Annotated in this window: 51 protein-coding genes (1 of these 51 only partly in view); 25 read left to right on the top strand and 26 right to left on the bottom strand. The window is 71.9% G+C overall.

Features of this window, described 5'->3' with window-relative positions; all coding sequences use genetic code 11:
* On the bottom strand, positions 1 to 1,817 hold the 5' portion of the coding sequence (locus HNR40_RS51780) for a hypothetical protein (RefSeq protein WP_184975934.1). The gene continues 448 nt to the left of window position 1, outside the view; the window shows 1,817 of its 2,265 coding nt (coding positions 1-1,817); its start codon is at positions 1,815 to 1,817; its stop codon lies off the left edge, out of view.
* Between the two features lie 45 nt (positions 1,818 to 1,862).
* The gene (locus HNR40_RS51775) at positions 1,863 to 2,804 is read right to left on the bottom strand and encodes an AfsR/SARP family transcriptional regulator (protein WP_184975931.1); all 942 of its coding nucleotides are present in this window, start codon (positions 2,802 to 2,804) and stop codon (positions 1,863 to 1,865) included.
* 170 nt (positions 2,805 to 2,974) lie between these two features.
* Between HNR40_RS51775 and HNR40_RS51770 the strand changes: the two genes are divergently transcribed.
* Together HNR40_RS51770 and HNR40_RS51765 are read left to right on the top strand one after the other, a co-directional pair.
* Positions 2,975 to 3,193, top strand: a complete 219-nt coding sequence (locus tag HNR40_RS51770; RefSeq protein WP_184975928.1) for a DUF397 domain-containing protein — start codon at positions 2,975 to 2,977, stop codon at positions 3,191 to 3,193.
* A 358-nt stretch (positions 3,194 to 3,551) separates the two neighbouring features.
* Positions 3,552 to 3,860 carry a hypothetical protein gene (locus HNR40_RS51765; RefSeq protein WP_184975925.1) on the top strand — a complete coding sequence of 103 codons (309 nt, stop codon included), beginning with the start codon at positions 3,552 to 3,554 and terminating at the stop codon, positions 3,858 to 3,860.
* A gap of 240 nt (positions 3,861 to 4,100) precedes the next feature.
* Here HNR40_RS51765 and HNR40_RS51760 read toward each other — a convergent pair whose 3' ends face one another.
* Positions 4,101 to 4,985 (bottom strand): helix-turn-helix domain-containing protein, encoded by an 885-nt coding sequence (locus HNR40_RS51760; protein ID WP_281395898.1) that lies wholly within the window; start codon positions 4,983 to 4,985, stop codon positions 4,101 to 4,103.
* A gap of 236 nt (positions 4,986 to 5,221) precedes the next feature.
* Positions 5,222 to 5,431 carry a hypothetical protein gene (locus HNR40_RS51755; RefSeq protein WP_184975919.1) on the bottom strand — a complete coding sequence of 70 codons (210 nt, stop codon included), beginning with the start codon at positions 5,429 to 5,431 and terminating at the stop codon, positions 5,222 to 5,224.
* A gap of 732 nt (positions 5,432 to 6,163) precedes the next feature.
* Here HNR40_RS51755 and HNR40_RS51750 point away from each other — a divergent pair.
* The gene (locus HNR40_RS51750; RefSeq protein ID WP_184975916.1) at positions 6,164 to 7,774 is read left to right on the top strand and encodes a DUF4082 domain-containing protein; all 1,611 of its coding nucleotides are present in this window, start codon (positions 6,164 to 6,166) and stop codon (positions 7,772 to 7,774) included.
* Between the two features lie 608 nt (positions 7,775 to 8,382).
* Here the strand turns inward: HNR40_RS51750 and HNR40_RS51745 are convergent.
* From HNR40_RS51745 to HNR40_RS51730, 4 genes are all read right to left on the bottom strand, one after another.
* The gene (locus tag HNR40_RS51745) at positions 8,383 to 8,979 is read right to left on the bottom strand and encodes a TIGR03086 family metal-binding protein (protein ID WP_184975913.1); all 597 of its coding nucleotides are present in this window, start codon (positions 8,977 to 8,979) and stop codon (positions 8,383 to 8,385) included.
* 63 nt (positions 8,980 to 9,042) lie between these two features.
* Entirely contained in the window at positions 9,043 to 10,419 is a 1,377-nt protein-coding gene (locus tag HNR40_RS51740) for an SLC13 family permease (RefSeq protein ID WP_184975910.1), read from the bottom strand.
* Between the two features lie 24 nt (positions 10,420 to 10,443).
* A complete protein-coding gene (locus HNR40_RS51735) occupies positions 10,444 to 13,194 on the bottom strand; it encodes an FAD-binding and (Fe-S)-binding domain-containing protein (RefSeq protein WP_312896868.1) in 2,751 nt (916 codons plus the stop codon).
* Positions 13,191 to 14,324, bottom strand: a complete 1,134-nt coding sequence (locus tag HNR40_RS51730) for a pyridoxal-phosphate-dependent aminotransferase family protein (RefSeq protein WP_312896867.1) — start codon at positions 14,322 to 14,324, stop codon at positions 13,191 to 13,193. The genes HNR40_RS51735 and HNR40_RS51730 overlap by 4 nt, the downstream gene beginning before the upstream one ends.
* 83 nt (positions 14,325 to 14,407) lie before the next feature.
* Between HNR40_RS51730 and HNR40_RS51725 the strand changes: the two genes are divergently transcribed.
* Entirely contained in the window at positions 14,408 to 15,115 is a 708-nt protein-coding gene (locus tag HNR40_RS51725; RefSeq protein ID WP_184975907.1) for an IclR family transcriptional regulator, read from the top strand.
* A gap of 9 nt (positions 15,116 to 15,124) precedes the next feature.
* Here HNR40_RS51725 and HNR40_RS51720 read toward each other — a convergent pair whose 3' ends face one another.
* Positions 15,125 to 15,715: a TetR/AcrR family transcriptional regulator gene (locus tag HNR40_RS51720; protein WP_184975904.1), complete on the bottom strand. Its 591-nt coding sequence runs from the start codon at positions 15,713 to 15,715 to the stop codon at positions 15,125 to 15,127.
* Between the two features lie 94 nt (positions 15,716 to 15,809).
* Here HNR40_RS51720 and HNR40_RS51715 point away from each other — a divergent pair, with 94 nt between their 5' ends.
* Positions 15,810 to 18,041: an MMPL family transporter gene (locus HNR40_RS51715; protein WP_184975901.1), complete on the top strand. Its 2,232-nt coding sequence runs from the start codon at positions 15,810 to 15,812 to the stop codon at positions 18,039 to 18,041.
* Here the strand turns inward: HNR40_RS51715 and HNR40_RS51710 are convergent.
* Positions 18,038 to 18,955, bottom strand: coding sequence for a bifunctional helix-turn-helix transcriptional regulator/GNAT family N-acetyltransferase (locus HNR40_RS51710; RefSeq protein WP_184975898.1), 918 nt, complete (start codon positions 18,953 to 18,955; stop codon positions 18,038 to 18,040). The genes HNR40_RS51715 and HNR40_RS51710 overlap by 4 nt on opposite strands.
* Positions 18,956 to 18,986: 31 nt before the next feature.
* Here HNR40_RS51710 and HNR40_RS51705 point away from each other — a divergent pair, with 31 nt between their 5' ends.
* On the top strand, positions 18,987 to 19,898 hold the full coding sequence (locus HNR40_RS51705) for a lactonase family protein (RefSeq protein ID WP_184975895.1): 912 nt from the start codon (positions 18,987 to 18,989) through the stop codon (positions 19,896 to 19,898).
* A gap of 47 nt (positions 19,899 to 19,945) precedes the next feature.
* Positions 19,946 to 21,313, top strand: coding sequence for a N,N-dimethylformamidase beta subunit family domain-containing protein (locus tag HNR40_RS51700; protein WP_184975891.1), 1,368 nt, complete (start codon positions 19,946 to 19,948; stop codon positions 21,311 to 21,313).
* 23 nt (positions 21,314 to 21,336) lie between these two features.
* Here the strand turns inward: HNR40_RS51700 and HNR40_RS51695 are convergent, their stop codons facing one another.
* Together HNR40_RS51695 and HNR40_RS51690 are read right to left on the bottom strand one after the other, a co-directional pair.
* Positions 21,337 to 22,062, bottom strand: coding sequence for a Clp protease N-terminal domain-containing protein (locus HNR40_RS51695; RefSeq protein WP_184975887.1), 726 nt, complete (start codon positions 22,060 to 22,062; stop codon positions 21,337 to 21,339).
* Positions 22,063 to 22,114: 52 nt separating this feature from the next.
* Complete coding sequence (locus HNR40_RS51690) at positions 22,115 to 23,566, bottom strand: FGGY family carbohydrate kinase (RefSeq protein ID WP_184975885.1); 1,452 nt, start codon at positions 23,564 to 23,566, stop codon at positions 22,115 to 22,117.
* A 111-nt stretch (positions 23,567 to 23,677) separates the two neighbouring features.
* Between HNR40_RS51690 and HNR40_RS51685 the strand changes: the two genes are divergently transcribed.
* Entirely contained in the window at positions 23,678 to 24,703 is a 1,026-nt protein-coding gene (locus tag HNR40_RS51685) for a 6-phosphofructokinase (RefSeq protein ID WP_184975882.1), read from the top strand.
* A 164-nt stretch (positions 24,704 to 24,867) separates the two neighbouring features.
* Here HNR40_RS51685 and HNR40_RS51680 read toward each other — a convergent pair whose 3' ends face one another.
* The gene (locus tag HNR40_RS51680) at positions 24,868 to 25,686 is read right to left on the bottom strand and encodes an MHYT domain-containing protein (protein ID WP_184975880.1); all 819 of its coding nucleotides are present in this window, start codon (positions 25,684 to 25,686) and stop codon (positions 24,868 to 24,870) included.
* 64 nt (positions 25,687 to 25,750) lie between these two features.
* The gene (locus HNR40_RS51675; protein WP_184975877.1) at positions 25,751 to 26,599 is read right to left on the bottom strand and encodes an MHYT domain-containing protein; all 849 of its coding nucleotides are present in this window, start codon (positions 26,597 to 26,599) and stop codon (positions 25,751 to 25,753) included.
* 115 nt (positions 26,600 to 26,714) lie between these two features.
* Between HNR40_RS51675 and macS the strand changes: the two genes are divergently transcribed.
* From macS to thiI, 3 genes are all read left to right on the top strand, one after another.
* Entirely contained in the window at positions 26,715 to 27,812 is a 1,098-nt protein-coding gene (gene macS, locus HNR40_RS51670) for a MacS family sensor histidine kinase (RefSeq protein ID WP_184975875.1), read from the top strand.
* 75 nt (positions 27,813 to 27,887) lie between these two features.
* Complete coding sequence (locus tag HNR40_RS51665; RefSeq protein WP_184975872.1) at positions 27,888 to 28,532, top strand: response regulator; 645 nt, start codon at positions 27,888 to 27,890, stop codon at positions 28,530 to 28,532.
* 41 nt (positions 28,533 to 28,573) lie between these two features.
* Positions 28,574 to 29,791, top strand: coding sequence for a tRNA uracil 4-sulfurtransferase ThiI (gene thiI / locus HNR40_RS51660; protein WP_184975870.1), 1,218 nt, complete (start codon positions 28,574 to 28,576; stop codon positions 29,789 to 29,791).
* A 331-nt stretch (positions 29,792 to 30,122) separates the two neighbouring features.
* Here thiI and aroF read toward each other — a convergent pair whose 3' ends face one another.
* Positions 30,123 to 31,157, bottom strand: a complete 1,035-nt coding sequence (gene aroF, locus HNR40_RS51655; RefSeq protein ID WP_184975867.1) for a 3-deoxy-7-phosphoheptulonate synthase — start codon at positions 31,155 to 31,157, stop codon at positions 30,123 to 30,125.
* 210 nt (positions 31,158 to 31,367) lie between these two features.
* Between aroF and HNR40_RS51650 the strand changes: the two genes are divergently transcribed.
* From HNR40_RS51650 to HNR40_RS51630, 5 genes are all read left to right on the top strand, one after another.
* Complete coding sequence (locus tag HNR40_RS51650) at positions 31,368 to 31,970, top strand: sulfite oxidase-like oxidoreductase (protein ID WP_184975864.1); 603 nt, start codon at positions 31,368 to 31,370, stop codon at positions 31,968 to 31,970.
* 44 nt (positions 31,971 to 32,014) lie between these two features.
* Positions 32,015 to 33,154: a sensor histidine kinase gene (locus HNR40_RS51645; protein ID WP_184975861.1), complete on the top strand. Its 1,140-nt coding sequence runs from the start codon at positions 32,015 to 32,017 to the stop codon at positions 33,152 to 33,154.
* A 66-nt stretch (positions 33,155 to 33,220) separates the two neighbouring features.
* Positions 33,221 to 33,958, top strand: coding sequence for a LytR/AlgR family response regulator transcription factor (locus HNR40_RS51640; RefSeq protein ID WP_184975858.1), 738 nt, complete (start codon positions 33,221 to 33,223; stop codon positions 33,956 to 33,958).
* Positions 33,955 to 34,257, top strand: coding sequence for a hypothetical protein (locus HNR40_RS51635; RefSeq protein ID WP_184975855.1), 303 nt, complete (start codon positions 33,955 to 33,957; stop codon positions 34,255 to 34,257). The genes HNR40_RS51640 and HNR40_RS51635 overlap by 4 nt, the downstream gene beginning before the upstream one ends.
* On the top strand, positions 34,254 to 35,720 hold the full coding sequence (locus HNR40_RS51630; protein WP_312896866.1) for a sodium:solute symporter family transporter: 1,467 nt from the start codon (positions 34,254 to 34,256) through the stop codon (positions 35,718 to 35,720). The genes HNR40_RS51635 and HNR40_RS51630 overlap by 4 nt, the downstream gene beginning before the upstream one ends.
* Positions 35,721 to 36,037: 317 nt before the next feature.
* Here the strand turns inward: HNR40_RS51630 and HNR40_RS51625 are convergent, their stop codons facing one another.
* Positions 36,038 to 36,889, bottom strand: a complete 852-nt coding sequence (locus HNR40_RS51625) for an NAD(P)-dependent oxidoreductase (RefSeq protein ID WP_184975852.1) — start codon at positions 36,887 to 36,889, stop codon at positions 36,038 to 36,040.
* A gap of 90 nt (positions 36,890 to 36,979) precedes the next feature.
* Here HNR40_RS51625 and HNR40_RS51620 point away from each other — a divergent pair, with 90 nt between their 5' ends.
* From HNR40_RS51620 to HNR40_RS51610, 3 genes are all read left to right on the top strand, one after another.
* The gene (locus tag HNR40_RS51620) at positions 36,980 to 37,555 is read left to right on the top strand and encodes a TetR/AcrR family transcriptional regulator (RefSeq protein ID WP_184975849.1); all 576 of its coding nucleotides are present in this window, start codon (positions 36,980 to 36,982) and stop codon (positions 37,553 to 37,555) included.
* Positions 37,556 to 37,708: 153 nt separating this feature from the next.
* On the top strand, positions 37,709 to 38,869 hold the full coding sequence (locus HNR40_RS51615; protein WP_184975846.1) for a sensor histidine kinase: 1,161 nt from the start codon (positions 37,709 to 37,711) through the stop codon (positions 38,867 to 38,869).
* Positions 38,866 to 39,546, top strand: a complete 681-nt coding sequence (locus HNR40_RS51610) for a response regulator (RefSeq protein WP_184975843.1) — start codon at positions 38,866 to 38,868, stop codon at positions 39,544 to 39,546. Before HNR40_RS51615 ends, HNR40_RS51610 begins: the two co-directional genes overlap by 4 nt.
* A gap of 51 nt (positions 39,547 to 39,597) precedes the next feature.
* On the opposite strand, the gene HNR40_RS51605 is transcribed toward HNR40_RS51610, so the two are convergent.
* Positions 39,598 to 40,476, bottom strand: coding sequence for a phytanoyl-CoA dioxygenase family protein (locus HNR40_RS51605; RefSeq protein ID WP_184975840.1), 879 nt, complete (start codon positions 40,474 to 40,476; stop codon positions 39,598 to 39,600).
* An 84-nt stretch (positions 40,477 to 40,560) separates the two neighbouring features.
* Here HNR40_RS51605 and HNR40_RS51600 point away from each other — a divergent pair, with 84 nt between their 5' ends.
* Positions 40,561 to 41,397: a helix-turn-helix domain-containing protein gene (locus tag HNR40_RS51600; RefSeq protein ID WP_184975837.1), complete on the top strand. Its 837-nt coding sequence runs from the start codon at positions 40,561 to 40,563 to the stop codon at positions 41,395 to 41,397.
* 68 nt (positions 41,398 to 41,465) lie between these two features.
* Here HNR40_RS51600 and HNR40_RS51595 read toward each other — a convergent pair whose 3' ends face one another.
* The gene (locus tag HNR40_RS51595; RefSeq protein WP_184975834.1) at positions 41,466 to 42,131 is read right to left on the bottom strand and encodes a sensor domain-containing protein; all 666 of its coding nucleotides are present in this window, start codon (positions 42,129 to 42,131) and stop codon (positions 41,466 to 41,468) included.
* Positions 42,132 to 42,269: 138 nt separating this feature from the next.
* Here HNR40_RS51595 and HNR40_RS51590 point away from each other — a divergent pair, with 138 nt between their 5' ends.
* On the top strand, positions 42,270 to 42,785 hold the full coding sequence (locus HNR40_RS51590; protein ID WP_184975831.1) for a DoxX family protein: 516 nt from the start codon (positions 42,270 to 42,272) through the stop codon (positions 42,783 to 42,785).
* An 82-nt stretch (positions 42,786 to 42,867) separates the two neighbouring features.
* On the opposite strand, the gene HNR40_RS51585 is transcribed toward HNR40_RS51590, so the two are convergent.
* A complete protein-coding gene (locus HNR40_RS51585; RefSeq protein WP_184975828.1) occupies positions 42,868 to 43,494 on the bottom strand; it encodes an FMN-binding negative transcriptional regulator in 627 nt (208 codons plus the stop codon).
* 37 nt (positions 43,495 to 43,531) lie between these two features.
* On the opposite strand from HNR40_RS51585, the gene HNR40_RS51580 reads away from it, so the two are divergent.
* Positions 43,532 to 44,860: an aminotransferase class I/II-fold pyridoxal phosphate-dependent enzyme gene (locus HNR40_RS51580; protein ID WP_312896865.1), complete on the top strand. Its 1,329-nt coding sequence runs from the start codon at positions 43,532 to 43,534 to the stop codon at positions 44,858 to 44,860.
* A gap of 9 nt (positions 44,861 to 44,869) precedes the next feature.
* Here the strand turns inward: HNR40_RS51580 and HNR40_RS51575 are convergent, their stop codons facing one another.
* Genes HNR40_RS51575 through ureA form a run of 4 tightly spaced genes read right to left on the bottom strand, consistent with a single transcriptional unit; the run spans position 44,870 to position 49,972 of the window.
* A complete protein-coding gene (locus HNR40_RS51575) occupies positions 44,870 to 46,477 on the bottom strand; it encodes an amidohydrolase (protein WP_184975825.1) in 1,608 nt (535 codons plus the stop codon).
* Positions 46,477 to 47,754, bottom strand: coding sequence for an MFS transporter (locus tag HNR40_RS51570; protein WP_184975822.1), 1,278 nt, complete (start codon positions 47,752 to 47,754; stop codon positions 46,477 to 46,479). The genes HNR40_RS51575 and HNR40_RS51570 overlap by 1 nt, the downstream gene beginning before the upstream one ends.
* An 11-nt stretch (positions 47,755 to 47,765) precedes the next feature.
* Positions 47,766 to 49,412, bottom strand: a complete 1,647-nt coding sequence (locus tag HNR40_RS51565) for an urease subunit alpha (protein WP_184975819.1) — start codon at positions 49,410 to 49,412, stop codon at positions 47,766 to 47,768.
* Complete coding sequence (gene ureA, locus HNR40_RS56960; protein WP_184975816.1) at positions 49,409 to 49,972, bottom strand: urease subunit gamma; 564 nt, start codon at positions 49,970 to 49,972, stop codon at positions 49,409 to 49,411. Before ureA ends, HNR40_RS51565 begins: the two co-directional genes overlap by 4 nt.
* Positions 49,973 to 50,061: 89 nt before the next feature.
* On the opposite strand from ureA, the gene HNR40_RS51555 reads away from it, so the two are divergent.
* Positions 50,062 to 51,264 (top strand): PucR family transcriptional regulator, encoded by a 1,203-nt coding sequence (locus tag HNR40_RS51555; protein WP_221341872.1) that lies wholly within the window; start codon positions 50,062 to 50,064, stop codon positions 51,262 to 51,264.
* A 1-nt stretch (position 51,265) separates the two neighbouring features.
* Here HNR40_RS51555 and HNR40_RS51550 read toward each other — a convergent pair whose 3' ends face one another.
* On the bottom strand, positions 51,266 to 51,454 hold the full coding sequence (locus HNR40_RS51550) for a hypothetical protein (protein WP_184975810.1): 189 nt from the start codon (positions 51,452 to 51,454) through the stop codon (positions 51,266 to 51,268).
* 61 nt (positions 51,455 to 51,515) lie between these two features.
* On the opposite strand from HNR40_RS51550, the gene HNR40_RS51545 reads away from it, so the two are divergent.
* Positions 51,516 to 52,565, top strand: coding sequence for a LacI family DNA-binding transcriptional regulator (locus HNR40_RS51545; RefSeq protein ID WP_184975807.1), 1,050 nt, complete (start codon positions 51,516 to 51,518; stop codon positions 52,563 to 52,565).
* Here the strand turns inward: HNR40_RS51545 and HNR40_RS51540 are convergent.
* Both HNR40_RS51540 and HNR40_RS51535 read right to left on the bottom strand, forming a co-directional pair.
* Complete coding sequence (locus tag HNR40_RS51540) at positions 52,562 to 53,407, bottom strand: deoxyribonuclease IV (protein ID WP_184975804.1); 846 nt, start codon at positions 53,405 to 53,407, stop codon at positions 52,562 to 52,564. The two genes, HNR40_RS51545 and HNR40_RS51540, sit on opposite strands and share 4 nt — an antisense overlap.
* Positions 53,408 to 53,475: 68 nt before the next feature.
* Complete coding sequence (locus HNR40_RS51535) at positions 53,476 to 54,969, bottom strand: PucR family transcriptional regulator (protein ID WP_184975801.1); 1,494 nt, start codon at positions 54,967 to 54,969, stop codon at positions 53,476 to 53,478.
* A gap of 131 nt (positions 54,970 to 55,100) precedes the next feature.
* Here HNR40_RS51535 and uraD point away from each other — a divergent pair, with 131 nt between their 5' ends.
* Positions 55,101 to 55,598 carry a 2-oxo-4-hydroxy-4-carboxy-5-ureidoimidazoline decarboxylase gene (gene uraD, locus HNR40_RS51530; RefSeq protein ID WP_184975797.1) on the top strand — a complete coding sequence of 166 codons (498 nt, stop codon included), beginning with the start codon at positions 55,101 to 55,103 and terminating at the stop codon, positions 55,596 to 55,598.
* Positions 55,599 to 55,686 lie beyond the last annotated feature (88 nt).

The following is a 55,686-nucleotide window of genomic DNA, read 5'->3' as shown; positions in this document are numbered from 1 at the left end:
CCCGCGAAGATCTCGGTGACGACGCGGGCGATCCTGGACAGCCCGACCTCGGCCGCCACCTGATCGCCGTCCGAGAGGTAGGCGAGGGTGGCGCCGTCCACGATGTCGGCGGTCATGGCGGTGTCGCGCAGGAAGACGTCGATCGCCCGCAGCGCGTCGCCGGGGAACAGGGCGCCGATCCGCGTGCCGTACGCGTCGATGAGAGCACCGCGCGCCAGCAGCGAACCGCCGGACCTCAGCAGGCGGCGGACCCGCTCCGCGGTGCGCTCGTCGGCGCCGGCGGCTGCCTCCAGCGCCAGGCTGAAGGCGCGGTGGTGCAGGGGGTTGGGCGAGCCGAGCCAGGGGAGCAGCGTGGAGCCGGCCACGTGCTCGAAGTCGAGCACGGCGAACATCCCGACGGCCTGCGCCGCCTGGATGCGGATGGCCGGATCGTCCTGCTCGGCCTGCGCCTCCAGCCAGCCGAGAATCGTGGCCCGCAGACCGGGCAGGTCGCGCCAGGCCACGGTCAGCACGTCCCGGCCGAGCGACTCGGGCAGCAGGATCACCCGGGGGTCGCGGCCCCGCTGAGCCGCCTCCTCGTCCAGGCCCTTGAAGCCGCTGACGAAGACGTCCAGGTTGTCCGGCAGGCAGCGCAGGAACGGGTCCGGCGGGATCTCCTGGCCCGGCATGCTCTCCCGCAGCCGGTCGGCCGCCCGCACGACCTTCCCGACCGGCTGGCCCTGGAACGCGGCGGCGGCCACCAGCGGCAGCGCCAGATGCCGGGGATCGACCTCGTGGAAGCACTCGCGCAGCCGCTCCCTGCGCCGGCCCGGCAACCGGGTCAGCACGTCCCTGGCCGTGGTGCCCGCCAGGAGCTGGATGGCCAGGTCGCCGGACAGGCGTACCGCCTCGGCCGGAAACCGCAACGTGCCCACCTCCCGTAGGAAGGCGTCGGAGCTCAGCAGGTGGCGGGCGTTCTCCACGACCTCGGCGGCCGCGTCCTCCAGCCGCCCCCACAGGTGGTTCTCCAGCACGTTCAGCAGGTCGGGACACTCGTGCCCGACCACCTCGGCCGCCCCGAGGAGATCCTCGGCCAGGGCGGACTCGGCGGCCAGCACGATCACCCACGACCGCGTGCCCGCCGCCCGCTTCAGCGCGTCCAGATGGGCGCGGTTGACCCGCCCGCTCAGCCCGGACGCGTCGAGCACATAGGCGCGCTCCGGCTCCACCCGCCAGCCCGGCATCCTGCCCGGCGCCGGATCGCCCGGCGGCTCGGGGAACAACGCCTCGATCGTGCCCACCTCGGCGATCTCCACCGGGAACTCGTGCGCCCGCGACACCGGGACGATCGCCGACAACACCCGCAGCGCGCTGTCGCGCCGCCCCGTCGACGCCTCCCCGCACAGCACGACCGCCCGATGCCGCGCCACGCTCGCGCGCAGCCACTCGTCGGAGCCGGTGCCGACATGGAGCCGGTGGCGCAGGTCCAGATCGTCCCGCGTCAGCCCGCCGAACCTGGGAGGCGTGACGAAGTCCTGGGCGACCTGGTAGACGGTGTGCATGTTGACCGTGTCGGCGTGGTAGCTGTGCACGTCCCGGGCCGCCCACGAGGTGGTGCGGTCGCGGCCCGCGCCGCCGGGGCCCGCGTACCAGGCCGGGCCGAACAGATACCGCAGCCCGTCGGCCCGTCGTCCGCGCTCGGTGTCGGCCTGGCGCTGCTCTTCCTCGGCGCTGGGCTCGGGGTCCTTGCGTGGCGGGGGGTCGTTCTGGTCCTGCGGGGGGTCGGGTTGCGGCTCTTCCTTCCGGTACGGCCCGCCGTACGGCACGAGCTCGGTCATGGCCGGTTCCCGAAGTTCATGGTTTTGGCATGGTAGGAGTGGATGTCACCCTCGCCGAGGCTGATGTTGGTGACGTTTGTCCCGCTGGCCGGGGCCTTTCGGCTTTTGTGGCTTCTCCTGTTGGGGTTCTTCTTGCTTTTGCTGGGGTTCGTCGGGCTCTGGGGTGTCAACCCGGGTCACAATGACGGGCGGCGCGGGCGCTCCGGGGAGGTCGATCGCCTCCGGCCGGTACAGGTCCGGGTCCGACTTGAGCATCCTGCGCTCCAGGTCGCGCAGGAACTCCGGTGCCGTGGGCACGCCCTGCAACACCCGGTGGGCCAGCTCCCAGCGGTGGTCGCGGAAGTAGGCGTGCATGAGCAGCCACGCCGCGGCCACGTTGTCGCGGTCCTGCTCCACCACCGCCTTGAGCGGCGCGATCTGCTCGCCGTGCTCCCCGCCCTTGATGCGTGCGGCGGCCAGGACCAGCCGTGCCTGCGTCACCTCCGTGCCCAGCGCCTCGCGGTACTGGCCCACCAAGCGGCCGTCCAGCCCGGTGAGCGGCTCGCCCTTCGAGCGGGCCAGCGCCTGGTTGAGCAACCGCACCGCCGGGGTGTCCTGGCCGGAGGCCAGGAGGTGGACGGCCTGCCGTACCTCCTCGCGGAACAGACGGACGTCCACGTGCTCATCGGCGATCCGCAGCCGGTAGGACAGACCCTCCTTGCCGAGGGACGCCGAGATCCCCGTGTCCTTGAACGCCTTGCGTACGGCGCTGGCCAGACCGTGCAGCGCGTCGGCCGGGTAGCCGTCCGTGGGCTGGCCCTGCCATACCCATTCCTTCAATCTGTCGTGGGAGACGGGCTTGCCGCCGGCTTCCACGAGTGCCACGATCATGCGCTTGACCTGCGGGCCGCCCAGGGAGAAGCGCGAGTCTCCCCGCAGGACCTCCACCGGACCGAGCAGGCTCAGCACCGGCGGCGGGCCCTCGCGGACCGCTATTTCCGCTGTCATTTCCCTCGTCTACCTCCTTCGAAAGGTCTCCGGATCTTCGGAGAAACGGCTTGACGCGGCCCAGGAGAATTTCGGAGTATTCCCAGGTCACGGACCAGATGATTGCCAGTGAAGCCTTGGACTCTGGAGTCAGGAAGAAACACCAGACACCAGGAAGGGAAGGGCTCGAGATGAGCGAGATCAAGCTGGAGACGCCGGTGGAGTTCCGCAGCGCGTGCGATGGCGGCACCTGCGTGGAGGTGGCCATGGTGCAGGTCGTGGCCGTGCGCGACTCCAAGGACCCGCACGGGCCGGTGCTGTTGTTCGACGGGAAGGAATGGGAGGAGTTCACCGGGGCTGTGAAGGCCGGCGAGTTCGACGTGCCGGGTGGGTGGCCCGCGAACGCCTGACCCGTTGAGCGGCCGTCCGGGCGACCCCCACCCGGACGGCCGCGACTCGGGCCAGGCCCGGCCGGGCACCCACGTCACACGCGGCCCTCGCGGGGACAATGGGCGCCCGGCCTGCTTTGGCCCGAGCGTCTTTAAGTGCTCCCGCCCAACGGGTTCCCGCCCACCCCTAACCGGTCCGGCCCGCCCGACCCCAAGCACGCCGCACACCCGAAACCGCCCACCACCCCCACACCCCCACCCCACCCCCGGCCGAACAACCCCCCGCCCGACGGCCCCCGGTCCGACGGCCCCCGGTCCGACGGCCCCCGGTCCGACGGCCCCCGGTCCGACGGCCTTCGGTCTGACGGTCCGCCGTCTGTTGGCCCCCGGGCTGACGGCCCGTGGTCTGACCCCCTCCTGTCCGACCACCGTCGTCGGTCTGACCGCTCGTCGCCCGACCACCATCGGGCCCACCACCTGCGGTTTGCCGGCCTGTGGTCTGGTCGCCTCCGGCCTGATCGCCGCTGGCCGGGTCATCCTCCGGCTCGCCGCTCCGGGGCAGGCGGACCGGTTGCAGGCGGACCGGGAGCAGGCCGGCCTGTTGTCGGCCGACTTGTTGTGTGCCGGCCTGTTGTCGGCCGACCTGTTGTGTGCCGGCCTGGAGATGGCTGGACTGTTGTGGGCCTGAGCCGACCTGGGGATGGCCGGCTCGTTGTGTGTCGGCCTGGGGGTGGCCGACCTGCTGTAGGCCGGCATGTTGTCGGTCGACCTGTTGTGGGCCGGCAGGGGGCTGGTCGGCCCAGGGGTGGTCGACCTTGGGGTGGTCGAGCTGGGGGTGGGTGGGTTCTTGGCATGTGGGGCTGGTCTGGGTGGGTGTGGGCCGGTGGGTTGGTGGGGGGTGGTTGGTAAAGGTGGTGTGGGCATGGGTTCAGCCTCCGGCCCGGATGGTGGTGCTGACCTGGGACAGGAAGGACCGGGCCTCGTCGTCGAACACCGCCATGCGGCGCAGCGACGTCCACCGGTCGCGGTAGAGGCTCACGCTCTCGGCCCCCTTGACGACCAGGTTCGCGTGCACCGTCTCCACCGTCACCACGGCGCCGTCCTCCTCGTCGTCTTCGTGGTCGTCGCCCGGCGCGCCACCGTCCGCCTCGAACATGACGAACGCGTGGGCCATGCTGGTGACCGCCTCGGTGGTGAGCGGGATGAGGCCGATGGAGACGTTCTCCAAGGTGCTGAGCGACGCGATCCGGTCGAGCTGGGCCAGCAGCAGCCGGGGCGGTCCCGGCCGCCATCGCAGGGCAGCCTCGGTGATGAGGAACTCGAAGCGCTTGGCCTCGTCGTACAACGCGAGCTGCCTGTCCAGCCGGGCGGCCAGGACGGTGGCGAGCTTGTCCTCCGCGTACCCGGGCTGGAACAACGTCAGCACCCGCTTCACGTACTCGGCCGTCTGCAGCAACCCGGGCACGAGCGTCGGCTGGAACGTACGGATCAGATGCGCCCCCCGCTCCAGCTTCTGGATCTCGCCCTGCAGATGCGGCCGGTTGCGCAGGGCCGCACGCCACGTCTGCACCTCGGTGAACGCCGCCTGAGTCAGCGAGGCGAGCACCTCCCGGGTGTCGTCGGGCGCGTTCACCGCCTCGGCCCATGCCATCACCTGCGAAAACGACGGCATCGCCGCACCGGCTTCGATCCGCGAGACCTTGGACTGGCTGATCCCGATCTGCTCGGCGAGATCTCGTCCGGAGACGCCGGCCATGTCACGCAAACGCCTCAACTCTGCTCCAAGCCACTGCCGCTTGATCTGCGGATCCATACCGTCGTCCGTCACCACAGGCACGTGCCTCCCGCATCGCCCGAGATCCCCGCGCGTGTCTGATGCGCGATGATTCGACATGATTCAATATGATGCGAGTCTGTGGGTGATTCAGTGAGTAGTCAACCACCGTACAGGCGGCAGCTCCCCAGTTAGCGGTATAAAGACCGAAATATATGTCTCATAGCGACTTAGCATGATTCACCCGCAACCCCACCCCAGGCCCCACCACCTCGCTATGCTCCCCCGCCCCCCACTCCTCCCTCCGGCCCCACCACCCCCACTCCTCCCTCCGGCCCCACCACCCCCACCCCTCCCACCACCCCCGCCTCTCCTCCCAGCCCAACTGCCTCTACTGTCCGCTCCAGCACCTCCAGCACCTCCAGCACCTCCAGCACCTCCAGCACCTCCAGCACCTCCAGCACCTCCAGCACCTCCGGCCCCACCAGCCCCACTCCTCCCTCAGTCCACTGCCCCTGTCCGCAGCCCACCGCCCCCCATCCCTCGGTCCCGCTGCCCCCTTGGGTCGGTTGCCCCCGCGCCCCTCCCTCCGGCCCACCTCGCGACCTCTCTACCTCCGGCCCATCCCTCGGCCCGCTGCCGCCCCGTCTCCTCGGCCCGCTGCCCCCGTCCCTCTCCTCAGCCCGCCCCTCAGCCCGGCGCCGGGAACGGGGGAACGGGGGGACAGGGGGACGGAAGGACGGGGGGACGGGTCGAGAGGGTGTCGTGCGGGAGCGAGGCGGCATGGGCTGGCGAGTCCGGAGGTGTGCGAACTGGAGGCGGAGAGGCCGCGGGGTAGGGCTGAGGGGTGGGGCGGCGGTGGGGGTGCCGGCCGTGGCGTGTCTGGTGGGGTGGGGGTGATCTGTGGGGGCCATGCGTAAATAGACGGGAATTTCGTATTTCCCGTGCGCGCACTTACCGCGTCGGTATGATCTGGCGCCGAGATTAGAAAGAGGGCTCGAAAACGGTTATCTCAAATCCATAAATTCGGATACCCTCAAACGACGGAGCGCCGAACAGTGGGATCTCATGCTGCCAGGTCGAAGCGTAAAAGATCGCGACTGGCGTTAGGGGTGCTCGTGGCCATCGCGCTTGTCGCCATACCGACGACGAGCGCCGTGGCGGGGGAGTCAGCCCGCCAGGCTCAGAAAACGCAGAAAGCGCAAAAGGCCGAAAAGATGCGGGCGCAGACCGCACCCGACACACTTCAGGCGAGCCTGTGGAACAAAGGCCCGGTCACAGCCCCGCGCCGGGCCGAGCGGATACCCCTGGAACTCGGTGTACGCTTCACCGCCGACAGAAACGGCGAGATCGCCGGCATCCGCTTCTACAAGCCGCGCGGCGAGCGCGGCACCCACGTCGGCACCCTCTGGGACGCCCGGGGCCGCGCGCTGGCCAGGGTGCGGTTCAGCGGCGAGACCCGCGAAGGATGGCAGACGGCGCTGTTCGGCACCCCCGTCCCCGTCTGGGCGGGCGCCGTCTACACCGCCTCGTACCACACCCGCCACGGCACCTACGTCGCCCAGCGCGGCGGCTTCTCACAGCCGGTCGTCTCGGGTCCGCTCTCCGCGCCGTCCGACCGTAACGGTGTCTTCGCGTACGGCAAGCGCTCCCGTTTCCCCTCCTACGCCAACCCGGCGAAGTTCAACTACTTCACGGACGTGATCTTCAACTACCGTCCGTCACCCGGTCCGACGCCGACCGGCAAGCCGACCCCCACCCCCACGGTGACCGCGACGCCGACGACCACGCCGACCAGGCCCACGTCCACCCCCACCACCACGCCCACGAAGCCCACGGGCACCCCCACGACCACCCCGACCAGGCCGACGACCACCCCCACACAGCCGACCAGCACACCCACGAAGCCGACGAGCACCCCAACGCGCCCGACGAGCACCCCGACGAGGCCGACCAGCACTCCGACCAAGCCCACGAGCACCCCGACGAAGCCCACGAGCACCCCGACCAAGCCGACCAGTACGCCCACCAAGCCCACCGACCCGCCCATGGCCGGTTTCCCGAATGAGGGCAACACCGGCCCCACGATCTCCACGTTCAAGAAGATCAAGGGCGGCGAGGTCAAGCAGGACGGCGCGGTCTTCGACGGTGTGGAGGTCAGCGAAGGCTTCGACATCTGGGCCGACAACGTGACGATCCGCAACTGCAAGATCATCGTCAGCGGCTACTGGGGCATCCAGCTACGCGCGGGCCACACCAACCTCACGGTCGAGAACTGCGAGATCGGCTCGAACAAGAAGACCAAGCTCGACATCGGCATCTGGAACGACGGCACCGGTGACATGACGGTTCGCCGCAACAACATCCACACCACGTCGAACGCCGCCATCATGGCCAAGTCCGGACTCATCGAGGACAACTACATCCACGACATGTGGCAGGCGAACCCGGGCGACCACACCGACGGCATCCAGACCAACGGCAACAAGGAGAAGAACAAGCTGGTCATCCGCCACAACGCGATCATCAACCCGGAGAACCAGACCTCGGCCATCATCCTGAGCCCGGTCTTCGGCCCGATCCACGACGTGGAGGTCACCGGCAACCTGCTCGCCGGCGGCGGCTACTGCATCTACGGCGGAGCCAAGCACATCGAGCACCCGTTCTCGCCGTACAACGTGGTCATCAAGGACAACGTCTTCAGCCGCCAGGTCTTCAGCAAGTGCGGCTACTACGGCCCGATGGCCCACTTCGACTCCAAGGCCGAGGGCAACCTGTGGAGCAACAACCGCTGGGAGGACGGCGGCCAGGCCGTAGGGCCAGGCTGACCCCTCACCCGGGCGGCGGCAACCCCACCCCCGCCGCACGCCTTCCCCGGCAGCCCCACCCGGCTCCCCGGGGACGCGTGTGGCAGGTGCGGCAGGTGCGGCCGCACCTGCCGCACCGCGCAGGAGGTTCTTGGATGATCCGCGGCCGACGCTCTCTCCGGTACGCGCCTCGACCACGATGGGCAGACACTTCAGCCCGATCTGCTCGGATCACCACGAAGCCGGAGAGCGCGGGCGGCCGACCCTGGGCGAGGGCAGTGGTGAGCCACAAGCCACGAGGCCGCCACGGGCCAGGAGGCCGCCACAAGTACCCGGCCGCGACCAGCGCGGCGGCCTGCACAAGTACCCGGCCGCGACCAGCGCGGCGGCCTGCACAAGTACCCGGCCGCGACCAGCGCGGCGGCCTGCACAAGCGCCCGGCCGCGACCAGCGCGGCGGCCGCCACAAGCGCCCGGCCGCGACCAGCACGGTCCGTCTGGTCAGTACGGCGGGTAGGGACGGCGGGTAGGGACGGCGCGACGCCTGGTGCTGAGCAGCCGCGTCGAGGCGACTCCGTGAGCGCGGCTGGACAAGGGCCCGGGGGACCGGCAGCGGCATGACGTGAATGGCTAGGGGCGCTGCCAGTTGGGGTCGCGGCCGATCATTCCGAGCAGCCGGTCCTGCGGGGTGGCGTCGGACCCGACCGGGACCTCGGGCCCGAACACCTCCACTCCCGGCCCGAACGCCCCCGGCGTCCGGAACTGCTCGATCAGCTCCGGCGGCAGCGCGGACACCGACTCCCACGACAGCCGCACGTCCTCCGGGTCGATCGTGGCGTCCTGTCCGGTGGCCTTGGCCAGGTCCCACCCGTGCAGGGGCAGGTCGGCGCTGATGACCTCGTGGACGTGCCGGGCGGCGGTGAACCGCCCGGCCGGGGTGTCGCATTCGGTCGCGGCCACGACCGGGTCGGCGAGCAGGGCCTCGACGTCGGCGCGGGCGGCGCGGAAGGCGGCGAGCGGGTCCTCCTTCACCGAGGGGGCGGGGCTGAGCGCGCGGCCGATCGGGCTCAGCATGACGGCGTGCATGTCCACGATGTGTCCGACGACGTCGCGGGCGGTCCACTGCGCGCAGGGCGACGGGTCCGACCACTGCTCGGGCTTGACGGCGGCGACCTTCGCCTCGAAGGCGTCGGCCCGGCGGTGGTAGACATCGACTATCTCGTTCATAACCCCTCGTTTCTATAACCTACTGGTTTTCTATCGGCTGACGAGGGGTTGGTCAAGGTGTGGTCAGCCGAGCCAGCCGGGCACCACCAGCAGCGCCCAGGCAGCCAGCGGGCCGATGACCACGACGGCGGCGCCGTAGCCGAGAAGCTTGCGGTAGAAGACGTCGCGGTCCATGCCCCGGACGTTGGCCACGAGCAGCGCGCCCGTGGTCGAGAACGGGCTGACGTCCACGATCGCCGACGACACCGACAGCGCCGCGATCATCGCGATCGGGCCGAGCGTCCCCTGCGACAGGAACGGCACCGCCAGCGGCACCAGCGCCCCCAGGATGCCGACGGTCGAGGCGAAGGCCGACACCACGCCGCCCACGTAACAGATGAGCAGCGCGACCACGAGCGGGACGCCGATCGCGGCCACGTGCGTGCCGACCCAGTCGATGGTCCCGATCTCCTGCAGCACGCCCACGTAGGTGACCACGCCGCAGATCAGCAGCACCGTCGGCCACGCCACCCGCTCGACGGCGCCCTTGTTGGCCTTGGGCGAGGTGAGCGAGAGGATGACCGCGACGGTGACCGCGGTCAGGCCGAGGTCCAGCTTGAACGCGAGCACTCCCGCGCACAGCCCCACGATCCCGGCCAGCGTGAGCGCCTGGTGCACGGTCAGCCGCAGACCCGTCCCCGGCCTGGCGATCGTGGCGGTCCCACCACCGGTCGCGCCAGAAACGCTCCCGGACGCGCCAGAACCGCCGGGAGCGCCCACAGCGCCACCGGACGTGCCGTCCGCCAGCGTCTCCTCCGCGACCTCCTCCTCGGAAGGCCCGTCGGACACGGTACGGCGGGCCAGCCCCGGCCCCCCGAACATCAGGAACACGATGACCGCGGCCGCGGCGTTGAAGGCGAAGCTGGACAGGAACAGCACCAGGTTCGAGCTGGGCAGCCCCGCCTCCTTGGTGACCCCGTTCACGATGCCGCCCAGCACCGAGATCGGGGAGAACGCCCCTGCCTGGGTGCCGTGGGCGACCATGAGGCCGATGAGCAGGGCATGGATCTTGTACTGGGCGGCGAAGCCGTACGCGATGGGGGCGAGGATCGCGGCGACGGCGGGCGCGGGCGCGCCGACCGCGGTGAGCAGTGCGGCGATCGCGAAGATCACCAGCGGGATGGCCACGATGCGCCCGCGCACGAGGTGGACGGCGGCCCGCACGAGCCAGTCGACGGTCCCGTTGTTGGTGGCGATCGCGAACAGCAGCGTCACCCCGACCAGGATCACGAACAGGCTGCCGGGGAAGGCGCCGAGGATGTCGTCGGTGCCCATCCCGGCGGCGAGGGTGCCGACGAGGAAGGCTCCGACGAGGGCCAGGGCTCCCAGGTTGACCGGGAAGGCCGTGGCGACCACGAACATCAGGATGAGGGCGAGTATGGACAGAAGTTCGGCGGACATGACATGACTCCGTTCTCCCCCGAGTCAGGTCAGCTGGCGGATGAGTTCGACGGGATGGCGGGCGGTGCGGCCGGTGCCGTGTGCGATCTGCTGGCGGCAGGACACCCCGGTGGCCGCGACCAGGGTGTCCTCGGGGGTGGCGGAGACGGCGGGGAACAGTCGCAGGCCGCCGATCTTCATGGACAACTCGTAGTGCTCGGCCTCGAACCCGAACGATCCGGCCATGCCACAGCAGCCGGCGTCGAGTTCGCTCACCTGGGCTCCGGGGATGCGCGCGAGCAGTTCGCGCGTGGCCGCGGTGCCGGTGACGGCCTTCTCATGGCAGTGGCCGTGGAAGAGGATCGTGCGGCCGCTGAGTGCGTCGCCGAGCGGCAGCGCGCCGCTGTCGATGGCTTCGAGCAGCAGTTCGGGTACGAGGCGGGCGCGCCCGGCCACCGCCTGGACGCGGGGGTCGCCGGGCAGGAGCGCCGCGTACTCGTCCTTGAGCGTCAGCAGGCAGGACGGTTCCAGGCCGACGATCGGGGCGTCCGAGGCCGACAGGCGTTCGACCATGGCTTCGGCCATGCTCTTGGCCCGGTCGAGCAGGCCCTTGGACAGGCTGGACCGGCCGCAGCAGCCTTCGGCGGCCAGCCGTACCGTGTAGCCGGCTTTTTCCAGGAGTTCGACGGCGGCGCGGCCGATGGCGGGCTCGGTGAAGGAGGTGAAGGAGTCGGCCAGGAGGATGATCTCGCCCAGGCGGCCGGGGGCCGGGGCGCGGCGGGCGTGCCAGCGCGGCAGCGTGTCGCGCTCGAAGCGGGGCAGCGGGCGCTGCCGGGCCAGGCCCAGCGCGCCGCGCAGCGGGGCGGCGAACAGGTTGGACAGCGGCGCGGTGGCCGAGCCGAGCCGGTTGAGCGTGCGGATCGCGCCGAACAGCCGCGAGCGCAGCGGCACGCCGTGGGTCTGGTGGTACTGGTGCAGCGCCTCGCTCTTCAGCGAGGCCATGTCCACGCCGAGCGGGCACTCCGACGTGCACGCCTTGCACTCCAGGCAGAGGTCGAGGATGCCGTGCAGCCGCTCCTCGCCCAGCGCCGCCCGGGGGTCGGGTGAGGACAGCGCCTTGACCAGGGCGTTGGCCCGGCCGCGGGTGGAGTGCTCCTCCTCGCGGGTGGCCATGTAGGAGGGGCACATGACGCCCGTGTCCTCTTTGCGGCAGGCGCCGATGTTCATGCAGCGGTCGGCGGCGGCGTGCATGCCGTCGGCGAACGCCAGCGCCGTGCGCAGGGGTGGGGGCTCGGGGCGTGAGGGGTCGCGCAGGTGCTCGGTCATCGGGGCGGCGTCCACGATCTTGCCGGGGTTCAGCAGGTTGCCGGGGTCGAACAACCGCTTGACCTCGCGCATCGCCGCGTAGACGGCCGGGCCGAACAATTTCTCGTTGAACTCCGAGCGAGCCAGGCCGTCGCCGTGCTCGCTGGAGTTCACGCCGCCGTGGCGGGCGGCCAGGTCGGCGATCTCCTCGGCGACCGCGCGCATGGCCGCGATCTCGCCGGGGGCGCGCAGGTCGACGAACGGGCGTACGTGCAGGCAGCCGACCGAGCAGTGGCCGTAGAAGCCGGCCTTCATGCCGTGCCGTTCCAGGATCTTCTCGAACTCCGCCACGTACGGCACCAGCGCCTCGGGCGGCACGGCGGTGTCCTCGACGAAGGCCAGCGGGCGGCGGCTGCCGACGCTGGAGGCCATCAGCAGCCCGAGCCCGGCCTTGCGCACTTTGAGCACGGCCTCGCGCTGTTCCTTGCCGATGGCCCGGAGCGTGTGGTAGCCGTGCCCGCCCGCCTTCCAGGCCCTGGCCAGCTCCTCCACCTTGGCGGCCGCGTCGTCGCCGAAGAACTCCACGAACAGCAGCGCCTCCGGGTCGCCCTCCAGGATGTCGCCGAGCCGGGCGTACTCCACGCGCTGCCGGGACAGGTCGAGGATGGCCTTGTCCATGAGTTCGACGGAGGCGGCGTCCAGGGCGAGGGCGTCGTGGGTGGCGGCGATGGCGGACAGGGTCCCGGTGAAGTGGCCGACGGCGATCGCCCGCGTCGTGGGGCGCGGCACGAGGCGCACGGTCGCCTCCGTGACGATGGCCAGCGTGCCCTCGGAGCCGACGACGAGCGGGGTGAGGTCGCCGGGGGTGACCCGGTCGAGCCGGTAGCCGCCGGAGTGGCGCCAGAACCGCGGGTAGCCCGCCAGGTCCAGGTTCTGCAGGATCTTGTCCACCCCGGCGCGCAGTCTGCCGTCCGTGGCCAGGTCGGGGGTGGAGGCGTCGGCCAGGACCACGCTCAGGGCCTGCACGTGGTCGATCGTCGAGCCGTAGCGGATCGAGTGGCTGCCGGCGGAGTTGTTGCCGATCATGCCGCCGATCGTGGCCCGGTTGCTGGTCGAGGTGTCCGGGCCGAACATCAGCCCGTGCTTGGCGGCGGCCCGGTTGAGCTGGTCCTGGACCACGCCTGGCTGCACCCGGGCCAGGCCGCCGTCCAGCTCCAGGATGCGGTTCATGTGCCGGGAGAAGTCCACGATCACCGCCGCGCCCACCGTCTGCCCGGCCAGGCTCGTGCCCGCGCCTCTGGGCAGCACCGGCACCCCGAGCCCGGCGCAGGCCGTGACCAGCGCGCGTACGTCGTCGGTGTGCTTGGGGTAGGCGACGGCCAGCGGCTCGATGGCGTACATGCTGGCGTCGGAGGAGTACAGGTGGCGGGTGTAGTCGTCGTCCCTGACCTCGCCTGCCAGCAGCGGACCGAGCGTCCGCGCGAGGCTCACGCCCCGCCCTCCAGGTAGGCCAGGGCCCGCTGGACGCCGCCGTCCTTGATCGGCACCCCGGCCGCCCGCAGCCCCATCTCGACGCCGCCGAGCGTGCCGACGAGCATGAGGTCGGTGAAGTGGCCGAGGTGGCCGATGCGGAAGACCCGCCCGGCGAGCTTGCCGAGGCCGGTGCCGAGCGACATGTCGAAGCGCTCCAGCACGATCCGCCGCACCTCGTCGGCGTCGAAGCCGTTCGGCACCATCACCGCGGTCAGCGCGCTGGAGTGCTCCCGCTCGTCGGCGCACAACACCTCAAGCCCCCATCCCCGTACGGCCCGCCGCGTCGCCTCCGCGTGCCGGTCGTGCCGGGCGAAGACCTGGGCCAGCCCCTCTTCCTCCAGCATGGTCAGCGCCTCGGCCAGGCCGTACAGCAGGTTGGTGGGCGGGGTGTAGGGGAAGTAGCCGGAGTGGTTGGCCTCGATGATCGGCCGCCAGTCCCAGTAGGCGCGCGGCAGGCGGCCCTGGTGGTCGAGCGCCTTGGGGCCGACCGCGTTGAAGGCCAGGCCGGGCGGGAGCATCAGGCCCTTCTGGGAGCAGCCGACGGTGACGTCGACGCCCCACTCGTCGTGCCGGTAGTCGAGGGAGCCCAGCGACGAGATCGTGTCGACCAGCAGCAGCGCCGGGTGCCCCGCGCGGTCGAGCGCCGCCCTGATCTCGGGGACGCGGCTGCGCACGCCGGTCGAGGTCTCGTTGTGCACGACCATGACGGCGGCGGTCTCGTCGGTCAGGTGCTCGGCGACCAGGCCGGGGTCGACGCCGTGCCGCCAGTCGCCGGGGACCAGGTCGACCTCCAGCCCGAGCTTGGCGGCCATGCGGCACCAGAGCATGGCGAAGTGCCCGGTCTCGAAGGCCAGCACCCGGTCGCCCGGCGACAGTGTGTTGACCAGCGCGGCCTCCCACGCGCCGGTGCCCGATGACGGGTAGACGACCACGTCGCCGCCGGTCTGGACGACCGCGGCGAGGCGGGGGAGGAGGTCGAGCGTGAGCTCGGCGAACTCCGGTCCGCGATGGTCGATGGTCGGGCGGGCCATCGCCTGCAGGACGCGGTGGGGGACGTTGGTGGGGCCTGGGATCTGCAGGAAGTGCACGATACCTCCGTGCCGTGTAGCGGCACAGCGTGCCGTGGAGCGGTTCACTAACCTTAGAAGCGAGTCGTCAGAGGAGTCAATGGATGCAGAACGTCGTCAACGCCCTGCGCGCTCTCGAAGAGGTCGCCGCCCGGCAGCCCATCGGCGTGGGTGAGCTGTCCCGCGCGCTCGGGCTGCCGAAGAGCACGGTGCAGCGCTCGCTGCGCACGCTGCACGAGGCCGGCTGGATCCGGCCGGCCGGCGGCGAGGTCACCCGCTGGCTGGTCACCACCAAGGCGCTGCAGGTCGGCCGGCGCGCCGAGCTGGGACTGCGCGACGTGGCCATGCCGGTCATGGAGGAGCTACGGCAGCGCACCGGCGAGACCGTGCACCTGATGGTCCCCGAGGGCGACGCCGTCGTGCTCATCGAGCGCCTGGAGACCGACAAACCCCTGCGCATCGTGCTTCCGCTCGGCATCCGGCTGCCGCTGCACGCCTCGGCGAACGGCAAGGCGGTGCTCGCCCACCTGCCCGGCGAACTGCCCCCGCTGGAGTCCTACACCTCGGCCACCATCACCGACCCCACCGTGCTGCGGGAGGAACTCGCCGTGATCCGCGCCCAGGGCTGGGCCGCCAACCGGGGGGAGTGGCGCTCCGACATCGCCGCCGTGGCCGCCGCCGTCCTCGGCGCCGACGGGCCGGTGGCCACGCTCAGCGTCTCCTGTCCCGCCACCCGCATGACCGACGAGCTGCGCCCGGAGTACGGCAAGCTCGTCACCGAATCCGCCGCCCGGATCGCCGCCGCCCTCTGAGCCGCCCGGTCAGGGGGCCAGGTAGCGGGTCAGGGCGGTCTTGAGCTCGGTGACCAGCTCGTCCGGATCGGCGGAGGAGGGGAGCAGCGGCATCACCGCCTTCACCATCGCCACCGCCATCGTCCCCAGCGTGAGCGCGCGCGCCTGCGGCAACTCGGGTGAGCGCCGGCGCAGCATGACGGCCATGTTGGCGGCGATGGCCGCGTGCAGGCGGGCCGAGGCGGAGGCCAGACGGTCGCCGGTGGCCGAGCCGTACAACAGGGCCCAGTAGGCGGGCGCGCGGGACTTGAACGCCACGCTCTCGTCGACGAGCTGCCCGACCAGCACGTCCAGCGGCACCTCCGGCGTGAGCGCGGCCAGCCGCCCGGCCCAGAACTCCTGCCGCTCGTCGGTGTAGCGGACGACGAGCCCGTCGAGGATCTCCTCCTTGTTGCGGAAGAACTGATACAGCGACCCCGGCGACATCCCCGCCCGCGCCGCGACGTGGTTGGTCGTCATGTCCGGATAGCCGATCTCGGCGATCACCAGCTCGGCGGCGTCGAGGATCTCGGCCATGCGCTTGAGCCCGCGCGCCTGCCTGCGGACGGGTCGCTCGGTCATGGGCACACCTCGTTGACAAATGCGAGCATTTACTTGTATTTCTGGCCAGGACAGTAAAACACGAGCAGTTTACCGAGTTTCGGGGAGAAGCCTCATGACCGCCGTGCCGACCCGTCCACGCCCCGCGACAGCACCACCGCCGCCGCGACTCCGCAAGCTGGGATATTTCCTGGTACGGCGCCGCCGCCTCGTCCTCTCTCTGGCCCTGCTCGCCTTCGTGGTCGCCGCCGCGCTGGCGGCGGGAGCGGTGCCGAGGTTGTCGCTGGCCAGGTTCGAGGCGCCCGGCTCGGAGTCCGACCGGGCCCAGGCCGAGCTGGTGAACCGCTTCCAGACCGGCAGCCCCGACATGGTCTTCCTGGTCACCGCGGTCACCGGCGGCGTGGACGACCCGGCCGTGGCCGCCGCCGGGCGCGAGCTCACCGCCCGCGCGCGGGCCACCGCCGGCGTGGCCGAGTCCGCCTCCTACTGGACCCGCGGCAACCCCGCCACCCTGCGCAGCGACGACGGCAGGCACGCGCTCATCGTCGTCCGCATCCCGGGCGACGCCGACCACGTGCGCGGCACGATCCTGCCCGCCCTGGTGCCCAGGATGGGCGAGGGCGTCGCCGGAGTGGCCACGGTGCGGGCCGGGGGCGGCGAGGAGGTGTTCCGCCAGACCGTCCCACTGGCCAGGCAGGACTTCGTCAGGGCCGAGCTGGTGATCTTCCCGCTGGTGTTCGCGCTGCTGTGGTGGTACCTGCGGCGGGCGGTCGCGGCGCTGGTGCCGATCCTGGCCGGGGTGTTCGCGATGGCGGTCGGGCTGGCGCTGCTGCGCGGCGTCCTGGTCTTCACGGACGTGTCCACGTTCGCGCTGAACCTCACGCTCGCCATGGGGCTCGGGCTCGGCATCGACTACTGCCTGTTCGTCATCGCCCGCTTCCGCGAGGAGACCAGGGCCGGGCGTGAGCGGGCCGACGCGGTGGCGGGGGCGGTGGAGCACGCCGGGCGCACCGTGATCTTCAGCGGGCTGACCGTGGCGGCGTCGCTGGCCGTGCTGTTCGCGCTGCCGTTCGGGTTCCTGCGCTCGTTCGCCTACGCGGGGATCGCGGTCGTGGCAGGCGGGGTGGCGGTGGCGGTGTTCGTGCTGCCTGCCGTACTCGCGAGTGTGGGTGGCGCGCTGCTGCCGAAGCGAGAGCGGCCCGCGCGGGGCGAGGGGTTCTGGCACGGGCTGGCCGTGCGCGTGATGCGGCGTCCGCTCCTGTACGGCGGCGCGGCCACGGCGGCCCTGCTCGTGCTGGCTTCGCCGTTCCTGGGCCTGAACTTCGGCACCGCCGACGACCGCATCCTGCCGCCGTCCGCGCCCGCCCGGCAGACCCAGGACGTCATCCGGCAGAACTTCCCGGCCGAGGAGACCGACGCCATCCAGATCGTCGCCACAAGCACCCCGTCTGGCGCGGCAGCGGGCGACATGTCGGTGGCAGGCGACATTTCGGGATATGCGGCGACGCTCTCCCGTCTGCCCGGCGTCGCCCAGGTCGACTCAGCCGCCGGCTCCTATGCCCGCGGCGAGCGGACCGGCGACGGCGACCCCGCCAGGTTCGGTCCCGCGGACCGGGGCACGTGGCTGTCGGTGGTCCCGTCCGCCGAGGCGCTGGCCGGGGACCCGGTCGACCTCGTCGCGGCGGTCCGCGCCACCCCCGCGCCGTTCGAGCGGCTGGTCGGCGGCTACCCGGCCGAGCTGGCCGACTACCGCGCCTCCATCGTCGAGCGCCTGCCCCTCGTGCTGGCGCTGATGCTGGGCGTCACCTTCGTCCTGCTGTTCGCGATGACCCGCAGCCTGCTCATCCCGCTGAAGGCGACCGTGCTCAACGTCCTCAGCCTCGGCGTGATGTTCGGCGCGATCGTCTGGATCTTCCAGGAGGGCAACCTGTCCGGGCTGCTGGGCTTCACCGCGACCGGCACGCTGGACGCCGGCATCCCGATCCTCATGCTCTGCGTCGCCTACGGACTGTCCATGGACTACGAGGTGTTCCTGCTGTCGCGGATCAAGGAGGAGTACGACCGCACCGGCGACACCACGAGCGCCGTCGCGGCCGGCCTGCGCAAGAGCGCCCCGCTGATCACGGCGGCCGGCGGCATCCTGGCGGCCTCGTTCGCCGCCTACGCGACCGCGAGCGTGTCGTTCGTGCAGATGCTGGGCGTCGGCATGGCGATCGCCGTGCTGGCCGACGCCACGGTGATCAGGGCGATCCTGGTCCCGGCGGCCATGCGCCTCGCCGGCCCGCTGAACTGGTGGCCCAGAAAGAGCCGGAGCGCGCACGACAGGAAGGGCTGGACGGAGGGTTAGAGCGCGCGGGACCAGATCTGCTCGGTCACCACGAGGCCGTTCTCCTCGCCCTTCTCCTCCGAGTCCAGCGCGAACCCGGCCGCCTGGTAGATCCGCCGCGCGCTCAGCAGGCCGTCGCGCGTCCACAACATCATCCGCTTGAACCCCTGCTCCCGCGCGTGCCGCAGGCACTCCCCGACCAGCCGCTGCCCGATCCCGAGCCCCCTGGCCGACGGCTCGACCAGCAACATCCGCAGCTGCGCCGTCTCCTCGTCCCTGCGCACGCAGAACACGCAGCCGACCCGCTCCCCGTCCACCTCGACGATCCACCCGGCGTCACGCTCGGGGGACCAGGCGGCGCAGATCCCGGCCACGGTCTGCTCGAAGGCCAGCCCCCAGCCGTACTCCTCCGCGTAGAGGGCGCCGTGCCGCTGCACGACCCAGCCCAGGTCCCCGGCGCGCGGCGCCCTGATGACGTACGGCTCCCGCCCCGCCGCCGCCGGATCCCCGAGCAGGCGGCGGATCAGGGCCATGCCGCCGACCAGCCGCCCCTGGTCCTCCTCGGTCAGCCCGGCCAGCAGCACCGCGATCTCGCCTGCCGCCTGCTTCTCGAGCCGGTCGAAGGTGGCGGCGCCGACGGGGCTGAGCCGTACCAGCTGCTTGCGGGCGTCGTGGGGCGAGCGGCGGCGCGCGACGAGGCCGTCGTTCTCGAAGCGGGCGAGTATGCGGCTCAGGTATCCGGCGTCGACGTCGAGCAGGGCGCGCAGCTCGCCGGTCTCCAGCTCACCGGCGTGCGCGATCTCGAACAGCACCCGCACCTCGGTCAGGGAGTAAGGGGAGTCGAGCAGCCCTGCCTGCAGGACGCCGATCACCTTCGTATAGAACCGGTTGAAGGCCCTGACCTCGGAAACCCTTGCTTCCGTCAACGAACTCATTGCCCTAGTCAACCATGAAGAGGACTCTCCTGTGACGCAGCTCTACGTCGGTTCCTACGGCGACGGCATTCTCACCGCCGGTGAAGGCATCACCCCGGCCCCGTCGCCCTCGTTCCTGGCCGCGCACCCGGCGCTGCCCGTCATCTACGCCGCGGGCGAACTCGGTGACGGCGTGCTGCTGTCGTACGCGACCGGCGGCGGCCTGCGCGAGACCGGACGGCGGCCGAGCGGCGGCGACAGCCCCTGCCACGTGGCCGTGCACCCGTCGGGCACGCTGCTGGCCGCGGCCAACTACGGCGACGGCGTCGCGAGCCTGCACCACCTCGACGCCGAGGGCCGCTTCACCGGCGAGCCGATCCCGCTGCCCCACCAGGGCTCCGGCCCCCACCCCGACCGCCAGCGGGGCCCGCACGCCCACCAGTGCGTCTTCCACGACGACGTCCTCCACGTCTCCGACCTCGGCACCGACGAGATCCGCCGCTACACGCTGACCGGCGACCCGCTCGAACCGGTGCGCCTCGCGCCCGGCATGGGCCCCCGCCACTTCGTCTTCACCCCGGACGGGCGCGTCTACGTGGCGGGCGAGCTCGACGGCACCCTGCGCGCCTACGCCGCCGCCGACTGGCGCGAACTGTGGCAGGCGCCTGCCAGCGCCGCCGCGGGCGTCAACTTCCCCGCCCACGTCGACGCCGCCGACGGCCGCCTCTACATACTCAACCGCGGCCCCAACACCCTCTCCGTCTTCTCCGCCGACGGTGACAAACTCGCCGAACTCCCCTCCGGCGGCGACTGGCCGCGCCACTTCGCCATCGCCGGCGACACCCTCTGGATCGCCAACCAGAACTCCGGCACCGTCGACGCCTTCACCCTGGACGGCGGCCTGCCCGCGCCCACCGGCGAGACGATCGCGGTCAAGAGTCCCGCCTGCGTGCTGCCGGTGTAGGCAAAGCCGCCCGCGCCTCCGGGCGGCGACGGTGATCATGAGCGCTCGTGCGCACGCTCCTCTCGACCGCCGCCCGGGCCGTGGCCGCGACCCTGGCCCTGGCCCTGGCCCTGACCCTGGCCGCCGGCTGCACCGCCGCCGCCCCGGCCCCCGTCGCCCCGCCCGCCGCGCCACCGGAGGCCGCGGCGCCGTCCGGCCCGGTCCCGTGGCGGATCACCCAACAGGGCGCCGAGCACGAGATCGAGGGCTACGCCGACCGCGTCAGCGTCCTGCCGGGCGAGCGGTTCGGGCTGCGCGTATCCACGACGGCGCCGCGCTTCACCGTGCGGGCCTTCCGCATGGGCGCGCCTGTCACGCAGGTGTGGGCCTCCGGCCAGGTCTCCGGCGTACGGCAGGCCGCCTCCAGGACCGGCGCCGGCGGCATGGTCACCGCCGCCCACTGGAAGCCGTCGCTGCGCGTGGACACGACTGGCTGGCGGGAAGGCGCGTATCTGCTGCGCCTGGACGCCTCCACCGGCGGCCAGAGGTACGTGCCGATCACGGTCAGGTCGGCCGCCACCTCCGGCCGCGTGGTGATCGTCAACGCGGTCACCACCTGGCAGGCCTACAACCGCTGGGGCGGCCGCAACCTCTACGAGGGACCCGGCGGCTTCGCCGCCCGCTCGCGGGCCGTCACCTTCGACCGCCCCTACGACACCAATGGCGCCCGCCTCTTCCTCGACCTGGAGAAGGACGCCATCGAGGTGGCCGAGCGCAGCGGCGTCCGCCTCGCCTACCTGACCTCGCTTGACCTGCGCCCCGGCGTGCTGGACGGGGCGCGGGCCGTGGTCTCGCTCGGCCACGACGAGTACTGGACGACCGGCATGCGCGAGACCGTCACCCGCGCCCGCGACCGCGGCGTCAACCTGGCCTTCCTCGGGGCGAACGCCGTCTACTGGAAGATCGGGCTGAGCGGCCGGGTGGTCGAGTGCGACAAGGAGACCCGCTGCCCGCTCTGGCGCAGCGTCGCGCCGGAGAGCGCGCTGGTGGGGCAGATGTACGACTGCTTCCCGGCGGAGGCGGCGTACGTGGTGCGCAGGCCGGGTCACTGGATCTTCGCGGGCACCCGCGGGCGGCGCTTCCCCGGCATGGCGGGCGTGGAGACGGACCGGGTCTCGCGCGGCTCGCCGCGTGAGGTGGAGGTGCTGGCCGAGTCCCCGGTCGACTGCGGTGGCCGCGCGACCGTGTCCCACAGCACCTACTACGTCGCGCCCAGCGGCGCGGGGGTGTTCGCCAGCGGGACCATGCGCTGGGTCTGCGGGATGCGGGGGCGGCGCTGCGGCCACGGCGTCACCAAGGACGCCGCCGCCTTCACCCGCCGCGCCACCGCGAACATCCTGACCAGGTTCGCCAAGGGCCCCGCAGGCCGACTGTGAGCCGGCGGGTCATGGCCGGACGGCTATGACCCGCCGGTGATCTCGCCGAGCACGCGCAGGATCTCCCGCTCGGCCGCCTCCTTGGTGACGCCGAGGCCCTCCAGCACGATCACCGCGGCGACCTCGGCCGCATCGGGCAGGGACAGCGCGCCGAGCAGGATGTGCTCGGTGCCCACGTAGTTGTGGCCGAGCCGCAAGGCCTCGCGCAGGGTCAGCTCCATGATCTTCCTGCCCTGGGCGGAGAACGGGATCTGCGGGCCCGGTGCGCCGGTGCCGGGGGGCAGCGAGTTGATCATCGCCTCCCTGACCGTGTCGAGAGGGGCGCCGAGCGCGACCATGCACCTGCCGGCCAGCGCCTCGGGCTCGAGCAGCAGTCCCAGGATGATGTGCGCGGGCTCGATGTGGTCGTGGCCGGTGCTCTTGGCCGCTTCCATCGCGCCGACGACGCAGCGGCGGGCGCGGTCGGTGTAGCGGGTGTAGACGGAGAGGTCGTCGCCCAGCGAGCCCTCCTTGGTGACGAACCGCTTCTGGGCGGCCTGCTTGGTCACGCCCATGCTGCGGCCGATCTCGGTCCAGGAGGCGCCGGAGTGGCGGGCCCGGTCGACGAAGTGGCCGATGAGATGGTCGGCCACCTCGCCGAGGTGCTCACCCATGAACACCGCGTCCGACAGTTCGCCGAGGGGGTCGCCGTCGGGGTGGCGCTGCTTGATCGCGTTGATGATGTCGTCGAGACGAACGGTTCCATCCATGCGTCAACGATAGGTTGACGATACCGAAAACGTCAACCTCTGGTTGACGATTCTAGTGCTTGGTCAGCGCGACGGCGGCGCGCCAGCGGTCGTAGGCGGTGTCGTCGCGGACGCCCGGCTCGAAGCGGCGGTCCAGACGCCAGGTCGCGCGCAGCTCATCGGCCGAGCCCCAGACGCCCGAGCCGAGACCGGCCAGGAACGCGGCGCCCAGCGCGGTGGTCTCCTGGACGACCGGGCGCTCCACCGGCACGCCCAGCTGGTCGGCCTGCATCCCCATCAGCAGGTCGTTGCCGCTGGCGCCGCCGTCGGCCTTCAGCCCGGCGACCGAGCCGCCCATCACCTCCACCACGTCGCGCACCTCGAACGCGATCGCCTCCAGCGTCGCGCGCACCAGATGGGCGCGCGTGGTGCCGCGGGTGATGCCGGTGATGAGGCCGCGCGCCTCCGGGTTCCAGTGCGGGGCGCCGAGGCCGGTCAGCGCGGGCACGAAGACCACGCCGCAGCTGCCGGGGACCGTGCGGGCGACGGCCTCCGACTCGGCCGCCGTCCCGATCACGCCCAGGCCGTCGCGCAGCCACTGTACGGCCGCGCCGGTCACGAAGATGGAGCCCTCCAGCGCATAGGTCAGCTCGCCCGACGGCTTCTGCCACGCCACCGTCGTCAGCAGCCCGGCGTCCGAGCGGACGATCTCCGGGCCGGTGTTGGTCAGGATGAACGAGCCGGTGCCGTAGGTGCACTTCACCTCGCCGGGCGCGAAGCAGGTCTGGCCGAACAGCGCCGCCTGCTGGTCCCCGGCCATGCCGCTGATCGGCAGATCGAGGCCCAGGAAGGCGTCCGGGTCCGTGCGGCCGATCGGGCCGTAGTTCGGGACGATCTCCGGCAGCGCGGACTCCGGGACGCCGAACAGCTCGCACAGCTCCGGCTCCCAGGTACCGGAGGCCAGGCCGTACAGGAGAGTGCGGGAGGCGTTGGACGGGTCGGTGACGTGGCGCGCGCCCGAGGTCAGGCGGGCGACGAGGTAGCTGTCCACGGTGCCGAGCGCGGTGCGGCCCGAGGTGACGCCCGCCCACGCGGCGGGGTCGTGCTCGGCGAGCCAGGTGAGCTTGGTGGCGGTGAAGTACGGGTCGAGGCGCAGGCCGGTCAGCTCCGACACGCGCGGCTCGTGCCCGGCGGCGCGCAGGCGCTCGCAGACCCCGGCGGTGCGGCGGTCCTGCCAGACCACGGCCCTGCGCGGCGCGGCCAGCGTGCGCCGGTCCCACAGGACGGCGGTCTCGCGCTGGTTGGTGATCCCGACGCACGACGGCGGCGACCCCGCGCCGCGCAGGGCCGTCGCGCACGCGGCGAGCGTGGCCTGCCAGATGTCCTCCGGGTTGTGCTCGACCCAGCCCGGTTCCGGGAAGTGCTGCGGAAACTCCTCATATCCCCGGGACTCGATCCGGCCGTCCTCGGTCACGATCAGGGCGGTGACTCCAGTCGTTCCCGCGTCAATGGCCAAAACAGTCACGGAACCGCCTTCCTGTTACTAATCTGGGCCGTGAATTTGGTCTAGACCACTGCCCGAGGCCACGGGCACAATGCGATTCTGGGTCGTGAACCCCATTGGGAGGAACCCGCCATGCGTATTGGAGTGCTCACCGGCGGCGGCGACTGCCCCGGTCTCAACGCTGTGATCAGGGCCGTCGTCCGCAAGGGCGTGAGTGTTTACGGTCATGAGTTCGTCGGATTCCGTGACGGCTGGCGTGGCCCCCTGGAGGGGGACACGATGCCGCTGGACATCCAGGCCGTACGCGGCATCCTGCCGCGCGGCGGCACCATACTTGGCTCGTCCAGGACCAACCCCATCAAGATCGACGGCGGCGTCGACCGCATCAAGGAGAACCTCGCGGCGGGCGGCGTCGACGCGCTGATCGCCATCGGCGGCGAGGACACGCTCGGCGTGGCCAAGCAGCTCTGGGATCGCGAGGTCAAGGTCGTCGGCGTGCCCAAGACGATCGACAACGATCTGTCCGGCACCGACTACACCTTCGGATTCGACACCGCGGTCAACATCGCCACTGAAGCCATCGACCGCCTCCACACCACCGCCGAATCCCACCACCGGGCGCTGATCTGCGAGGTCATGGGCCGGCACGCCGGCTGGATCGCGCTGCACGCCGGCATGGCCGGCGGCGCCAACGTCATCCTCATCCCGGAGAAGCCCTTCGACATCGACCGGGTCTGCGAGTACGTGGAGTCGCGCTTCCGCACCCGCTACTCGCCGATCATCGTCGTCGCCGAGGGCGCCCACCCGATCGAGGGCCAGATGACCCTGCAGACCGGCGAGCTCGACTCCTTCGGCCACGTACGGCTCGGCGGCATCGGCGAGATGCTGGCCAAGGAGATCGAGAAGCGCACCGGCAAGGAGGCCCGCACCACCGTGCTCGGCCACATCCAGCGTGGCGGCACCCCGACCGCGTTCGACCGGGTCCTGGCCACCAGGTTCGGCCTGCAGGCGATCGACGCCGCCCACGACGGCGCGTTCGGCACGATGGTCGCGCTGCGAGGCACCGACATCGTCAGGGTCGGTCTCGACGAGGCGACGGCCGAGCTCAAGACCGTTCCGGACGAGCGCTACGCCGAGGCGGAGGTCTTCTTCGGCTGAGCGTGCAAGCGGACCGTGATCATCCGTAAGCGGCTTGCAAGCGGCAGGCCGTACCTTTCAACGCAGCGGGGTTAGACGAACCGCTGCAACCCCTCTCAGGGTACGGCTCGCGCCGCGGAAGCATCGGCGGCCCACCGGGGCGCGAGCCGTACCCAGGACATAGCTCAACCACGAGGCGTGCCGAAGAGATTCACCTCCGGCGCGCCTTCGTCGTCTCTGGCGGCCTTTCTGGCCTGGAAGGCGATCTCGCCGCGCAGTTCCTTCTCCGAGGGGGAGAGGATCACCAGCAGGAGCAGTCCGACGGTGACCACGCACAGGCCCACGATGAGCGGCAGCAGGAAGTCCAGGGCGCGTGAGCCGGGGATGGGCCCGCTGGGCGGCACCAGCTCCACGGACATCGCGAACATCCCGGTGTAGTGCATCCCGGACACCGCCGCGCCCATCATGAGCGCCGCGCCCCCGATGCGCCAGGCGCCCGTCACCCGCAGCGTGAACCAGAGCGCCACCGTGGCCGTGGCGATCGCGATGAGGATCGACAGGACGACGACCAGCGGGTCGTAGTGCAGGTGCCCGGACATGTTCATGGCGGCCATGCCGAGGTAGTGCATGCCGGCCACGCCGAGCCCGGTCAGGGCGCCCCCGCCCAGCAGGTACGGCGGGCGGGCCCCGCCCCGGCCGACCAGGAAGAGCCCGGCGCCCACGACCGCCACCGCGAGCGCCGCGGAGAAGACCGTGAGCGGGACGTCGTAGCGGATGGGCGTGCCGGTGACGGCGAAACCCATCATGGCGATGAAGTGCATCGTCCAGATGCCCGTGCCGCCGATCGCGAGCGCCGCGCCGGCCAGCCAGAACCGGCCCTCGCGCCCGCCGACGAGGCGGGCGCGTGAGGTCAGCAGGAGGCCGAGCATGGAGCCGGCGCTTGACATGAGGTAGGCGAGAGCGGGTGTCAGGAACCCGAAGGAGAAGTGATCGACAGCTGACATGGGCATTCGTCCCTTGAACGTGAAAAGCAAAGGGAGTATGAGGCCCAGGTCGCTGCCTGTGCAACTAACGGCGGCGCGACCTCCCCGCGGGTTGCGGCCTGGGAACCGGTGCGGGGTACGTGAGCTGCTGCGATGTCCGCCTGCGCAGCTCCAGCCTGGCGAGAAGCTCGGCGTCCTCGTGGAGCTCCTCCTCCGAGGGCGACAGGATGACCATGAGCAGCATGGTCAGGGTGATGAGGCTGATCACCGTCATGAGAGGCACCAGGAAGTCGAGCGCGTCGGCGCCCGGCACCGGTGCCGCCCCGTGGTGCGGGGTGACGCTCATCGCGAACATCCCCGTGTAGTGCATGCCGGCCACCGCGACGCCCATGACCAGCGCGGCGCCGGCGATCCAGATGGGCCGCCTGACCCGCAGCGTGAACCAGAGCGCCACCGTCGAGGCCACGACGGCGATCGCCACCGACAGGGCCACGGTCAGGCGGTCGTAGGAGACGTGGGCGGACATGTTCATGGCGTACATGCCGAGGTAGTGCATGCTCGCCACGCCGAGGCCGGTGAGCAGGCCGCCGCCGAGCAGCGCCAGCACCCGGCCGCCGCCGTAGGAGACGAGGAACAGGCCGGTGCCCACGACCACGATCGCGACCACGGCCGAGGCCACGGTCAGCGGCACGTCGTAGCGGATCGGGGTGCCCTCGATGTCGAAGCCCATCATGGCGATGAAGTGCATGACCCAGATGCCGGTGCCGCCGATCGATACGGCCGCGCCGAGCAACCAGCGCACCCGCGAACCCCCGCGCGAGGCGTGGGCCTGAGCGGTCAGCCGCAGTCCGAGCATTGACCCGATGCACGACATCACGTAGGCGAGGGCCGGGGTGAGCGGGCCGTGGGTGAAATGATTAACAGCGGTAGACATGTATCGATATTTCCTTGCATTAGGGATCACCGGATTGTGGCAGTGGTGTGGCCCGATTCGCATGGATACTTCGACTATCTGTCAACTGCCCCTGTCGGAAACGTGAGAAAGATTCATGGGTATCGAGGGACCGTTCTGGCGCGCGATCGCCGTCTTCAGGATCGCGTCGCTGGTCTACGCCGGTGTGCTGCTGGTCCAGCACGACGGGTACGCCCGGCCGGTCATGGGGTGGTTCGTCCTCAGCCTCATGGCGCTGTGGACCGCGGCGTCGATCTTCGCCTACTCCGTGGAAGCGCTGCGCGGCTGGCCGCTGCTGGTCATCGACATGCTGGTGACGCTGGCCTGCCTGCTGGCCTCGCCGTACGTGGAAGGGCCCTACCAATACGCCGAAGGCGTCATGCCGCTGCCCGCCACCTGGATCGCCGGACCCGTGCTCGCCTGGGCCGTCTACGGAGGACGCCGCCTGGGCGCACTGGGCGCGGCCATCGTCGCCGCGGCCGACGTGTGGCTGCGCGTGCGCACCCCCGAGGCGCCCGTCCTCATCAACGGCGCCGTCCTGCTGTTCCTGTCCGGCGTCGTGGTCGGTCACGTGGCGCGCCTGGCCAAGCAGGCCGAGGAACGCATGCAGCGGGCCGCCGAGATGGAGGCCGCCCAGCGCGAGCGTGACCGCCTCTCCCGCGGCATCCACGACTCCGTGCTCCAGGTCCTCGCACTGGTGCAGCGGCGCGGCCAGGAGCTCGGCGGCGAGGCGGCCGAACTCGGACGCCTGGCAGGCGAGCAGGAAGCCGCCCTGCGCGACCTGATCTCCCTGCGCCCCGCCCCCTCCGGCGACCTCCGCTCCCTCCTCACCAGGTACGGCTCCGCCACCGTCACCGTCTCCACCCCAGCCACCCCCATAGTCCTGCCCCCGGCCATAGCGGCCGAGGTCGCGGCAGCGGTCGGCGCGGCACTGGACAACGTCCGCACCCACGTGGGGCCGGACGCCCGCGCCTGGATCTTCGCCGAGCAGGAAGAGGACTGCGTCATCGTCAGCGTCAGGGACGAAGGCGACGGCATCCCCCCGGGCCGCCTGGAACAGGCCGAACGCGACGGCCGGATGGGCGTGGCCCAGTCGATCAAAGGCCGCATCGCCGACGCCGGCGGCACCGTCACCATCATCACCGCCCCAGGCGACGGCACCGAGATCGAGATCCGCATCCCCGTCCGGCCCTAGAGCGCGGCTGGGTGTTTCGGGCGGGGTGGTGGTGACCGCTCCTGAGGTCCTCGCCCGCTGCCGTACGCTGCGGGCATGGTGCGGGTGATGGTGGTGGACGACCACCCGATGTGGCGTGACGGGGTGGCCAGGGATCTGGCGGAGGCCGGGTACGAGGTCGTGGCGGCCGTGGGGGAGGGGCGGCAGGCGATCCGGGTGGCCGGGGCGGTGCGGCCCGAGGTCGTGGTTCTCGATCTGCAGTTGCCGGATCTGTCCGGGGCCGAGGTGGCGCAGGGGCTGAGCGGGCTGGAGAGTCCGCCTCGGGTATTGGTGCTGTCGGCCAGCGCGGAGCAGGACGACGTGCTGGCTGCGGTCAAGGCCGGGGCCTCGGGGTATCTGGTGAAGTCGGCCTCGCGGGAGGAGTTTCTTGACGCGGTCCGGCGGACGGCCGAGGGCGACGCGGTGTTCACGCCCGGGCTGGCCGGGCTGGTGCTCGGGGAGTACCGCAGGCTTGCGGCCCAGCCCGCGCAGGAAGAAGACGGGCCGAGGCTGACCGAGCGGGAGACCGAGGTGCTCAGGCTCGTGGCCAAAGGGCTGTCGTACCGGCAGATCGCCGACCGGCTGGTGCTCTCCCACCGGACCGTGCAGAACCATGTTCAGAACACGCTCAACAAGCTCCAGCTGCACAACCGGGTGGAGCTTGTCCGATATGCGATCGAGCGTGGTCTGGACGAGGACTAAACTCGGTAGGTCGAAAGCACTGGAAATATCGGAGGACCCCCATGACGATCACCGCCCTGGGTGAGCCGTGTGTACTGCTCAAGCTGGGCGAGATCGTCCTCAAGGGCAAGAACCGCGAGTTGTTCGAACGCCGCCTGATCGGCAACATCCGCAACGCCCTGCGTGAGCTCGACATCAAGGTCGACGTGCGCAAGCGGCACGGCGTGATCGCCATCTTCCTGCCCACCGGCACCACCGTCGAGCAGGCCGACGCCGTGGCCGCCCGGGTCGCCGACGTGCCGGGGCTGGTGTGGATCCACCGCGCCTGGCGCGTCGCCAAGGACCCGGACACCGTCGTCAAGGCCGGCCTCGAACTGGTCCGCGACACCGAGCAGGCCGCCCGCAAGGCCACCTTCGCCGTCCGCTCCCGCCGCCGCGACAAGCGCTTCCCGCTGCGCTCCAACGAACTCGACCGGATGGTCGGCGGCGCCATCAACGACGAGTACGGCCTGCCCGTCGACCTCAAGAACCCCGCGCTCACCCTCCACATCGAGGTCGACCGCGACGAGGTGTTCGTGTTCACCGACGGCCTGCCCGGCCAGGGCGGCCTGCCCGTCGGCTCCAGCGGCAGGGCGCTCGTGCTCATGTCCGGCGGCATCGACTCGCCCGTCGCCGCCTACCGCATGATGCGCCGCGGCCTGCACGTGGACTTCCTGCACTTCTCCGGCATCCCGTTCACGACGAGCGAGTCGATCTACAAGGCGTACGCGCTGGTGCGCAAGCTCGACCGCTTCCAGGGCGGGTCGAGACTCTGGGTGGTGCCGTTCGGCAAGGCGCAGCAGTCCATCCGCAACTCCGGCCAGGACCGGCTGGCCGTCATCGCTCAGCGCCGGCTCATGCTGAAGACCGCCGAGGAGGTGGCCCACCGCATCCGCGCCGCCGCCCTGATCACCGGCGACGCGCTCGGCCAGGTCTCCTCCCAGACCCTCGCCAACATCACCGCCCAGGACCACGCGGTCGAGCTGCCGATCCTGCGGCCGCTGGTCGGCTGGGACAAGACCGAGATCATGGCGGAGGCCCGCCGGATCGGCACGCTGGCCATCTCCGAACTGCCGGACGAGGACTGCTGCTCCCTGCTGGCGCCGAAGCGGGCCGAGACCCGGGCCAAGATCGAGGACCTGAAGCAGATCGAGAAGCGCCTCGACGCCGAAGAACTGGCCGTCCAGCTGGCCGACTCCATCCAGCAGTACACCCTGGAAGGCGTCACCCCGGCCCCCTGAACCCCAACGCCCTGAACCCCCACGCACCCCGACGCCATGGACCCAACCTCCTTAACCCCACAGGACCTCCGCGGGGTTCGGTCGCGGGCGTCAACACCCGAGGACCGGTCGGGTGGCCGGGTTCCTCGGCCGGTCGCCGGGGGTGTTGCTTGCCCCGTCGGGTGGGTCACGAAGGGTCGTTACGGCGGTGCGTTCGTCCGGCGTGAGAAGCGATCCCACCGACCCGCCGGCGCGCGTCGGCGGGTGGCGGTGGGGGCGGCTGTGCCGTAAAGGATCAGCGTCCCTAAGGGGCAGCGTCCCTAAGGGGCAGCGTCCTTAAGGGTCAGCGTCCTTAAGGCGCGACAGCAGCGACGGCGGGGGCGCGGCCCAGCAGCGGCGGGAAGGTGTGGAGCACGTCGGCGAGCACGTCGAGGTCGGAGTCGACCAGCGCCTGGGGGCCGTCGCAGAGGGCGGTCTCGGGCGCCGGGTGGACGTCGATGATCACGCCGTCTGCGCCCACGGCGATGGCCGCGCGGGTCAGCGGGAGCACCAGGTCGCGGCGCCCGCCCGAGTGCGACGGGTCGATGATCACCGGCAGGTGCGACAGGCGCTGCGCCACCGGCACCGCCGACACGTCCAGCGTGTTGCGCGTGGCCGTCTCGAACGTGCGGATGCCGCGCTCGCACAGCACGATGTCCAGGTTGCCGCGCTGCGCGATGTACTCGGCCGCCATCAGCCACTCCTCGATCGTGGCGTTCATGCCGCGCTTCAGCATCACCGGCTTGCCCGCCGCGCCGACCGCCTGCAGCAGGGCGAAGTTCTGCGCGTTGCGGGTGCCGACCTGCAGCATGTCGGCGTACGAGGCGACCAGCTCGACGTCGTGGGCGTCCACGACCTCCGTGACGATCGGCAGCCCGGTCTCCTCGCGCACGTCGGCCAGGATGCGCAGGCCCGCCTCGCCGAGGCCCTGGAAGGCGTACGGGGAGGTGCGCGGCTTGTACGCCCCGCCCCGCAGCAACGTCGCCCCGGCCCTCTTGGCCATCAGCGCCGCGGCCAGCGTCTGCTGCGGCGTCTCCACCGCGCACGGCCCGGCGATCAGCGTCACCGTGTCCGGGCCGATCGGCACCCCGCCCACGTGCACGGTGGAGCGTTCCGGATGGTTCTCCCGGCTGACGAGCTTGTAGGGCGTGGACACGCGCATCACGTCCCGCACCCCGGCCATGCCGCGCAGGTTGCCCTGGTCGAGCTGGGCCACGTCGCCGACCAGTCCGACGATCGTGCGCCGTACGCCGCGGCTCACGAACGCCTCCACCCCGGCCGCCTGCACGACCGCGACGATCGCGGCGACGTCGTCCTGGGTGGCCTCGGGGCCCATCACGATGACCATGGTTTCTCCTCTGAACATGCGAAAGGCCCCGGATCCTTACGGACCCGGGGCCTTTCGATCGTCTGTGTGTGCTAGCGCAGCGCCACATGGCGATCGGTCCTCACGGGTCCGTCGCCATACCAAAAGATGAATGCGGTGCGCATAGGCCGCAATAGTAGCGCACTCCCACCCGGCGACGAGCCGCACGCCGGGCGATGACAGGATGGCCGAATGAACGAGGAGGAGTCGCGCCTGCCCCCAGGCCAGTACGTCCCGCGCGGCCGGCCCGTCATCCACTACGGCCGGGTGCCGCAGTTCAAGCCCGACAGCTGGGACTTCCGCGTCTTCGGCGCCACCAAGTCAGGGGAGATGCACCGCTTCAGCTGGCCGGAGTTCGAGAAGCTGCCGCGCACCGGCGTGCTCGCCGACTTCCACTGCGTCACCAAGTTCTCGATCATGGGGAACGAGTGGCGCGGCGTCAGCCCGCAGGAGATCCTCGCCGCCGCGCCGCCCGCCGACGGAGTGACGCACGTGATGATCTGGGCGGAGTACGGCTACAGCGCCAACGTCCGTTTCTCCGACTTCACCGCCCCGGAGACGCTGTTCGCCACCGAGCTCGACGACAAGCCCATCAGCCCCGACCGGGGCTTCCCGCTGCGCGTCGTGGTGCCCCATCTCTACGCCTGGAAGAGCGTGAAATGGGTGCGCAGCATCGAGTACCTGCTGGAGGACCGGCGCGGCTTCTGGGAGGAACGCGGCTATCACAACGTGGCGGATCCGTGGCGAGAGCAGCGCTACTCATACCAAGAGGAGCCGGGGGAGGGGCCTCCGTAGCGTTTCCGCCCGAACACCCCGCGTGACGGGCTACGGTTTGCCGCATGTCGATCGCCGCCTTCGTGGCGCTCGCCTCCCTCCTGGCATTCGCGCTCGGCTACCTTGTCGCGCGCCGCCGCCCCGAGCTGCCCGAAGGCGGCTGGAAGGACGAGGCGACGTTCATGACGCTGCACATCGCCGCGCTGGCCGCGCCGTCCCTGCGGGGCGGGCTCACGAAGGAGTCCGCACGCAAGGCCGTAAGGCATCTGCGCGTACTGCTCGGCACCCACGCGCTCGCGATCACCTCCACCGACGCGGCCCTCGCGTGGGACGGGCCCTGCACGGACGAGGTGCTCGACCACGCCCGCGCGGCGCTGACCTCGGGCCGGGCGGAGGTCTTCGCCGGGCAGCCGCACGGCGCGGTCGTCGTGCCGCTCACCGTCGACGACCGGGTGGTCGGCGCGCTGGCCGCCTATGACGAGGAGCTGAGCGCGGCGCTCGTGCGCACCGTCACCGAGGTCGCCCGCTGGGTGTCGGGCCAGCTGGAGCTCGCCGAGCTCGACACCTCCCGCCGCCGCGCGCTGGAGGCCGAGATGCGCGCCCTGCGCGCGCAGATCTCGCCGCACTTCGTCTACAACGCGCTCACCACCATCGCCTCCTTCGTGCGCACCGATCCCGGCCGCGCGCGCGAGCTGCTGCTCGACTTCGCCGACTTCTCCCGGTACGCGCTGCGCCGCGCCCAGGACTTCACGACCCTGGCCGACGAGCTGACCTGCGTCGACCGGTATCTGCTGCTGGAGCGCGCCCGGTTCGGCGACCAGCTGCGCTTCACCGTCCAGGTGTCGCCGGAGGTGCTGCCGGTGCCGGTGCCGTTCCTGTGCCTGCAGCCCCTCGTCGAGAACGCCATCAAGCACGGCATGCGCGCCGCCGGCGGCGCGGGCGAGGTGCGCGTCGTGGTCCGCGACGCCGGCCCCGAGGCGCACATCACCGTCGAGGACGACGGCGCCGGCATGGACCCCGAGCACGCCCGGCAGGTGCTCGACGACGGCCCGTGCCGCGAGGGCGGCGGCATCGGCCTGGCCAACGTCGACGTGCGGCTGCGCCAGATCTACGGCGAGGACTACGGGCTCGCCGTAGAGACCGCGCTGGGCGCCGGCACCCGCGTACGGCTGCGCGTTCCCAAGACCCGACCTAGCTCTTTGTAGTCAAATCTTTACTCAACGTAGGCGTGTCGCTTGTGAGCTGGGCGTTCTTGCGGCAGCGTGGACGGCATGCTACGCGTTCTGGCCGTTGACGACGAGGTGCCCGCTCTCGAGGAACTGGCCTATCTGCTGCGCCGCGACAGCAGGGTGGAGCAGGTCCTCACCGCAGCCGACGGGGTCTCGGCGCTGCAGGACATGGTGCAGATGATCGGTGCGGGGGAGCGGCTCGACGGCGTCTTCCTCGACATCCGCATGCCCGGCCTCGACGGGCTCGACCTGGCCCGGCTCATCGGCGGGTTCCCCAGCCCGCCGCGCCTGGTGTTCGTCACCGCGCACGACGACTGCGCCGTGCAGGCCTTCGAGCTGCAGGCGGTCGACTACCTGCTCAAACCGGTGCGCGCCGACCGGCTGGCCGAAGCGGTGCGCAGGCTGGAGGCGGTCGCCGCGCCGCCCGACGACTGCGGTCTCGACGACGTCATCCCCGTGGAGCTCGGCGGGCGCACCAGGTTCGTGCCGCAGCAGGCCGTCTGGTTCGCCGAGGCCAAGGGCGACTACGTCCGGTTGCACACCGTCGACGGCAGCTACCTCGTGCGCATGTCCCTGGCCGCGCTCGAACGCCGCTGGGCCGGGGTCGGCTTCATCCGCGTGCACCGCAGCACGCTCGTCTCCGCCCGCCACGTCAGCGAGCTGCGTTTCGAGGGCGGCAAGGTGACGCTCACCGTCGGCACGGAGACGCTGCCCGTCAGCCGCCGCCACACCAGGCAGGTGCGCGAGCAGCTCGTCAACCAGCATCGGCTTGCGCAGTGACCGCGCGCCGCGTGCTGGTCGAACGTCGTCCCGTCGCGGTCGGGCGGCTGGATGCGGCGCCGCCCGCCGACGTCTCCCGTGACGCGGAGACGCGGGCGGCCATGCGCCGGCAGCTCTCGGCGGGCGCCTTCACCGCGGGGGCCGGGCTGGCCGTGCTGGTCGGCGCGCCGGTGCTGGCCGCCGGGATCGCCGACGTGCGCTGGTGGGTGGCGCTGTCGGTGGGGGTCCAGCCGGTGTGGGTGCTGCTGGCCGTACGCCATCTGCGGCATGCCGAGCAGGCCGAACGAGCGGGACCGTGACCGTCGCGGCGCTGGCCGGGATCGCCGTCGTGCTCGTCCTCGCCGTGATCATGGGCACCGTCCGCCCGCGCCGCTACACCAGCGTGGCGGAGTTCTACGTGGCGGCGCGGGCGGTGCGGCCGTTGCGCAACGGCGCGGCCATCGGCGCCGAGTTCACCGGCGCCGCCGTCTGCCTGGGGCTGGCCGGGCTCATCGCCACGCACGGTGCGCCCATGCTGTGGTACCCGGTGGGCGCGGCGGCGGGGTTCGTGGTCGTGCTGGCGCTGGTGGTCGCGCCCCTGCGCAGGTCCGGGACGTTCACGCTGCCCGACTTCGCGGAATGGCGGCTGGGTTCGGCGCGGCTGCGGCGCTTCACCACGTGCTGGGTGCTGGGGATCGGGCTGTTGTTCCTCGTGGCGCAGTTCCAGGCGGCCGGGATCGTCACGCGGATGCTGACCGGGCTGCCGCCGTGGGCCGGTTGGGCGGCGGTCGCCGGCACCGCCGCCGGTGTGGCGCTGGCCGGTGGCATGGGCAGCGTCACGAGCGTGCAGGCCTCGCAGTTCTGGGTGAAGCTGGTCGCCTTCCTCGGTGTGGGGCTGCTGCTGTGGTGCACGTGGCACTGCGGTCAGCTGCCCCCCGCCGAAGGGCTTTCCGGCGGGTACGGCTCTGGCGACCAGTCGCTGGCCGGTGTGCTGACGGTGTTGCTGGCCTGCGCGCTCGGGACCATGGGGCTGCCGCACGTCGTGGTCCGGGTCTACGCGGCCCCGGACGGGCGCGGGGCGCGCCGGTCGATCGTGGCGGCGCAGGTGCTGCTCGGGGTGTTCGCCGTGGTGCCCCCTTTATATGGAGTTCTGGGGAACGTGCATTTTCCCGGGGCGGGGGGCGAGGAGGTCGTGCTGCTGATGCCGTCCCGGATGTTGCCCGGCGTCGTCGGGAACATGCTGACCGGGGTCCTGTCGGCCGGCGCCTTCGCGGCGTTCCTCGCGACGTCGTGCGGGGTGCTCGGGGCGGTGTCGGGGGCGGTGTCGGCGTGTGTGGCGCGGCCGGGGGTGCGCTCGTTCCGTGCCTCGCTGGCGGGGGTGACCGTGGCCGCCCTGGTCCTGACCGCGACGAGCGGTCCCGTGGGATCGGTGGCGCTGGTGCTCGCCGCCTTCAGCCTGTCGGCGGCCACGTTCTGCCCGCTGCTGGTGCTGGGCATCTGGTGGCGGCGGCTGACCCCCGCGGGCGCCGTCGCGGGGTTCGCGGCGGGTGGGGGCTTGACGGCGGTGCTTGTGGGGCTGGAATGGGTGGGCGTGAAGCCGTTCGTCCCGCCGGCCGTCGGGGTGCCGCTGGCTTTCGCCGTGATGGTCATGATTTCCCTGCTCACCCCCGGTCGGATCCCGGCCGGGGTGGCGGCCATGATGGCGCGGATGCACCTTCCCGAGCCGGCCGCGGGCCCCTTGATCGACCGTTCGTCGCGCGAGGGTGACCGCTCACCCTCTTGACACGCTCCGTATATCGATGACTACAGACCGTTCAACGAGCTGTCCGTAAACGGGGTTTCGCCCACAAGATCGCAACCGTAGTGTTGCCCGCATCGAAGCCGCACCGCCGCATCGGGGGGGACGAGCCGAAAGGCTCACACAGGCCTGATGTGGCGGTTTCACCGGTGACCACGAGGTCGCCACGGCGGTCGGGCCCTCGACCGGGGGGTGGGGCCCGCCAGCCGGAGTGTGGGGGGCGTCCGCTGAAGCCGCGGAAATCGGACCGCGATCCGGCCTAACGGGGGCGGCCGGGTCGCGCGAGCGGACGCCCCCTCACATCACGACGTCAGGACGTCGGTGAGCCGGGTGAGACTGTCCTGGCCATGACCGGCGGCGATACCCCGGCGGAAGGTGTCCAGGATGGCCCGCGGGATCGCCCCGTCCACCCCCGCCGCCTCGGCCGTGCGCACCACGTGCTCCAGGCTCGCCGCCGCCATCGCGAGGTTCTCCATGTCCCCGGAGTGGTCGCCCGCGTCGATCCTCGGCGCGTAGAGCTCCACGAAGTACCCGAAGTCCAGCGACTTGACCGCGTGCTCCCGGAACTGCCGCGCCGACACCCCGTGCGCCCGCGCCATCGCCTGGCCGTGCAGGTAGCCCACGAGCCCGGTCCAGAACATGTCGATGCCGATCTGGTAGTAGAGGGCGGCCAGGCCGGGGTCCTCGCCCAGGTAGTCGACTTCGGTCAGCACTTCGAGGGCGGCCCGGTGGGTCTCAATGGCGTCGGCGGGGCCGCTGTAGTACGTCGAGACGCCGGGCGTGCCGATGCCGGGCGGCGGCGTCTGCACGCCGCCGGTGATCTGCGTCCCGCCGTGCGAGGCCACCCACTCCGCCGCCGTCCGCGCGTTGGCGGGCGTGTCGGAGGTCAGATTGACCACGGTACGGCCGGCCAGCGCCTGCGGCACCTGCTCCAGAATGGCGTGGACGGCGTCATAGCCGGTCAGGCTCAGCACCACGAGCTCGTTGGCCTTGAGCGCCGCCTCCACGCCCGGGGCCAGGTGCGCGCCGCGGGCGACCAGGTCGTCGGCCTTGCGTGCGGTGCGGTTCCAGACGGTGACGTCGTAGCCCTTGTCCAGGTAGGCGGTGGCCATCGCGTGCCCCATGGGGCCGAGGCCGATGACGGTGACGGACATGCGTCCTCCCTAAAATGAACGTTCTATCTAGTGAGACGGGACTGTAGCACGCCACTAGAATGAACGCTCTATCCAATAGAATGCGGAGCCATGAAGACCAAGGAGCGCATCGTCCGCACCACCGCCCGCCTGATGCAGCGGCAGGGGTACGCGGCCACGGGGCTCAAGCAGATCTCCCAGGAGGCCGAGGCCACGCTCGGCTCCGTCTACCACTTCTTCCCCGGAGGCAAGACGGAGCTGGCCATCGCGGCCGTGCGGCACGGCGGCCAGGAGTTCGCCGACATGCTGCGGGAGGCGCTGGAGCGCGAGGACGACCCGGCCGTGGCGATCGCCGCCTGCGCCGACGAACTGGCGGAGGGACTGCGCGCCTCCCAGTGGCTGGACGGCTGCCCCATCGTCATCACCGCCCTGGAGAGCACCGGCCGGGCCCCCGACATCCAGCGCGCCGCGGAGGAGGAGTTCGCCGCGTGGCGGGAACTGGTCGGCGCCAGGCTGCGCCGCAGCGGGTTGCCCGAAGAGATCGCCTACGAGCTCGCGCACACAGTGATCAGCACGCTGGAGGGCGCCGAGATGGCCGCCCAGGTCGCCGAGAGCGAGGAACCCCTGCGCATCGCCGGCCGCCACCTCGCCCGCCTCATCACCTCATACCGGTCGTCACAAGCGTGATCAGCGAATACCACCACCAACCTTGACCAAAGCTCAGGGAAGCGCCTGCTCATCGGCGGGGTTCGTGGCGGGGGACCGCTCGCCGCTGGCTATCCTGTGGCAGGTCGAGCCAGGTACGGCTCCCCACCACGAGCCCACCGGAAGGCGACGACCGTGACAGCCTCCCAGCGCCGGAGCACCTGGCCGGCGACGACGGTGGTGGCGCACGCGGTCCTGGGTCTCCTGACGGTGATCATCCTGGTGGGCGCCAGGTATCTCGGCGCGAACCTGTGGCAGCTCCTCGTCGTCGCCGGTGCCGCCGTCCTGCTCCACGTGGGCGCGGTCATGGTCAATCGACGCCCGTGGGTGGGCTACACGATCGGCGCGCTGGCCATGCTCGTCCTGGTGACGATGCCCTTCCCGGGCTGGTCACCGGGCATGCTGCCGTCGGCCGCCTGCTTCCCCTACATGTTGTGGCGGCTGACCGGCCTGGTCCCGGTCAGGTCGTCGCTGGTCGCGCTGGCCGTCGCGCTGCTCGGGATCGTGCTCAACGAGGTGGTGGCGTGGGACCGGCTGCCGTCGGACATCGCCGGTTGGACCCGCCTGATCGAGGGCGGGCTGCTGGTGCTGGTGGTCGTCGGCGTGTGGCTGGCCGCCCTGCTGGTACGCCGCAGGCGCGAGGCCAGCCGGCGAGCGGAGAGCGTACGCCTGGCCGAGGCGGTCGCGGACGAGCGGGCCAGCATCCGCCGCGACCTGCACGACGTGATCGCCCACACGGTCACCGTCATGGTCGCGCGGATCGAGGCCGCGGCGGTGACGACGGCGGATCCGGCGACCCGCCGCGAACTCGGCGACATCGCCGAGGCCGGCCGGGACGCCCACCAGGGTCTGCGGGCGATGCTGGCCACGCTGGGCCCGGCCACCGTGCCGCCGCGCGGAGAGGTCCCGATCTCGCTGGACGCCCTCCCCGACCTCGTGGCCTCGGCCGCGAGCCCGCTCCACGCGGTGACGTTCGCGGAGGTGGGCGAGCGACGGCCGCTGAGCCTGAGCGCCGAGGTCGCGGCGGTCCGTACCGTGCAGGAAGGCATCACCAACGCGCTGCGCCACCTCGAACCACCGGTCGAGGTGACCGTCCACCTGCGCTGGACCCCGGCCGAGCTGGTGGTGGAGGTACGCGACGACGGCGGCAAGGCGCGGCGCGAGGCCGGCAGCCACGGCACCGGCCTGCTGGGAATCGAGGAACGTGTGCGTACCGCGGGCGGCACCCTGTCGATCGACGACGGGCACGACGGCTGGGCGCTGCGAGCGCGGCTCCCCACGAAGGAGGGCGCATGATCCGCGTCATGCTCGTCGACGACCAGGAGCTGCTGCGGGCCTCGCTCCGCACGGTGCTGTCGGCCGACGAGCGCATCGAGGTCACCCACGACGTCGCGAACGGCGCCGACGCGATCGAGGTCGTCCGGCGCCACCGCCTCGACGTGGTGCTGATGGACATCCGCATGCCGCGCATGGACGGCGTCGCCGCCACGGCGGAGATCGTCAGGATCGCACCGGCGACCCGGGTCCTCATGCTGACCACGTTCGACGCCGACGAACTGGTCGTGGCCGCCATCCGGGCCGGCGCGAGCGGCTACCTGACCAAGGACGTCCGCCCCGCCGCCCTGGCCCAGGCCGTCTGTGACGTCGCCTCCGGGACGTCGGCGCTGGCCCCGGGGGTGGCCGCGACGATCCTCGATCTGGTACGGCAGGTGCCGATGCGCAGGACGGCGGCCCTGGACGGCCTCACCCCGCGCGAGGTCGAGATCTTCGGCCTGCTCGCCCGCGGCAGATCCAACAGCGAGATCCGCGCGGAACTGGTGCTGAGCGAGAACACGGTCAAGTCGCACGTCCGGGCCGTCCTGCAGAAGCTGAACCTGCGCGACCGCGTGCACGCCGTGATCTACGCCTACGAGAACGGGCTCGTCGCCCGCCACGAGTTCCATCCCGAGGGGTGGTCCCGCATCACTCCGTAGGGTGACGCCCGGCCTGGATTCGGCATGCCGGCGATGGCGGAGAGCTGACCCTCAGAGGCCGTCGTTCGTGTCCCAGTGGTTCTGCCAGCGCGGGTCGATGACCTCGGTGGCCGACTGGTAGCGGATGTCGGTGGACAGGCGGACCAGCCCCTCCGGGTCCACGTTGTCCAGGGAGGCGTGGACGATGTGCGCGCCGTGGACCATCATGTCGCCCGCCCGGAAACCGGTGACGAGCCAGCGGGCGTCGTACTCCTCGGCCAGCGCGGGCAGGTCCGCGGTGATCGAGGCGGCGGGCCGCCGGAGCGTGCCCGCGGCCTCCTCGGCCAGGACCCGGTGGTGGCTGCCCTCCAGGTAGATGAGCGGCCCGCGCTCGATCGGGCAGTCGCCGAGCGGGATCCACGAGGACAGCACCTTGTCGGTGCCCTCGCGCAGGTAGACGAGGTCGTAGTGGGCCTGGGTGGCGGTGCCGACACCCGACTCGCCGGGCACGATGTGCCGGATCAGCTTCCTGCGGTGCAGATGCACCTCCTCGGTGTCCAGCAGCCACCGGTAGAAGCCGGCGATCCGGGGGTGGCGGCACAACGCCTCGTACTCGGCGCCGGGGACGATGTCGCCGAACAGCACCCGGCGCATCCGCGCCCGGTCGAGCCCGCCGCGGGCGGCCCGGCCGAGCCGGGGGTCGCTGCCCGGCTCAGTGACGCCCGTCCCCTCAAGCGCCGCGAAGTAGTGGCGGCGGAACTCCAGGATCTCCGCACGGTCGAGGAAACCCGGCAGGAACAGGTAGCCGTCGCGGGCCAGCCGGTGCCGCAGCGCGGCCCGGTCGTGGCGTTCGGAGTCGCGGACGGGCTCAAGCCGGCCGAGCCGCCGCGGGCTCGAATCGAGGCGGTAGCCGTTCGAGGTGAGGACATCTGTCGATGCCGGCGCGGTCATGACCCCATGGTCAGGCACCGGTAGCCGTGCATGATATGCAGTGATTTCGGATCCATTTGCACTTTTGTCGGGGAGTTGGGTGGGATGTCGGAGCAGATCGCCCACTACCGGACCCCGCCCGAAGGCGCCCGCGCCCTCGGCCTGGCCGTCACCGGAGCCGGCACGATCCGGGGCCAGGACCGCCCCCGCACCCGGCAGGCGCTGACCGGGTACGCCGGGGTCCTGGTCACCGCGGGCACCGGGCACTTCGTCCTGCACGACCGCCCCGGACGGCACCGGGTCGGGCCCGGCACCTTCTTCTGGCTCCCACCCGGAGTCCTGCACACGTACGGGCCATCGGGCGGGACCTGGGACGAGCACTGGGTGCTGTTCGAAGGACCGAGCACCGGCGGCTACGAGAACCTCGGCTACCTCGGCGGGGGAGTGGCGGCCGTGGAGGTGACCGACCCCGCCGCGGTGGCGGCGGCGATGACCCGGCTGGTCGAGCTGACCGGACGGGCCGCCTCCCTCCCCGACCACGTCGAACTCGGCGCCGCGCTCCACACGGTGATCCACGCCGTCGGCCCCGGACACGGCCTCTCGGCGGACCGGGCCCCGGCCTCGCCGCTGGGCCACCGGGCGATCGCCCTGCTCACCGCCGACCTGGAACGCCCGGTCAAGGTCGGCGAGGTGGCCAGGGAACTGTCCGTGTCGCGTGACACGCTGATCGCGGCCGTGCGCGCCGTCACCGGTGACACCCCGATCGACTACCTCACCCGGCACCGCCTGGACCGGGCGAAGGTGATGCTCGCCGACACCGGCCTGCCCGTGGGCGCCATCGCCCGAAGGGTCGGTTACGCCGACCACGCCTACTTCACCCGCGTCTTCACCCAGCGGGTGGGAATGTCACCCACGGCCTTCCGCGAGCAAGCCCCGCCATAAAACGGCGGCCCCCCAGATAAAGGCGAGGGCCGCCGCCGCGGATTGCGGCGACGGCCCGGGGAGGGCGCTCACGCGGCGAGCACGCTCTCCTCGTACGGGTGGCGCACCGGCTGCCGCAGCGGAGCCGGGCGGGTGAGCAGCGCCTGGGCCAGGCTCGCCTTGAGCGTCGCGGCGATCCGCACGACCGCCGGGAGCGTCAGCGCGAACATCAGCCCGGCCGCGGTGTTGAAGGCGACGAAGACGCCGTCGCCGTCACCCAGTCCGAGCAGCGCCGGCAGGCCGCCGTCGAGCCCGGGGATCTTGGCCAGCGCCCATCCGTAGATCGGGAAGGTCAGCCCGGCGATCGCCCCTGCCCACCACACGGCCGTCAGGACGAACGACACGATCGCGAACGGCAGCGCCACGATCGCGTGCACCAGGTCGAGGAAGGCCTGGCCGTTCGCGATCGGGGTCATCGCGCGGCGGAACCAGCCCGCGCCCACGGGGGCACGCGGGTACTCGGGCCGGGAAAAGGCCTGGCCGGTGACGCCGGGCAGAGCGGTCCGCTCCGCGTCGGCGAACTTCCTGGCCAGGACCGCGGTCGCGGCGAGCACCGGAAGGCCGACGAAGGCCACGGCGCTGCCCAGACCGGCCGCCACGCCCGCGACGACCAAGACGAAGGCGATGACGGTGACCGGGAAGCCGGCCAGGACATAGCGGGTGTCGGTGGTGATGCGGTGCTGGAGGGTTCTCATGGCACAAGACGCTACGGAGCGGGCTCGGGCCCGACGACCCTGCGTACCGGCGTCGTGGGGGTAGGGCTGTCCCTACCCCCTTGCGCAACCATTGGATAGCTGTACTATCTAATCACTTGCTATCCATGTGGAGGGGTCATGTTTCTCACCGTCATCGTGCTGGTGGTCGCCGTGCTGGGGTTCCGGCTGCTGGGGGCGCTCGGGGTGGGCAGGTTCGCGTCGTGGCCGGTCAGCGCGGCGCACGGGATGGCCGTGCTGCTGGTGGTCACCGCGAGCGCGCACTTCGTACCCTCGGGCTCGCCGCTGCCGATGCCCGGACACGGCGACATGGTGGCGATGGTGCCGCCGTTCGTCCCGTTCCCGAGCGCCGTCGTCTACCTCACCGGTGTGCTGGAGCTGCTCGGCGCCGCCGGGCTCGTGCTCGCCCGTACCCGCTGGGCGGCCGGGTTCGCGCTCGCCGCGCTGTTCGTGGTGATGTTCCCGGCCAACGTCCACGCCGCGCTGGCGGGAGTCTCGTTCGGGGGCGACGAGGCCACGCCGCTGTGGTTCCGCACGCCCGAGCAGGTGCTCTTCATCGCCGTCGCCCTCTGGGCGACCAAGGGAGCCGACCGCACCCTCCTGCCCATCCCACGCCGCCGCCCCGTCGCAGGCTGAGACACGCCTCAGCTGAGGTACGGCTCAGCCGTCCGCGCCGCCGTCCTCGGCTTGGCCGTTCCGTGGCCAGATGGGGTACGGCTCAGCTCTCCGCGCCGGCGGCGAGGTGACGGAGTATCTGGGTCCGTGCCCCGGCGTCGCGGACCTGGTCGCGGGCGGCGAGGTGGCCGGCGACCCGTTCCCGGAGCTCGACCGGCTTCTGGTTGTCGTACTTGAACTTCGCCCGCACCTCGACGACCTCCAGCCGCAGGCCGCGGATGGCCGAGAGCATCTTCTGGTACGGCCCCTCGGTGGCCGACATCGTGCCGTATCCGCCGCCGGGCTGGTGGTGGGCGAGCTGGCGGCGCAGGATCTCGGCCTTGTCCTCCCGCTCGTCCAGGATCTCGGCCCGGCAGAGGAGCTGGACGGCGGCGTAGTAGCTGGTCGGCACGCCGTCCACGGGGGCGCGCCAGGTGGAGGGGATGTAGGCGTAGTCGTCGGCGACGGTCAGCGTCACCTGCGGGTCGGCCTCCAGCGCCGCCCAGATCGGGTTCGGCCTGGCCAGGTGCAGGCACACCTCCCGCTCGCCGTCGAACAGGAAGTGCGAGGGGACGACCATCGGCGGCCCGCCGTCCACCCCGTTGGCCGCCAGCAGGCCGAAGTCGCGCCCGCGCAGCCACTCGTGCCACTCGTCCTCGCTGCGGGCGGTGTCCCAAGGCTGAATCAGCATCTTGAAAATCCCTTTGTACTAATACAAAATAGACTTTGTGCTAGTAAGCTACACGTTTGCCGGCGGGACAGCCAGCGAGATCGCCGCCGGCATCGAGACGGCCGTGGCCGAGGGGGCGCTCCCGCCCGGCGCGCCCCTCCCCACGGTGCGTGAACTCGCCGCCAGGACCGGCGTCAACGCCAACACCGCCGCCTCCGCCTACCGCCTGCTGCGCGAACGCGGCGTCGTGGAGACCGCGGGCCGCCGAGGCTCGCGCATCAGGCCCCGCCCGGCCAGCACCGCCCGCGAGGACATCCGCATCCACGTCCCGCCCGGCGCCCGCGACCTGTCACGCGGCAACCCCGATCCCGCGCTGCTGCCCGACCTCACCGACGCCCTGGCCGCCGCCGCCCGCGCCCACGCCGCCGGCCCCGCCCTGTACGGCACCGCCGACCTCCCCGACCTGGTGGCCCACGCCGCCGCCACCTTCGAGGCCGACGGCATACGCGACGGCGCCCGCCCGGCCGTCACCTCGGGCACCCTGGACGCCGTGGAGCGCGTGCTCACGATGCGCCTGCGCCCCGGCGACGCCGTGGCCGTCGAAGATCCGGGCTGGTCCGCCGCCCTAGATCTCGTCACCGCCCTGGGCCTGCGCCCGGTCCCGGTGCCGGTGGACGACGACGGCCCCGGCGTTGGCGGTCTGGAGCGAGCCCTGGCCACGGGTGTGAGGGCGGTGATCGTCACCGCCCGCGCCCAGAACCCCACCGGAGCGGCCGTCTCCGCCGAGCGCGCCGCCGCCCTGCGCCCCCTGCTGGCCGCGTACCCCCATGTCGTGCTCGTCGAGGACGACCACGCGGCGGGCCTGGCGAACCTGCCCATCCACACGCTGACCGGCACCACGGCCCACTGGATCGTGACCCGCTCCACCGCCAAGTCCCACGGCCCCGACCTGCGCCTGGCCGTCGTCACCGGCGACCCCCAGACCGTCGACCGCCTGCGCGGCCGCCAGCGGCTGGCCGCGGGCTGGGTCAGCCACCTCCTGCAGCGCACCGTCGCCCACCTCTGGCAGACCGGCGCGGTGTCCACCGAGCGTGTCGCCGCCTCCTACACCGCCCGCCGGGAGGCCCTCATCAACGCCCTGGCCGGGCACGGCATCTCCGCCCACGGCCGCAGCGGACTCAACGTCTGGATCCCCGTCGCCGACGAGACCACCGCCATCACCGGCCTGCTCACCCACGGCTGGGCCGCCGCCCCGGGAGCCCGCAACCGCCTGGCCACCCCACCCGCGATCCGCGTCACAGTGGCGGCACTGACACCGCAGGAGATCCCCGAGGTGGCAGCCGCACTGGCCGCCGCCATCCAACCAGCCCAGGGCCGCTACGGCTGACGCCCCGGCTCAGCCGAGGAGGTCGTGAACCAGGTCGCCGCCGATCACCGTGGCCAGCACCGCGATGTCCCCGATGCTCTGTGGCGCCACCGCCAGCAGGTCGTCGGACAGGACCGCGAAGTCGGCCAGCTTGCCCCGCGTCAGGGTCCCCTTGAGGTGCTCGTCGAAGACCGCGTACGCCGAGCCGGAGGTGTAGGCGCGCAGGGCCTGCTCGGCGGTCAGCGCCTCGCCGGGATTGAACGGCCGCCCGCCCGAGGTCCGCTGGTTGACCAGGTCGTGGATGCCGAGCAACGGCGCCCCTTCGACCACCGGGCAGTCGGAGCTGCCGGGCAGCACGATCCCGGCCTCCAGGAACGTACGCTGCCGGTAGCAGCCGGCCGACCGCTCGGGCCCCAGGGCGGCGAGCATGCCGTCGCCGATCTCCGAGATGAACCGTCCCTGCGGCACCGGGATGACGCCGAGCGCCGCGATCCTGGCCACCTGCGCGGGGCTGGTGACGGCGCAGTGCTCGATGCGGTGGCGGGCGTCGGCCCTCGGCCAGCGCGACTGGGCTTCGGCGTAGGCGTCCAGGACCACGTCCACGGCCCGGTCGCCGATGGCGTGCGCGGCCACCTGCCACCCGGCCTGGTGGGCGCGCAGGATGAACGCGTGCAGCGCCTCGGCCTCCTCCTGCAGGAAGCCCCGGTTGCCGGGCTCGCCGGCGTAGTCGCAGCACATGGCGGCGGTACGCCCGATCAGCGAGCCGTCGGAGAAGACCTTCACCGGCCCGAGGCGCAGCCGCTCGTCGCCCAGCCCGGGACGGATGCCGAGATCGAGGCCGAAGCCGTCGCCGACCTCGTGCAGGTTGGGTGAGCCGGGCATCAGGACGGCGCGCTGGAGCAGCAGCCCGCGCCGCAGCGCCTCCTGGAACGCGGCCACGTCGAGCGGCCCGTTCCCGGCCAGCCCCCGGCCGACGCCGGGCTCGGCGAAGCTGGTCAGTCCCTCGGCAGCCGCGACGCGCGAGGCCAGGCCGATGCCCTCCACGAACTCCTCCTGCGCCACCGGCCGCAGCACCCGGTGCGCGAGGTCCTGCGCCTGCTCGGTCAGCAACCCGTCGGGCCGGCCGTCCCGGTCGCGGCCGACCGAGCCGCCGGGCACGTCGGGCACGTCCAGGCCGGGAAAGCCCATCAGCGCGAACGCGGCGGTGCTGGCCACGCCCATGTGGCCGGAGTTGTGCTGCAGCCAGACGGGCCGCCCGCCGGCCGCGCGGTCGAGCGCCTCGCGCTCCGGGTGCGCGCCGAGCTTGTTCTGGTCGTAGCCGGCGCCGCGTACCCACGCCTCGGGAGGCAGTTCGGCCGCGCGGGCGGCCACGAGCGCGTAGAGCTCGTCGAGCGTGCCGACCCGCAGGTCCAGCTCGCGCAACCGCTGGCCGCGCATGCTGAGGTGGTGGTGGGCGTCGTTGAATCCGGGTACGGCCGGCCGCCCGCCCAGGTCGACCACCCGGTCGGCGGTGAGCCCGTCGAGCTCCTCGTCCAGCCCGGCGATGCGGCCGCCGAACACGCCGAGCCGGGAGGCGGTCGGCCGGTCGGGGTCCAGCGTGGTGAAGCGGCCGTTGACGTAGAGCGCGTCGAGGCGCATCACACCTCCACGGGAGCGGGGGCCGGGCGGGTGGCCGAGCGGCGGCTCAGCGCGAGCACGCAGCCCATGGTGAGCAGGATGACGACCAGGTACTGGCCGACGACCGCCCAGATCGTCCCGGTCGAGCTGAGCAGCGCCTGGGCGATCATGGGCGTGGTGCCGCCGATCAGCGCCCCGCACAGCTGGTAGGCCAGCGAGATGCCGGTGTAGCGGACCCGGGCCGGGAAGGCGTCGGCCAGGAAGCCGGCCAGCGCGGCGTACGAGGAACCGCTGAAGACGACGCTCAGGGCCAGGCCGACCGTGGCCCACGCCGGCGAGCCGGTGCCGACCATCAGGAACGTGACCGGCGTGCACACGATCAGCGCGGTGAACGCGATCAGCATGTACTTGGCCGCGCCCATCCGCTGGCCGAGTACCGCGCCGATCGGCTGGGTGACGAACTGGGTGACGGAGACGATCAGCAGCACGTTGAGCATGGTGCTCTTGGTGATGCCCAGGTCGGTGGTGGCCCAGGACAGGATGAAGGTGTTGGTGAAGTAGGCGGAGGCGATGCCGACGCCGCTGGCGCCGATGCCGAGCAGGACGAGCGGCCACGACGTGCGGAAGACCTCGGCGACGGGCAGCTTGACGACCTCGCGCTTCTCGCGCATCCGCACGAACTCCGGCGACTCCTCCACCCGCAGCCGGATGACCAGGCCGACGATGACCAGGACGGCCGACATCAGGAACGGGATCCGCCAGCCGTAGGACAGGAAGGCGTCCTCCGGCATGAGGCTGACCAGGGCGAAAACGCCGGTGGCCAGGATGGATCCGGCGGGGGAGCCCTGCTGGGCGAAGGCGGCGTAGAAGATGCGCTTCGGCCCGGCGTGCTCGGCGGCGATGAGGACGGCGCCGCCCCACTCGCCGCCGACCGCGATGCCCTGCACGAAGCGGAGCGTGGCCAGCAGGATCGGGGCCAGGATGCCGATCGAGGCGTAGGTGGGCAGCACGCCGACCAGCGTGGTGGCGCCGCCCATGAGCAGCAGCGTCGCGACGAGCGTGCCCTTGCGGCCGATGCGGTCGCCGAGGTGGCCGAAGATCACGCCGCCCAGCGGCCTGGCCAGGAAACCCACCCAGAACGTGGCGAAGGACGCCATCACCCCCGCGGTCGGGCTGGCCTCGGGGAAGAACAGCCTGCCGAAGACCAGCGCGGCGGCCGTGCCGTAGATGTAGAAGTCGTACCACTCGATGGAGGTTCCGACGAAGGACGCGATTCCGGCGCCACGGGGATTGCTCATGAGGGGGGTTCCTAGGCGAAGTGGTGGAGTTGGGCCAGCGGCACCTGGGTGGCGGGGTCCATGCTCACCTCGGCGCCGTCCACGAGGACGGGTCCGGGTTCGCGGGGCACCACCACCGACGGCGTCGCGATATTTCGGTACATGTCGGCGCGGGTGAGGCCGCGCGCGTTCTTGATCGCCGCGTATCTGAGGCCGCGGGGTAGCGCGTCCCTGGTGTCGGCGGCGTCGAGGGCGTCGTGGGCCACGAAGATCCGCGACAACTGCGCGGGCGCGTCGCCGAGGCCGCCGAAGTAGTCGCGGTAGACGCGGGGCTGGGTCAGCCGCGTGGAGCCGGACCCGCTGCCGGACACCCCATGGGCGACAAATCCGGACTTGATGACCAGCTCCGGCTTCGCCCCGAACCATGCCGGATGCCACAGCACGATGTCCGCCAGCCGCCCCGGCAGCAGCGTCCCCACCTCGTGCGCCACCCCATGGGCCACCGCCGGATTCACCGTCAGCTTGGCCAGATACCGCAAAAGCCGCTCGTTTCCCGGCCGCGGATCACGCAGTTCGTGCAGGTGGGCGAGTTGCCAGGTGCGGCGGACCGTCTCGGCCACGCGGCCCATGCCCATCGAGTCGGAGTTCACGATGCTGATCGCGCCCAGGTCGTGCAGGACGTTCTCGGCCGCGATGCCGTGCGCCCGCACCCGGCTCCTGGTCACCTCGACGTCGCTGCCGATGTGGTGGTTCTGCCGGTGCACGGTCATCGTCATCGGGAACAGCTCGCCGACCGTGTTCGTCGTGTACGGGATCGTCGGCGTCGTCGAGGACGGCAGCACGTGCGGCTCGCTGAGGATCTCCAGCAGGTCGGGATGCCCGCCACCCCCCTCCACGTGGTACGCGTGCACGGTCCGCCCCCGCGTCGCCGAGATCGTGTCGGCCAGGTAGCCGGACTCGTTCATCGAGTCGGAGTGCAGCGCCACCGGCAGGTCGGCGTCCTCGGCCACACCGAGACAGGTGTCGATGATGCGCGGCGTCGCCCCGAAGTCCTCGTGGATCTTGAACCCGCCGGCGCCCGCCAGCACCGCCTCCTCCAGCAACTGCCGCGAGCTGGACGAGCCGCGGGCCAGGAAGGCGACGTTCAGCGCCGTCCCGCGCCAGGCGGACATGAGCAGGTGCAGGTTGCGCGCCGGGTTCACGCCCACGTCCCACACGCCGCCCAGGCCCATGCCGACCACGGTCGTGACGCCGGAGGCCAGGGCCGCCGGAGCGATCTGCGGGGAGGACAGGTGCACGTGCGAGTCCACGATGCCCGGCGTGGCGATCAGGCCCTCGCCGGGCACGATCGCGGTGTGCGAGTCGATGATCGCGCCCTGGAACGGCACGACCCGCCCGTCCTTGACCCCGATGTGCGTCTTGCGCACCCCGAGCACCGGGTCGATCAGCACCACCCCGGCCACGACCAGGTCCAGCGCCGACTCCCGGTCGCCGCGCGGGCGGGCCAGCAGGCCGTCGCGCAGCGTCTTGCCGCAGCCGCCGAGCAGTTCGTCGCCGTGCGGCACGTCGTCGTGCTCGACCTCGGCCCACAGGCACGTGTCGCCCAGGCGGATCCGGTCGCCGGTGGTGGGGCCGTAGATCGCGTTGTAGGTCTCGCGGTCGATTCCGGGTGTGCTCATGACTCGATCACCTCCACGTCGACGCTCTCGCCGGGGCGGAACGCGGTAGCCGTACCGGCTGGGATGTCCAGGCGCAGGCCGGATGGGTCGCGGTCGAAGGTCAGCGCCGCGTTGACCTCCCCGAGCGGGAAGTGCGAGGAGACGAAGACCGTGCGCGCGCCCTCGTTGGTCACCCGCAGCAGGGAGCGCGGGCGGCCGGGGTTGATCTCGACGGGTTCGGCGGCGGTCCGCACCGCGCCGGGACCGTCCGCGCGGGCCGGGCCGATGGGGGCGTCGACGGCGACGAGCGCGGTGCCGTTCGGGAAGAGCGCCTCGACCTGGACGTGCGTGACGAGCGCGGCGACGCCGTCCATGACGTCGCCCTCGTCCAGTACGGCCTTCGCCCCGGCGATGACCTCCTCCAGGGACAGCCCGTCCCAGGCGAGCTCCAGGATCTCGTCGCAGATGAGGGCGATGGACTCCGGCGCGTTGAGGCGGCGGCCGCGGGCGCGGCGGCGGCGGGCGAGCTCGGCGAGCGTGAAGATGGTGAGCCGCTCCTGCTCACGAGGCGTCAGATGCACGTGCTTCCTCCCTTCCGGCCACCGTAAGGCCAGGTCACGGAGGTGGCCAACGGTGATACGGCGCGTAAACAACGCGTTAGATTGTGCATATGACCAACGATGTCGTCTCGCGGCTCGCCGCGCGATGCCTGAAGGGCTACGACGACCTCATCGACGCCTGGCTGCCCGAGGTGATGGCCATCGAGCCCTACGCGCGCGGGCTGGTGCCGCCGGAGGAGGTGCGGGCGGGGGCGCGGGTGGGGTTCGCGCTGATCCTGCGCGTGCTGGCCGACGGGCGTACCCCGGAGGAGCTCGCGCCGCACTCGGAGGGCATGGGCGAACGGCGGGCCGGGCAGGGCGTGCCCCTGGAGTCGCTGCTGGCCGCGGCGCGGCTGGACGCGAAGGTGCTGTGGCACGGCCTCATCGCCCAGGCGGAACCCGACGACCTGCCCGGCCTGCTGCGCTCGGCGAACCTGGTGTGGGAGGCGGTCGAGCAGCACAACACCGGCCTGATGACCGGCTATCAGCGGGCGGTGCTGGAGATGGGCCGCCAGCGCGAGGACCAGCGGCGCACGTGGTTCGCCCGGCTGCTGGACAACGACGGCCGCAACCCCGACGTGGTGCGCGACGCGGGGCGGGTCCTCGGCTTCGACACCTCGGCCGCCTTCGTCGCCGTCGTCACCGACGGCAGCACGGGCCCGCTCCGCTCCGGCACCCCGCCGGACTCATCGCTGGCCGACCCCGCCGCGGGCGCCTCGCTGCGGGCGGCGGTCTCCACGCTGGCCTTGCTCGGCCTGCGCCTGCACCGCCACGACGCGCCGACCGGCGACATCCTCGTCGTCCAGCTTCCGGCCCGCGCGGGCGGGGCCGAGCGCGTGGTGCTCGACGCGCTGGCGGGCGTCCCCTGTGGCGTCTCGCCCGAGGTGGCGGGCCTGGCGAGAATCCCCCACGCCGTACGGCTGGCCGCCGCGACCGCCCGCGCCGCCGCGCCGGAGGGCGGCCCGGTCCGCCTGGAGGACAGCTGGCTGGAGGTCTTCACCGCCCACAGCCCCGAGCTGTCGGCCGAACTGGCCGCCCGGGTCCTCGGCCCGCTCTACACGGTGGGCGCGGCCGAGCGGGAACGCCTGCTGGAGACGGTCCGCGTGCACCTGGCAGGCGACGGGGCGATCGCCGCCACCGCCGCCGCCCTGTATTGCCACCGCAACACCATCCAGCACCGGTTCGCCCGCTTCAAGGAGCTGACCGGCCGCGACGTCCGCGCCCCCGAGGACGCCGCGGTGATCGCGCTGGCCCTGCGCGCGGCCACGTTCTGACCTACCCGGCCACCGTCCTGGCGGGGGCCGGGTCCAGGTGGTCGGCGGTGCGGCGCAGGGTGCGGGCCAGCCGGACCCTGACGCGTTCGACGTCTCCTCCCGGCTGTCGCGGGGCGTCGGGCAGCGCGGAGCGAAGCCCGTCCTCATACCCCATCGCGGTCTGGTGGGCGAGCACTTGCATGGCATCCATGTTGCCTCCTTAATCCATTAAGAGCTTAACTGATTAAGAAGCCTTTCGCTAGGGTGTGTGGATGACCGAGCGAGTGACCCTGCAGACGATCGCGGACCGCGTGGGCGTCTCGCGCGCCACGGTCTCCTACGCCTTCTCCCGCCCCGACCAGCTCAGCGCCGAGTTGCGCGAACGCATCCTGCGGGTGGCCGAGGAACTCGGGTACGCCGGCCCCAACCCGACCGCGAGATCCCTGAGACTCGGCAGGGCGGGGGCGCTGGGCCTGATCTTCACCGAGACGCTGCCCTACGCCTTCGCCGACCCGTACGCGATCGGCTTCCTGCAGGGGCTGGCCGTCGCGGCCGAGGAGGCCGCGGTCGGGCTGCTCATCCTGCAGCAGCCGCGCGGCGTCGAACGCACCGAGCTGGTGCGCGACGCCGTGGTCGACGCCTTCTGCGTGTTCTCGCTGCCCGACGGGCACGCGGCCCTTGACGCCGTGCTGGCCAGGCGGCTGCCGACGGTGATGGTGGACGAGCCGTTCGTGGAGGGCGTGCCGTTCGTGGGAATCGACGAACTGGCCGCGGCCGGATCGGCCGCGCGGCACCTGCTCGACCTCGGGCACACCCGGGTCGGGCTGGCCGTCGTCGGGCTCCACCAGGACGGCCGGCACGGCTGGGCCGACGTCGGGCGGCAGGAGAGCGCGGTCTTCCAGGCCATGCGCAACCGGGTGCTCGGCTACCGCGCCGCCTTCGAGGCCGGCGGAGTCGACTGGGCGGACGTGCCGGTCTACGAGGTGGTGGGCAACGAGCGTGAGGCGGGCCGCGAGGCCGGGCGGGCGCTGCTGGCCCGCTCACCCCGGCCCACGGCGGTGCTGTGCAACACCGACGTGCTGGCGCTCGGCGTGCTGGACGCGGCGGCGGAGGCGGGCATGAAGGTGCCCGGCGAGCTGTCGGTGGTCGGCTTCTCCGACACCGCCGCCGAGGAGGCGGCCCTCACGTCGGTCAGGCAGCACAGCCAGCTCGCCGGTCAGACGGCCGGTCGGCTGCTCCTGTCGGGCGACCCACGGCCCGAGCGGCTCCTGCTCCCGCACGAACTGCACGTCAGGAACAGCACCGCGCCGCCCCCGTCCTAGCTCGGGGCGTCGCGCAGGTCCTTGAGCGCCTGGATGTCGATGCGATACTCCGGCGGCTTGCCCGGCGTCTCGATGCAGACCGGGACCCCGGCCACGATGTCGTGCCGGAACAGCTCGCCGAAGGCGGCCAGCCCGATCTCGCCCTGGCCGATCTTCTCGTGGCGGTCCTTCTTGGAGCCGCAGACGTCCTTGGAGTCGTTGGCGTGGACCAGCTTCAACCGGCCCGGCGCGATCTTGTGCAGCGCGTCGAGCGTCTCGGTGACCCCGCCCTCCCTGGCCAGGTCGTGCCCGGCGGCGAACGCGTGGCAGGTGTCGAAGCAGATGCCCGCCTTCGGGTGCCAGTCGAGCGCCGCGAGATAGGGCTCCAGGTCCTGGACCGTCGCGCACAACATCGCGCCCTGCCCGGCCATCGGCTCCAGCAGCAGGTCGGGGCCGCCGTCGGGGATCTCGTCCAGCAGCGGCAGCAGGTGCTCGTGCAACTGCGCCATCGCGGCCTCGCGCGGCTGCGTGACCGCCGAGCCGGTGTGCACGACCACGCCCTTGGCTCCCGTCTCGACCCCGCGCCGCAGCGTGTAGCGGGTCAGCTCGACGGAGTTGGCGAGCGTGTCGGGGTTGGGCGAGCCGAAGTTGACCAGGTAGGGGATGTGGATGAAGCTCTCCACTCCCGACTCGGCGAGCTTGGCGTCCTCGTCGGGCTTGCGCTCGGTCAGCGCCCACGAGCGCGGGTTGGTGACGAAGACCTGCATCATCTCGGCGCCGATGTCGGCCATGAACTTCAGGCCGCCGGTGGCCAGGCCGCCCGCGACGGAGACGTGCCCGCCGATGAGTGAAGTGGGAGTCATGATGGGGCCCAGTCTATCGCCGCGCTCCGGCTGTCTCCGTCGCCTTGACCTGTCTTTACGTGCCCCGCCTAGCCCAGCCGGAGCGCCAGGAAGAAGTCCACCCTGTCCTCCAGCCGCGACAGGTCGCGCCCGGTGAGGTCCTGGATGCGCTGGATGCGATAGCGCAGCGTGTTGACGTGAACGTGCAGCAGCTCGGCGCACTTGGTCCACGACCCCGAGCACAGCAGGAACGCCTCCAGCGTGCGCACCAGGTCGGCCCGGTGCACCTGGTCGTAGGAGCGCAGCGGGTCCAGCAGCCGCACCCGGAACATGTGCCGCACGTCGTCGGGCACCGAGGCCAGCAGCAGCACGTGCGTGGCCAGCTCGTCGTGGCCCACGACGGCGTCGGGCTCGGCCCTGCCCTCGGCCATCCGGCGCGCGTAGCGGGCCTCCTCGACCGCGCCGCGCAGGCCCTCCACCTGCGCCTGCCCGCTCACCCCGACCTTGAGCCTGCTGCCGCCCAGCCCGGGAGCCAGCGCCTGTACGGCGTCGCGGACCCGGCCGGTGACGTCCTCGCCGGTCGCCGGCACGAGGGCGATCGTCTCGTCCTCGACGACGCCGATGACGGGGCGCAGGCCGTAGAGGATCTCCTTGACGACCGCCCGCAGCTCGCCGGGGCGCAGGCTGCCGCCCGCCGCGGCGGCGACGGCGACGTAGCCGGACGCCTCGGCCAGGCCGGTCACCTGCAGGCGCGGCAGGATGTCGCTGGGGCGTCCGTCGGTGAGCACGAGCCGGACCAGTTCCTGGCCGATGCGGCCCTCGGGGCTGAGCCGGTCGTCCAGCCGCATGCGCTCCAGCGCGGCGACGGCAGCCAGCTCGGCGGCCAGCGCGAGCCGTTCCTCCGGCCAGTCGTCCATGGAGCCCTCGAAGGCCACGAACCAGTCGGCCACCCGCGAGGTGGTCTGCTCGTCCACGGGGAAGATCGTGTAGCCGCCGCGTACGCAGGGCAGCCGCTTGGCCGTCAGGAACGCCCTGGCCAGCATGGCCGTGTCGGCGGGCGGGTCGGCCCCGGCAACGGTACGGCCGGAGGCGGTCAGCACCCAGCCGCGCATGCCGAGGTCGCGCCCGATCATCTCCATCACGGGGTCGAGCCCGGCGCCGGAGACGAGCTGGCGGTGCCGGTCGAGCACGGCCTTGACGTCGGAGGCCCGCGCGCCCGACAGCCGGCGCACGATGTGCTCGGTCACCTCGGCGAACCCGAGCGCCTGCGGCACGTGGAACAACGGCACCCGGTGCTTCCTGCACGCGGCCACCAGGTCGGCGGGCAGGTCGCCGGAGGCCGCCTCGCACGCGCCCAGCCCCGAGACCCCGGCGGCGGCCAGCGCGGCCACGAACGTCTCGCTGTCGGCGGGGGAGTTGCGCCAGATGAGGCCGGTCAGGACGAGTTCGCCGCCGCTGAGGTAGCGGCCGGGGTGGAGCAGGTCGGTGGTGACGACCCAGCGCAGAGGGCGGTCGAGTTCGTCGTGCCCGACCACGGTCGACAGACCCAGTTCCGGCATCTCCAGCAGCGCGTTGAGTCGCATGCACGGACAGTACCCGCGGGTGCGGCCCGGCAGAACTTGGAGCATGACACGAAAAGTCCTGACCAACCCCTGGAGCAGTTCGGAGTTCTTGCGGATGGACCGGGCACGAGAGCCCTGTGTGTACTTCTGACATGCCGAACCTGCAGACCGTGTCCGGGCTGGCCGACTTCAACGCCCTCAGCCCGGCCGACGCCGAGCGCGAGCTGATGGCCTGCTGCGCCTCGCACGCCTTCGCCAGGACCGTGGCCGCACTCCGGCCCCACCGGGACCTGGCCCAGCTCACCGCCACCGCCGACACCGCGGTGCGCGCGCTGGAGTGGCCCGACGTGCTGGAGGCGCTCGGCGCCCACCCGAGGATCGGGGAGCGCACCACGGAGAAGTGGTCACGTCAGGAACAGGCCGGAGTCGGTGACGACGTGCTGGCCGAACTCGCGCAGGGCAACCGGGACTACGAGGACAGGTTCGGCCACGTGTACCTGATCTGCGCCACCGGGCTGAGCGGCCGCCAGATGCTGGACCGCCTCAACGAGCGCCTGCTCAACGACGAGGAGGCCGAGCGCCGCGTGGTGCGCGACGAGCTCGCCAGGATCACCCGGCTGCGCATGGCGAAGCTGGTGGGCGTGGCATGAGTAGCCCTGTGTCAAGCAGCAGCCGGTTGATCTTGGTTGAGGAGTCGTTGGAGGGCTCTGTGCTGGGTGGGGTCGTAGGCGACGCCGT

The organism is Nonomuraea endophytica (assembly GCF_014203235.1).
Lineage (GTDB): Bacteria > Actinomycetota > Actinomycetes > Streptosporangiales > Streptosporangiaceae > Nonomuraea > Nonomuraea endophytica.
The sequence above is the reverse complement of the archived record's forward strand: the minus strand, read 5'-3'. Positions and strand labels throughout refer to the sequence as shown.

What these genes read in the sequence shown, in the direction of transcription:
- HNR40_RS51545 (WP_184975807.1), top strand. Translation starts at nt 51,516, where the DNA reads ATGACCGAGCGAGTGACCCTGCAGACGATCGCGGACCGCGTGGGCGTC.
- HNR40_RS51725 (WP_184975907.1), top strand. Translation starts at nt 14,408, where the DNA reads ATGCAGAACGTCGTCAACGCCCTGCGCGCTCTCGAAGAGGTCGCCGCC.
- HNR40_RS51590 (WP_184975831.1), top strand. Translation starts at nt 42,270, where the DNA reads ATGTTTCTCACCGTCATCGTGCTGGTGGTCGCCGTGCTGGGGTTCCGG.
- HNR40_RS51555 (WP_221341872.1), top strand. Translation starts at nt 50,062, where the DNA reads ATGACCAACGATGTCGTCTCGCGGCTCGCCGCGCGATGCCTGAAGGGC.
- HNR40_RS51605 (WP_184975840.1), bottom strand. Translation starts at nt 40,476, where the DNA reads ATGACCGCGCCGGCATCGACAGATGTCCTCACCTCGAACGGCTACCGC.
- HNR40_RS51745 (WP_184975913.1), bottom strand. Translation starts at nt 8,979, where the DNA reads ATGAACGAGATAGTCGATGTCTACCACCGCCGGGCCGACGCCTTCGAG.
- HNR40_RS51535 (WP_184975801.1), bottom strand. Translation starts at nt 54,969, where the DNA reads ATGCGACTCAACGCGCTGCTGGAGATGCCGGAACTGGGTCTGTCGACC.
- HNR40_RS51625 (WP_184975852.1), bottom strand. Translation starts at nt 36,889, where the DNA reads ATGTCCGTCACCGTCATCGGCCTCGGCCCCATGGGGCACGCGATGGCC.
- thiI (WP_184975870.1), top strand. Translation starts at nt 28,574, where the DNA reads ATGACGATCACCGCCCTGGGTGAGCCGTGTGTACTGCTCAAGCTGGGC.
- HNR40_RS51570 (WP_184975822.1), bottom strand. Translation starts at nt 47,754, where the DNA reads ATGAGCAATCCCCGTGGCGCCGGAATCGCGTCCTTCGTCGGAACCTCC.
- HNR40_RS51600 (WP_184975837.1), top strand. Translation starts at nt 40,561, where the DNA reads ATGTCGGAGCAGATCGCCCACTACCGGACCCCGCCCGAAGGCGCCCGC.
- HNR40_RS51640 (WP_184975858.1), top strand. Translation starts at nt 33,221, where the DNA reads ATGCTACGCGTTCTGGCCGTTGACGACGAGGTGCCCGCTCTCGAGGAA.
- HNR40_RS51595 (WP_184975834.1), bottom strand. Translation starts at nt 42,131, where the DNA reads ATGAGAACCCTCCAGCACCGCATCACCACCGACACCCGCTATGTCCTG.
- HNR40_RS51710 (WP_184975898.1), bottom strand. Translation starts at nt 18,955, where the DNA reads ATGAGTTCGTTGACGGAAGCAAGGGTTTCCGAGGTCAGGGCCTTCAAC.
- HNR40_RS51665 (WP_184975872.1), top strand. Translation starts at nt 27,888, where the DNA reads ATGGTGCGGGTGATGGTGGTGGACGACCACCCGATGTGGCGTGACGGG.
- HNR40_RS51540 (WP_184975804.1), bottom strand. Translation starts at nt 53,407, where the DNA reads ATGACTCCCACTTCACTCATCGGCGGGCACGTCTCCGTCGCGGGCGGC.
- HNR40_RS51575 (WP_184975825.1), bottom strand. Translation starts at nt 46,477, where the DNA reads ATGCGCCTCGACGCGCTCTACGTCAACGGCCGCTTCACCACGCTGGAC.
- aroF (WP_184975867.1), bottom strand. Translation starts at nt 31,157, where the DNA reads ATGGTCATCGTGATGGGCCCCGAGGCCACCCAGGACGACGTCGCCGCG.
- HNR40_RS51695 (WP_184975887.1), bottom strand. Translation starts at nt 22,062, where the DNA reads ATGGATGGAACCGTTCGTCTCGACGACATCATCAACGCGATCAAGCAG.
- HNR40_RS51585 (WP_184975828.1), bottom strand. Translation starts at nt 43,494, where the DNA reads ATGCTGATTCAGCCTTGGGACACCGCCCGCAGCGAGGACGAGTGGCAC.
- macS (WP_184975875.1), top strand. Translation starts at nt 26,715, where the DNA reads ATGGGTATCGAGGGACCGTTCTGGCGCGCGATCGCCGTCTTCAGGATC.
- HNR40_RS51650 (WP_184975864.1), top strand. Translation starts at nt 31,368, where the DNA reads ATGAACGAGGAGGAGTCGCGCCTGCCCCCAGGCCAGTACGTCCCGCGC.
- HNR40_RS51550 (WP_184975810.1), bottom strand. Translation starts at nt 51,454, where the DNA reads ATGGATGCCATGCAAGTGCTCGCCCACCAGACCGCGATGGGGTATGAG.
- HNR40_RS51750 (WP_184975916.1), top strand. Translation starts at nt 6,164, where the DNA reads ATGCGGGCGCAGACCGCACCCGACACACTTCAGGCGAGCCTGTGGAAC.
- HNR40_RS51565 (WP_184975819.1), bottom strand. Translation starts at nt 49,412, where the DNA reads ATGAGCACACCCGGAATCGACCGCGAGACCTACAACGCGATCTACGGC.
- HNR40_RS51740 (WP_184975910.1), bottom strand. Translation starts at nt 10,419, where the DNA reads ATGTCCGCCGAACTTCTGTCCATACTCGCCCTCATCCTGATGTTCGTG.
- HNR40_RS51680 (WP_184975880.1), bottom strand. Translation starts at nt 25,686, where the DNA reads ATGTCAGCTGTCGATCACTTCTCCTTCGGGTTCCTGACACCCGCTCTC.
- HNR40_RS51610 (WP_184975843.1), top strand. Translation starts at nt 38,866, where the DNA reads ATGATCCGCGTCATGCTCGTCGACGACCAGGAGCTGCTGCGGGCCTCG.
- HNR40_RS51720 (WP_184975904.1), bottom strand. Translation starts at nt 15,715, where the DNA reads ATGACCGAGCGACCCGTCCGCAGGCAGGCGCGCGGGCTCAAGCGCATG.
- HNR40_RS51620 (WP_184975849.1), top strand. Translation starts at nt 36,980, where the DNA reads ATGAAGACCAAGGAGCGCATCGTCCGCACCACCGCCCGCCTGATGCAG.
- uraD (WP_184975797.1), top strand. Translation starts at nt 55,101, where the DNA reads ATGCCGAACCTGCAGACCGTGTCCGGGCTGGCCGACTTCAACGCCCTC.
- HNR40_RS51775 (WP_184975931.1), bottom strand. Translation starts at nt 2,804, where the DNA reads ATGACAGCGGAAATAGCGGTCCGCGAGGGCCCGCCGCCGGTGCTGAGC.
- HNR40_RS51645 (WP_184975861.1), top strand. Translation starts at nt 32,015, where the DNA reads ATGTCGATCGCCGCCTTCGTGGCGCTCGCCTCCCTCCTGGCATTCGCG.
- HNR40_RS51760 (WP_281395898.1), bottom strand. Translation starts at nt 4,985, where the DNA reads ATGGATCCGCAGATCAAGCGGCAGTGGCTTGGAGCAGAGTTGAGGCGT.
- HNR40_RS51770 (WP_184975928.1), top strand. Translation starts at nt 2,975, where the DNA reads ATGAGCGAGATCAAGCTGGAGACGCCGGTGGAGTTCCGCAGCGCGTGC.
- HNR40_RS51715 (WP_184975901.1), top strand. Translation starts at nt 15,810, where the DNA reads ATGACCGCCGTGCCGACCCGTCCACGCCCCGCGACAGCACCACCGCCG.
- HNR40_RS51675 (WP_184975877.1), bottom strand. Translation starts at nt 26,599, where the DNA reads ATGTCTACCGCTGTTAATCATTTCACCCACGGCCCGCTCACCCCGGCC.
- HNR40_RS51685 (WP_184975882.1), top strand. Translation starts at nt 23,678, where the DNA reads ATGCGTATTGGAGTGCTCACCGGCGGCGGCGACTGCCCCGGTCTCAAC.